General features: G+C 65.4%; 54 protein-coding genes and 2 tRNA genes. 31 read left to right on the plus strand and 25 right to left on the minus strand.

The window, feature by feature from the left end:
- Positions 1-278 precede the first annotated feature (278 nt).
- Positions 279-351: transfer RNA gene (locus K6T56_03275), tRNA-Arg, on the minus strand.
- Between the two features lie 245 nt (positions 352-596).
- Here K6T56_03275 and K6T56_03280 point away from each other — a divergent pair.
- Positions 597-992: a TraR/DksA family transcriptional regulator gene (locus K6T56_03280; protein MCL6555367.1), complete on the plus strand. Its 396-nt coding sequence runs from the start codon at positions 597-599 to the stop codon at positions 990-992.
- Positions 993-1,080: 88 nt separating this feature from the next.
- The gene (locus K6T56_03285) at positions 1,081-2,901 is read left to right on the plus strand and encodes an EAL domain-containing protein (protein MCL6555368.1); all 1,821 of its coding nucleotides are present in this window, start codon (positions 1,081-1,083) and stop codon (positions 2,899-2,901) included.
- Positions 2,902-3,226: 325 nt separating this feature from the next.
- Here K6T56_03285 and K6T56_03290 read toward each other — a convergent pair whose 3' ends face one another.
- Positions 3,227-4,750 carry a B12-binding domain-containing radical SAM protein gene (locus tag K6T56_03290; GenBank protein MCL6555369.1) on the minus strand — a complete coding sequence of 508 codons (1,524 nt, stop codon included), beginning with the start codon at positions 4,748-4,750 and terminating at the stop codon, positions 3,227-3,229.
- Between the two features lie 131 nt (positions 4,751-4,881).
- Between K6T56_03290 and K6T56_03295 the strand changes: the two genes are divergently transcribed.
- Together K6T56_03295 and K6T56_03300 are read left to right on the plus strand one after the other, a co-directional pair.
- Positions 4,882-6,447, plus strand: a complete 1,566-nt coding sequence (locus tag K6T56_03295) for an alkaline phosphatase (GenBank protein ID MCL6555370.1) — start codon at positions 4,882-4,884, stop codon at positions 6,445-6,447.
- A 70-nt stretch (positions 6,448-6,517) separates the two neighbouring features.
- Positions 6,518-7,231 carry a hypothetical protein gene (locus tag K6T56_03300; protein MCL6555371.1) on the plus strand — a complete coding sequence of 238 codons (714 nt, stop codon included), beginning with the start codon at positions 6,518-6,520 and terminating at the stop codon, positions 7,229-7,231.
- Between the two features lie 344 nt (positions 7,232-7,575).
- On the opposite strand, the gene K6T56_03305 is transcribed toward K6T56_03300, so the two are convergent.
- From K6T56_03305 to K6T56_03360, 12 genes are all read right to left on the minus strand, one after another.
- Complete coding sequence (locus tag K6T56_03305; GenBank protein ID MCL6555372.1) at positions 7,576-8,088, minus strand: type II secretion system protein; 513 nt, start codon at positions 8,086-8,088, stop codon at positions 7,576-7,578.
- A 9-nt stretch (positions 8,089-8,097) separates the two neighbouring features.
- Positions 8,098-8,478, minus strand: coding sequence for a prepilin-type N-terminal cleavage/methylation domain-containing protein (locus tag K6T56_03310; GenBank protein ID MCL6555373.1), 381 nt, complete (start codon positions 8,476-8,478; stop codon positions 8,098-8,100).
- Positions 8,479-8,961 (minus strand): type II secretion system GspH family protein, encoded by a 483-nt coding sequence (locus K6T56_03315; protein MCL6555374.1) that lies wholly within the window; start codon positions 8,959-8,961, stop codon positions 8,479-8,481. It abuts the gene before it with no gap.
- A complete protein-coding gene (locus K6T56_03320; GenBank protein MCL6555375.1) occupies positions 8,958-10,871 on the minus strand; it encodes a secretin and TonB N-terminal domain-containing protein in 1,914 nt (637 codons plus the stop codon). The genes K6T56_03315 and K6T56_03320 overlap by 4 nt, the downstream gene beginning before the upstream one ends.
- Positions 10,868-11,359 carry a hypothetical protein gene (locus K6T56_03325; GenBank protein ID MCL6555376.1) on the minus strand — a complete coding sequence of 164 codons (492 nt, stop codon included), beginning with the start codon at positions 11,357-11,359 and terminating at the stop codon, positions 10,868-10,870. Before K6T56_03325 ends, K6T56_03320 begins: the two co-directional genes overlap by 4 nt.
- A gap of 2 nt (positions 11,360-11,361) precedes the next feature.
- Positions 11,362-11,889 carry a hypothetical protein gene (locus K6T56_03330; protein MCL6555377.1) on the minus strand — a complete coding sequence of 176 codons (528 nt, stop codon included), beginning with the start codon at positions 11,887-11,889 and terminating at the stop codon, positions 11,362-11,364.
- A complete protein-coding gene (locus K6T56_03335; protein ID MCL6555378.1) occupies positions 11,886-12,404 on the minus strand; it encodes a hypothetical protein in 519 nt (172 codons plus the stop codon). The genes K6T56_03330 and K6T56_03335 overlap by 4 nt, the downstream gene beginning before the upstream one ends.
- On the minus strand, positions 12,401-13,225 hold the full coding sequence (locus K6T56_03340; GenBank protein MCL6555379.1) for a hypothetical protein: 825 nt from the start codon (positions 13,223-13,225) through the stop codon (positions 12,401-12,403). The genes K6T56_03335 and K6T56_03340 overlap by 4 nt, the downstream gene beginning before the upstream one ends.
- Positions 13,206-14,804 (minus strand): GspE/PulE family protein, encoded by a 1,599-nt coding sequence (locus K6T56_03345; protein MCL6555380.1) that lies wholly within the window; start codon positions 14,802-14,804, stop codon positions 13,206-13,208. Before K6T56_03345 ends, K6T56_03340 begins: the two co-directional genes overlap by 20 nt.
- Before the next feature lie 92 nt (positions 14,805-14,896).
- On the minus strand, positions 14,897-16,093 hold the full coding sequence (locus tag K6T56_03350; GenBank protein ID MCL6555381.1) for a type II secretion system F family protein: 1,197 nt from the start codon (positions 16,091-16,093) through the stop codon (positions 14,897-14,899).
- Positions 16,094-16,099: 6 nt separating this feature from the next.
- Positions 16,100-16,528 (minus strand): type II secretion system major pseudopilin GspG, encoded by a 429-nt coding sequence (gene gspG, locus K6T56_03355; GenBank protein MCL6555382.1) that lies wholly within the window; start codon positions 16,526-16,528, stop codon positions 16,100-16,102.
- 246 nt (positions 16,529-16,774) lie between these two features.
- A complete protein-coding gene (locus tag K6T56_03360) occupies positions 16,775-18,262 on the minus strand; it encodes a DEAD/DEAH box helicase (protein ID MCL6555383.1) in 1,488 nt (495 codons plus the stop codon).
- Positions 18,263-18,620: 358 nt separating this feature from the next.
- On the opposite strand from K6T56_03360, the gene K6T56_03365 reads away from it, so the two are divergent.
- The 14 genes from K6T56_03365 to K6T56_03430 all read left to right on the plus strand — a co-directional run bounded on the left by K6T56_03365 (position 18,621) and on the right by K6T56_03430 (position 30,931).
- The gene (locus K6T56_03365) at positions 18,621-19,010 is read left to right on the plus strand and encodes a hypothetical protein (protein ID MCL6555384.1); all 390 of its coding nucleotides are present in this window, start codon (positions 18,621-18,623) and stop codon (positions 19,008-19,010) included.
- 68 nt (positions 19,011-19,078) lie between these two features.
- Positions 19,079-19,366 (plus strand): hypothetical protein, encoded by a 288-nt coding sequence (locus K6T56_03370; GenBank protein MCL6555385.1) that lies wholly within the window; start codon positions 19,079-19,081, stop codon positions 19,364-19,366.
- A gap of 9 nt (positions 19,367-19,375) precedes the next feature.
- The gene (locus K6T56_03375; protein ID MCL6555386.1) at positions 19,376-20,779 is read left to right on the plus strand and encodes a TolC family protein; all 1,404 of its coding nucleotides are present in this window, start codon (positions 19,376-19,378) and stop codon (positions 20,777-20,779) included.
- Positions 20,780-20,791: 12 nt separating this feature from the next.
- Positions 20,792-22,153, plus strand: coding sequence for a copper oxidase (locus K6T56_03380; GenBank protein ID MCL6555387.1), 1,362 nt, complete (start codon positions 20,792-20,794; stop codon positions 22,151-22,153).
- Between the two features lie 33 nt (positions 22,154-22,186).
- The gene (locus K6T56_03385) at positions 22,187-22,678 is read left to right on the plus strand and encodes a cupredoxin family protein (protein ID MCL6555388.1); all 492 of its coding nucleotides are present in this window, start codon (positions 22,187-22,189) and stop codon (positions 22,676-22,678) included.
- On the plus strand, positions 22,675-22,992 hold the full coding sequence (locus tag K6T56_03390) for a copper-binding protein (GenBank protein MCL6555389.1): 318 nt from the start codon (positions 22,675-22,677) through the stop codon (positions 22,990-22,992). The genes K6T56_03385 and K6T56_03390 overlap by 4 nt, the downstream gene beginning before the upstream one ends.
- Before the next feature lie 31 nt (positions 22,993-23,023).
- Positions 23,024-23,518: a hypothetical protein gene (locus K6T56_03395; protein ID MCL6555390.1), complete on the plus strand. Its 495-nt coding sequence runs from the start codon at positions 23,024-23,026 to the stop codon at positions 23,516-23,518.
- Between the two features lie 21 nt (positions 23,519-23,539).
- Positions 23,540-23,764 (plus strand): SHOCT domain-containing protein, encoded by a 225-nt coding sequence (locus K6T56_03400; GenBank protein MCL6555391.1) that lies wholly within the window; start codon positions 23,540-23,542, stop codon positions 23,762-23,764.
- Between the two features lie 79 nt (positions 23,765-23,843).
- Positions 23,844-24,050: a hypothetical protein gene (locus tag K6T56_03405; GenBank protein ID MCL6555392.1), complete on the plus strand. Its 207-nt coding sequence runs from the start codon at positions 23,844-23,846 to the stop codon at positions 24,048-24,050.
- A gap of 9 nt (positions 24,051-24,059) precedes the next feature.
- Positions 24,060-24,548 carry a YHS domain-containing protein gene (locus K6T56_03410; protein ID MCL6555393.1) on the plus strand — a complete coding sequence of 163 codons (489 nt, stop codon included), beginning with the start codon at positions 24,060-24,062 and terminating at the stop codon, positions 24,546-24,548.
- A gap of 32 nt (positions 24,549-24,580) precedes the next feature.
- Positions 24,581-24,955 (plus strand): hypothetical protein, encoded by a 375-nt coding sequence (locus K6T56_03415; GenBank protein ID MCL6555394.1) that lies wholly within the window; start codon positions 24,581-24,583, stop codon positions 24,953-24,955.
- A gap of 14 nt (positions 24,956-24,969) precedes the next feature.
- Positions 24,970-26,286 (plus strand): TolC family protein, encoded by a 1,317-nt coding sequence (locus K6T56_03420; GenBank protein ID MCL6555395.1) that lies wholly within the window; start codon positions 24,970-24,972, stop codon positions 26,284-26,286.
- On the plus strand, positions 26,283-27,749 hold the full coding sequence (locus tag K6T56_03425; protein ID MCL6555396.1) for an efflux RND transporter periplasmic adaptor subunit: 1,467 nt from the start codon (positions 26,283-26,285) through the stop codon (positions 27,747-27,749). The genes K6T56_03420 and K6T56_03425 overlap by 4 nt, the downstream gene beginning before the upstream one ends.
- A complete protein-coding gene (locus tag K6T56_03430; GenBank protein MCL6555397.1) occupies positions 27,746-30,931 on the plus strand; it encodes an efflux RND transporter permease subunit in 3,186 nt (1,061 codons plus the stop codon). Before K6T56_03425 ends, K6T56_03430 begins: the two co-directional genes overlap by 4 nt.
- On the opposite strand, the gene cphA (K6T56_03435) is transcribed toward K6T56_03430, so the two are convergent.
- Together cphA (K6T56_03435) and cphA (K6T56_03440) are read right to left on the minus strand one after the other, a co-directional pair.
- Positions 30,838-33,450, minus strand: coding sequence for a cyanophycin synthetase (gene cphA, locus K6T56_03435; protein ID MCL6555398.1), 2,613 nt, complete (start codon positions 33,448-33,450; stop codon positions 30,838-30,840). The genes K6T56_03430 and cphA (K6T56_03435) overlap by 94 nt on opposite strands.
- A gap of 35 nt (positions 33,451-33,485) precedes the next feature.
- Complete coding sequence (gene cphA, locus K6T56_03440; GenBank protein ID MCL6555399.1) at positions 33,486-35,666, minus strand: cyanophycin synthetase; 2,181 nt, start codon at positions 35,664-35,666, stop codon at positions 33,486-33,488.
- 242 nt (positions 35,667-35,908) lie between these two features.
- Here cphA (K6T56_03440) and K6T56_03445 point away from each other — a divergent pair, with 242 nt between their 5' ends.
- Both K6T56_03445 and K6T56_03450 read left to right on the plus strand, forming a co-directional pair.
- Complete coding sequence (locus K6T56_03445; GenBank protein ID MCL6555400.1) at positions 35,909-38,164, plus strand: ABC transporter ATP-binding protein/permease; 2,256 nt, start codon at positions 35,909-35,911, stop codon at positions 38,162-38,164.
- Positions 38,161-38,628, plus strand: a complete 468-nt coding sequence (locus K6T56_03450) for a DUF1854 domain-containing protein (protein MCL6555401.1) — start codon at positions 38,161-38,163, stop codon at positions 38,626-38,628. Before K6T56_03445 ends, K6T56_03450 begins: the two co-directional genes overlap by 4 nt.
- A gap of 24 nt (positions 38,629-38,652) precedes the next feature.
- On the opposite strand, the gene K6T56_03455 is transcribed toward K6T56_03450, so the two are convergent.
- Positions 38,653-39,078, minus strand: coding sequence for a copper chaperone PCu(A)C (locus tag K6T56_03455; protein ID MCL6555402.1), 426 nt, complete (start codon positions 39,076-39,078; stop codon positions 38,653-38,655).
- A 279-nt stretch (positions 39,079-39,357) separates the two neighbouring features.
- Between K6T56_03455 and modA the strand changes: the two genes are divergently transcribed.
- Genes modA through modC form a run of 3 tightly spaced genes read left to right on the plus strand, consistent with a single transcriptional unit; the run spans position 39,358 to position 41,877 of the window.
- A complete protein-coding gene (gene modA, locus K6T56_03460; GenBank protein ID MCL6555403.1) occupies positions 39,358-40,134 on the plus strand; it encodes a molybdate ABC transporter substrate-binding protein in 777 nt (258 codons plus the stop codon).
- 1 nt (position 40,135) lies between these two features.
- Positions 40,136-40,816 (plus strand): molybdate ABC transporter permease subunit, encoded by a 681-nt coding sequence (gene modB / locus K6T56_03465; protein ID MCL6555404.1) that lies wholly within the window; start codon positions 40,136-40,138, stop codon positions 40,814-40,816.
- Positions 40,813-41,877, plus strand: coding sequence for a molybdenum ABC transporter ATP-binding protein (gene modC, locus K6T56_03470; protein ID MCL6555405.1), 1,065 nt, complete (start codon positions 40,813-40,815; stop codon positions 41,875-41,877). Before modB ends, modC begins: the two co-directional genes overlap by 4 nt.
- A 53-nt stretch (positions 41,878-41,930) precedes the next feature.
- On the opposite strand, the gene K6T56_03475 is transcribed toward modC, so the two are convergent.
- From K6T56_03475 to K6T56_03485, 3 genes are read right to left on the minus strand one after another with little or no spacing between them, the layout of a single operon-like run.
- Positions 41,931-42,302: an SCP2 sterol-binding domain-containing protein gene (locus K6T56_03475; protein ID MCL6555406.1), complete on the minus strand. Its 372-nt coding sequence runs from the start codon at positions 42,300-42,302 to the stop codon at positions 41,931-41,933.
- Positions 42,303-42,349: 47 nt separating this feature from the next.
- Positions 42,350-42,679, minus strand: a complete 330-nt coding sequence (locus K6T56_03480) for a DUF2173 family protein (protein ID MCL6555407.1) — start codon at positions 42,677-42,679, stop codon at positions 42,350-42,352.
- A gap of 10 nt (positions 42,680-42,689) precedes the next feature.
- A complete protein-coding gene (locus K6T56_03485; protein ID MCL6555408.1) occupies positions 42,690-43,019 on the minus strand; it encodes a DUF2173 family protein in 330 nt (109 codons plus the stop codon).
- Positions 43,020-43,238: 219 nt separating this feature from the next.
- Here K6T56_03485 and K6T56_03490 point away from each other — a divergent pair, with 219 nt between their 5' ends.
- The 3 genes from K6T56_03490 (at position 43,239) to K6T56_03500 (ending at position 47,687) form a co-directional block, all read left to right on the plus strand.
- Entirely contained in the window at positions 43,239-44,594 is a 1,356-nt protein-coding gene (locus K6T56_03490; GenBank protein MCL6555409.1) for a sigma 54-interacting transcriptional regulator, read from the plus strand.
- 16 nt (positions 44,595-44,610) lie between these two features.
- The gene (locus K6T56_03495; protein ID MCL6555410.1) at positions 44,611-45,021 is read left to right on the plus strand and encodes an EamA family transporter; all 411 of its coding nucleotides are present in this window, start codon (positions 44,611-44,613) and stop codon (positions 45,019-45,021) included.
- Positions 45,022-45,191: 170 nt separating this feature from the next.
- Entirely contained in the window at positions 45,192-47,687 is a 2,496-nt protein-coding gene (locus K6T56_03500; GenBank protein ID MCL6555411.1) for a glycogen/starch/alpha-glucan phosphorylase, read from the plus strand.
- A gap of 4 nt (positions 47,688-47,691) precedes the next feature.
- Here K6T56_03500 and K6T56_03505 read toward each other — a convergent pair whose 3' ends face one another.
- The 5 genes from K6T56_03505 to ispB all read right to left on the minus strand — a co-directional run bounded on the left by K6T56_03505 (position 47,692) and on the right by ispB (position 52,228).
- A complete protein-coding gene (locus tag K6T56_03505) occupies positions 47,692-49,002 on the minus strand; it encodes a sigma-54 dependent transcriptional regulator (GenBank protein MCL6555412.1) in 1,311 nt (436 codons plus the stop codon).
- Positions 49,003-49,046: 44 nt separating this feature from the next.
- Positions 49,047-50,636 carry a PAS domain-containing protein gene (locus K6T56_03510; protein MCL6555413.1) on the minus strand — a complete coding sequence of 530 codons (1,590 nt, stop codon included), beginning with the start codon at positions 50,634-50,636 and terminating at the stop codon, positions 49,047-49,049.
- A gap of 11 nt (positions 50,637-50,647) precedes the next feature.
- Positions 50,648-50,878 carry a hypothetical protein gene (locus tag K6T56_03515; protein ID MCL6555414.1) on the minus strand — a complete coding sequence of 77 codons (231 nt, stop codon included), beginning with the start codon at positions 50,876-50,878 and terminating at the stop codon, positions 50,648-50,650.
- A 118-nt stretch (positions 50,879-50,996) separates the two neighbouring features.
- A tRNA-Pro gene (locus K6T56_03520) sits at positions 50,997-51,073 on the minus strand.
- A gap of 225 nt (positions 51,074-51,298) precedes the next feature.
- Entirely contained in the window at positions 51,299-52,228 is a 930-nt protein-coding gene (gene ispB / locus K6T56_03525) for an octaprenyl diphosphate synthase (protein ID MCL6555415.1), read from the minus strand.
- A 340-nt stretch (positions 52,229-52,568) separates the two neighbouring features.
- On the opposite strand from ispB, the gene K6T56_03530 reads away from it, so the two are divergent.
- The 5 genes from K6T56_03530 to kdsB all read left to right on the plus strand — a co-directional run bounded on the left by K6T56_03530 (position 52,569) and on the right by kdsB (position 55,771).
- Positions 52,569-53,174 (plus strand): MotA/TolQ/ExbB proton channel family protein, encoded by a 606-nt coding sequence (locus K6T56_03530; protein ID MCL6555416.1) that lies wholly within the window; start codon positions 52,569-52,571, stop codon positions 53,172-53,174.
- 7 nt (positions 53,175-53,181) lie between these two features.
- The gene (locus K6T56_03535) at positions 53,182-53,601 is read left to right on the plus strand and encodes a biopolymer transporter ExbD (protein ID MCL6555417.1); all 420 of its coding nucleotides are present in this window, start codon (positions 53,182-53,184) and stop codon (positions 53,599-53,601) included.
- Between the two features lie 10 nt (positions 53,602-53,611).
- Positions 53,612-54,682: a tetraacyldisaccharide 4'-kinase gene (lpxK, locus tag K6T56_03540; GenBank protein ID MCL6555418.1), complete on the plus strand. Its 1,071-nt coding sequence runs from the start codon at positions 53,612-53,614 to the stop codon at positions 54,680-54,682.
- Between the two features lie 80 nt (positions 54,683-54,762).
- Positions 54,763-54,948, plus strand: coding sequence for a Trm112 family protein (locus K6T56_03545; GenBank protein MCL6555419.1), 186 nt, complete (start codon positions 54,763-54,765; stop codon positions 54,946-54,948).
- 43 nt (positions 54,949-54,991) lie between these two features.
- Positions 54,992-55,771: a 3-deoxy-manno-octulosonate cytidylyltransferase gene (gene kdsB, locus K6T56_03550; protein MCL6555420.1), complete on the plus strand. Its 780-nt coding sequence runs from the start codon at positions 54,992-54,994 to the stop codon at positions 55,769-55,771.
- Positions 55,772-55,961: the final 190 nt, after the last annotated feature.

Raw genomic sequence — 55,961 nt, forward strand, 5'->3', positions numbered from 1 at the left:
CCCGATGCTTAGGCGTGAGGCTCGGGATGAGGCCCGGCCACCGTTTCCCCCGCGGGACGCTGCAAATGCCCAAAGGTCGCACGCGGTTGACCCAGCGCATCGGCCCCTACGCCTCACCCGTCCATGGTGTAAGCCGAAAGGCGGCTCAGGTCAAAGGCCGGGCACAGGAGGGACACGAGGTGGGCAAATGACGGAGGATTTTCCGGGACGCGCAAGCGAAAAATCCTTGAGGAGCGGGACTTCTGCACCGGCGTGATTGCCGGGAGGCGGAATCCAAGCGCCCCGAACACGAATCGAACGTGTGACCTACCCCTTAGGAGGGGGTTGCTCTATCCACTGAGCTACCGGGGCAAAGAAGTCGTATTTTAACGTGAAACAACGCAAGGCGTTTTCCTGTCTGCCTTACCCCTGCCGCAGAGGGGAGGGAATGGATCACGGCGAATCGCAGTGATCATCATCCGGGGCGGCGAGGCGCCATGATCGTTGGCGTCAAGGCGCCGGCTGGGCTTTGGGGCAGTGGCGCGGAAGACGGTTGAATTTTCCGGCGCGCCGGTCGAGAATGGGGCGGTTTTTGTCGAACAACGGGAAGAGTCGCCATGTCCGTGCTGACCAAGAAAGAACTGCAAACCCTGGAAAAACGTCTGCAGGAGGAATACCAGCGCCTGCTCGAGGAGGTGCGCGATGAACTGGAGCGCTCCGGCGAGCAGCATTACATCGAGCTTGCCGGTCAGGTGACCGACGTCGGGGAGGAATCGGTGGCCGACATGCTGGCCGATCTGGGGGCGGCGATGATCGACCGCCACATCCGCGAGCTGCGCGAGCTGGAGGCGGCGCGGGCGCGGCTGGCCCAGGGTACCTATGGGGTGTGTGTGGACTGTGGCGCGCCCATTGGTTACGATCGTCTCCTGGCCAACCCCGCGGCGGCCCGCTGTCTCGTCTGTCAAAACAAGCGTGATCAGCTCTATGCCCACGAGGGACGGCCCAAGCTGTAATCCGGCAGGGGGCGCAGCTACACGAGAATGACAAGCCGCCGTCCGCATCCGGTGGACAAGCAAGCGGCAACGCCTTGAGGAGGCGTTTGTGTTGCCAAACGAAGTGCTGGCACTGAAGGGGCTCAAGGTGGCGGTGGTGCTGGCCATTGCCCTGGCGCTTCTCTGGATGAGCCGGCGTGAGCCCGATCTGTCCCGTCATCCGGGCTGGGGCATGCTGCTCACCGGACTTTTCATCGTCCTCTTTGGCGACGTTCTCAACCTGGGGTTTGGTGACGGCAGGGACTCGCTGTGGGTGGCGCCCTTTCCCGAATTCACCGAGGTGACGCGTTATGGCGCCTGGGTGTTGGGCAACCTGTTGCTCGCCCTGGGGTTCTGGCGCTGGCTGCCCCTGGTGCGTCAGCTGAAGCAGGCCCAGGCGGCCTTGAGCGACGCCAATGAGGCGCTGGAAAGGGAGGTGGCGCAGCGCACCCAGGAGCTCAAGCGGGCGAACGAGCAACTGCGTCACGATCTCGAAGAACGCAAACGCACCGAGCGGGCGATGCGCCACATGGCGCATCACGACGCCCTCACTGACCTGCCCAACCGCGCCCTCTTCCGCGACCGGCTGAGCCACGCCATGGCGCAGGCGGACCGTTATCACCAGCGGCTCGCGGTGCTCTTTCTCGATCTGGATCGCTTCAAGGCGATCAACGATACCCTGGGCCACAACGCAGGCGATCAATTGCTGCGCATTGCGGCGGAAAGGCTCAAGGGCTGTGTGCGGGAGTGCGATACCGTGGCGCGCCTGGGGGGCGATGAATTCACTGTGATCGTGGAGGATGTGGAGGACCGTCAGGCGGCGGCGGTGGTGGCGCAGAAAATCATCGACAGTTTCAGCCAGCCCTTCACCCTGCACGGGCACGAGGTGTTCGTCACCACCAGCGTCGGCATCACCCTCTATCCGGACGACGGCGAGCATCTGGATACGCTGCTGCGCAATGCGGATGCCGCGATGTACCGGGCCAAGGATTGCGGGCGCAACAATTACCAGTTCTACGTTCCGGAAATGAATACCCGCGCGCGGGAGCGGCTGCTATTGGAAAACGCCCTGCGTCGCGCCCTGGTGAAGGAGGAGTTCATCCTCCACTACCAGCCGCGGGTGGATCTGCGAAGCGGCAACGTGATCGGCGCCGAGGCGCTGTTGCGCTGGCGTCACCCCGAGCGGGGCCTCATCGCGCCGGATGAATTCGTGCCTCTTCTCGAGGAAACGGGGCTCATCCTCCCGGTGGGGGAGTGGGTCCTGCGGGAGGCCTGTCGTCAGAACCGCGCCTGGCAGGACAAGGGATTGCCGCCGGTGCGGGTGGCGGTGAATCTCTCCGTCCGCCAGTTCCTGCAACGGGATCTGGCGGCGCTGGTTGCCAGCGTGCTCGAGGAAACCGGCCTTCCGTCATCCTTTTTGGAGCTGGAAATCACCGAGGAGCTGCTTCTCGAGCACAGCGCAGCCAACGCCGCGGCCCTCAACCGCCTGCGGGAGCTGGGCGTGCACATTTCCATCGACGATTTCGGGACAGGCTATTCCTCGCTTTCCTACCTCAAGCGATTGCCCATCCACACCCTGAAAATCGACCAAAGCTTCGTCCGCGACATCACCCTCGATTCCGATGGCGCGGCCATCGTCAGCGCCATCATCGCCATGGCGTGCAATCTTCGCCTGAACGTGCTGGCGGAGGGGGTGGAGACCGAGGCCCAGCTCGCTTTCCTGCGTGCCCAGGGGTGCAATGAAATCCAGGGCTATTCCTTCAGCCGGCCCCTCGACGCCGAAGCGTTCGAGCGTCTGCTGCGGGAAGGGCGTCGCATGCACCTTCTGCAGGGGTTGGCGGGCTATTACGTGAACCTCATGCCCTTCGCCAATCCCACCTCCCGTCACTGATCGTGTGACTGGGCGTCACAGAGCTATAACTTTCGGCATATACCCTTGGTCGGATTCCGCCGCGGCGGCGTTTTGGGGATGATTTCGCCATCCGGCAACGAACGCCCGTTCGGGGTCGGGACGAACGGGTTTGGGTGACCCGTTCGGGTGGCAGAGCCTCTGCCGCTCCCGTTTCCTGCCCGGCTTCCGTGGCCAGCCGGCTGCGGCAGCCCGGGCGTCAAACGGACTCATCCTCTGCGCCTCCTGGCCCACGTCTCGTCCTGCGGACGACGCGTGGGTTTTTTTTTGCGTCACCCTCTGCGTCGGGCGGCGACTTGCGCAGGGATCAGTTCTTGCCCACCTGCTGCGCCTGCTGATGGCGGAGCTGGCGGGCGCGGCGTGTATCCCAGTCGGCAGCCGGCAGCCGACAGCCGCGCAGGAAGGCTGGCGTGCCATGGGCGCGGCTTGTGCGGTAGTCCAAAGCAAGCGCGGCCTCCACCTCAGCGGCGTTGAGGTGCAGGACCGCGGGAAGTCCCCGGTGCAGGAGGTCGAAGAGACGTTCCAGGGCGAAGCCATGGGTTTGCCGGGTGGCTTGCCAAAGCCAGTCAGTGAAGGCGAGGAAACGGGCAAAAGGGGACTCGCCGAGCAGAAGGGGCAGGGTGTGGGGAAAGCGGCCCGAGTTGCCAATCAAATCCCAATAGCGGGCGAAACGGGCGAGCCGCCGCATGTCGGCGAAGGGGATGCGGTCGGTCGCCAGGATCTCGTAGGGCGGATGCGGAGAAAAGCGCAGGCCGAAGGCTTCCGTATGCCGGCAGATGGGGGCACCCCGCAGGCGTTTGAGCATCCCCACCTGGATTTCGTGGGGACGGAGCGTCACCAGACGGTCGAATCCGGCGGCGAAACTGGCCATGTCCTCCCCCGGCAGACCCACGATCAGGTCCACGTGCAGATGGGCCTGGGTGTGCTGGCGCAGCCAGCGCAGATTGGTCTCTGTCCTGGCATTGTCCTGCCGGCGGGAAATGAGCGCCTGCACCTGCGGATTGAAGCTCTGCACGCCGATCTCCAGTTGCAGGCTGCCAGCGGGGAAACGGGCAAGGGCCGCCCGGAGGGCATCCGGCAGGTGATCCGGGATCACTTCGAAATGGAGGAAAAGCCTCTCATCCAGCCGCTCGAGGAAGAACTCCAGAATGCGGAGGCTCGTGCGTGGGTTGAGATTGAAGGTGCGATCGACGAAGCGGAAATGCCGGGCGCCGCGCCGATGCAGCATGTCGAGCTCACCGAGCAGGGCATCGAGCGGAAAGGGCCAGGCCGTTTTGTCCAGGGCCGACAGACAGAATTCACAGCGGTAGGGACAGCCGCGGGAAGCCTCCACATACACAAAACGATGGGCGATGTCCTCATCGGTGTAGAAGGCATAGGGAAAGCGCAACGCGCCAAGCGGTGGTTCCTCGCCGGCGATGATTTTCCCTGCCGGCGCCCTGCCCTGGATCAGGTCCTCACACAACCGGCGGAAACTCAGCTCGCCCCAGCCGGTGATCACGTAATCGGCGAGCCCCACGATGTCCTGCTCTTCCGTCTCATGGCTTACCTCTGGGCCGCCCAGCACGATGGTGACCTCGGGTGCGACGCGCTTCAACATTGCCACGACACGGGTCGTCTCCTCGACGTTCCAGATGTAGACGCCGAAACCCACGATCTGCGGCGTGTGTTCCAGGATGGCCTCCACCACCTCCGCTGCGGGCCGCTGGATGGTGAATTCCAGCAGCGCGGCCCTATCCTTCAGGGAGCCTAGATTGGCCAGCAGGTAGCGCAAGCCCAGGGACGCATGGGCATGCCGGGCGTTGAGGGTGCAGAGGAGGATCGTTGCCATAAGGAGGTGGCGGGTATTCTACTCCGTCACCAACTCTTCATTGCCCTGTCACGGGCTGCCTTTACCCTGAGCCACGCGGTTGGGGGAACCCGCCGCAGGAGAGTCCATCTGTTCACGAAAGGGGAAAAATCATGCATGCGTTTACAAAGAAAGCTGTCGCAGTCGCCGTTGCGGCCGCCATGCTGGGGGGTTCCATGCTGCCCGCCATGGCTGCCACCCCGGCCGTCCAGGGGCCGGAGTCGGTGCAGCAGTGGTACGAAGCGGGGAATCAGTTCATCCGGGAATCCAAGCGGCTGCATGCCAACGAGCGCAAGGCGAAAAACGTCATCCTGTTCGTGGGTGACGGCATGGGGGTGTCCACTGTCACTGCCGCCCGTATTCTTGAAGGGCAGATGAGGGGGCAGCCGGGCGAAGAGAATCGTCTGTTCTTCGAGACCTTCCCCTATGTTGCTCTGTCCAAGACTTATTCCTGGGACCAGCAGACCTCTGACTCGGCGCCGACCATGACCGCCATGGTGACCGGGTACAAAGCCCGCGAAGGCATGTTGTCCGTCAACCACCTGACGGCGCGCTATGAGTGCAACGCTGACGTGGTGGCGGCGAACAGCCTGCCCACCATCCTGGAGCTTGCGGCGAAAGTGGGCAAGTCCACTGGTGTGGTGACGACGACTCGGATCACCCACGCCACGCCCGCGGCGACGTATGCCCACACACCTGTGCGTGACTGGGAGGCGGATTCCAACCAGCCTGCCGGCTGTGGCGTGAAGGACATTGCCCGCCAGTTAATCGAACTGCCGAACGAGGTGAAGAAGAGCCTCAAGGTGGCCCTGGGGGGTGGCCGCACCTACTTCCTGCCCAAGACCGTGACCGAGCCGGAATACGGCAAGAAAGGTCTGCGCAATGACGGCCGCGACCTCACTGCGGAATGGGTGAGCACCCGCGGCGCCGGGGCGAAATACGTGTGGAACCGTGCCGGCTTTGACATGGCCGATCCGTCCAACACCGAGTACCTGCTCGGCCTGTTCGAACCCAGCCACATGCAGTATGAGGCGGATCGTCCCAACGACAGGGCCGGTGAACCCTCCCTCACGGAGATGACGGAAAAGGCCATCAAAATGCTGCAGAAGAATCCGAAAGGGTTCTTCCTGATGGTGGAAGGGGGGCGTATTGACCATGCCCACCACGCCGGCAATGCCAAGCGCGCCCTTCTCGACACCATCGAAATGGCACGCGCGGTGAAGAAAGCCTATGAGATGACCGATCCGGAGGACACCCTCATCATCGTCACCGCCGACCACAGCCACACCTTCACCATTGCCGGCTACCCGCACCGTGGCAACAACATTCTCGGCCTCGTGGCGGGCGTTCCGGAGATTGATGGCGATCCGGTCACCCTGGATAAAGACAGGCTGGGGCTGCCCTATACCACGCTGGGCTATGCGAACGGTCCGGGCTGGCGTGACGCCATTGCCACCGGTCAGAAACGGCCCGACCTGACGGGTGTGGACACCACGGCACTCAATTTCCTGCAGGAAGCCACAGTGCCGCTGTCCTCGGAAACCCACGCGGGTGAGGACGTGCCTGTTTTTGCCTCGGGGCCGATGGCGCACCTGGTGCGCGGCAGCATGGAGCAGAACTGGATCTTCCACGTCATGCGTGAGGCGTTCAATCTGAAGGAAGAGCGGGGCCGCCGCTGAGGCGACGGGCAGTGGAAACCGGCACGGTCACGACCGTGCCGGTCTTTTTTCATTGGGGTGAGGTATTCGCATGATGAAACGCAGAGCTTTCATGGGGTTGTTGCTGGGTTCTGTGCTAGGGCTTGCTGCCTTGGCCGTGCACGGTGCCGAAGGGGAAGCCGCGCCTGCCTTCGTGCCCCTGGCCGCCAAGTACGAGGAGAGCCGTGGTTCAGGGCACGGAAGCGGGCGGGTGAGCCGCTGGTATTTCGTGCGTGGGGTAAGACAGGTGGAACTGGGCCGGGGGGCCTATGTGGAACTCTGGGAGCGCGATGACGGGGGAGAGGTCAGTTGGCAGCGAATCTTTCATGACGAGCGCAAGCTGATTGCATATACCCCGGGTGAGCTGCGCACTCAAAGACGGGCGCCAGCCTGGGAGGTTTTGAACACCATCATCGATGAGCGTCTCCTCACCTCCCTGCGGCGGGTGGGGTCGGCCTCGTTCAACGGGAGGCAGGCAACGCGTTACCGCGGGCAGGTGGGCGAAGAGCGCATCGAGGTGATCTGGCTGGAAAAGGAGAAACTGCCTGTGGAGGTTTCCCGCCGCGACCGTCACCACGCCTACCGTCTGCGACTTCTCGAGCTGCGTGCCCTGCCCGGCAGGGACTGGCCCCGCGCAGATCTGGCACGGGCGGCAGATTATGAGTACATCGATGGCGCCGATCTCGGCGATCGGGAATACGACCCCTTTGTACGAAAAGTCCTCGCCGTGGATGAGGCGCACGGCGCCGGAGGACATGCGCACTGAACATGAGCGCGCGTCTCGTCTGTCGGTCCCTTGTTTTGGCGGGCACTTTGGTCTGGACGGCGGCCAACGGCCAGATTTACGGGGGCTGGGATGAGCAGGGTGAGCTGGTTCTCTCCGACCGTCCTTTCGCAGGCGCGTCACGCATCCTTTTCCTGCCTGTCGGAGGGGCACCCGTCCCCGACCAGGCCGCCCGTGACGCCGATGGCCCCTCCTGGCACCACGGATCCGCCCCCTGCCACGCGCCCGGCGTCGCGCACCCGCACGCCCCCGCCTGGCAAGTCCTTTCTTGGCGAAGACTGAAAGGGAGGAGGCCGTGCAGGCTCGTCGGATGAGCGTTGCCGGCGTCAGTCCTCTCCTGCGCGCAGATTGGCTCCCACGGAACGGGGGCCGCGTGGCGTTTCGGGGGAGGAGGGTTCGTAGATGAACTGCCAGCCGGCGTAGCTCGTCTGACCTTGGAAGTTGCGGTCGGCGGCATCGAAATGGGCGGTCTTGAGGGGGGGATCGGTGGACAGACTGAAAACCCCCACGATGCCGCCGGATGCGTCCCTGAGCAGTCCCCATTCGGTTTTGCCGGTCATGGGGTCGCGCCAGAGACGGCGGAGGTGGCGCACGGTGCCGGTGTGGCGGGGATCCAGGAGCAGATCCTCGAGTCTTTTGGGGTACTGGCCCACGCCGCCCGGCGTGCTTCGGTAGTATGAGCCGATGGCCTGGCGGAACTGATGGCCGATGAACAAAAGCTCCGCTTCTTTTTCCCGCTTGTTCAGCGTGTGCCAGACAGTGGCGGCGGCGGCGAGGGCCGCGCCCTGGATGGCTACCACGAGGAGTACGCCGAGATAGGTGAACCCCCTTGCCTGCATCGTGTGCGTCTACCAGGAAGCGTAGGGGGTGCCATCGGAACCGTTGCCCGGGGCGCCGCTTCGCACGTCGCGGATCCCGCCCTCGGCCGGGTCGTCGGGCGGGATGGAGATCCACGTCATCGAACTTTCGGTGATGGGGTCCACGGGGATGGCGCGCAGGTATTTGCGCGTCACCAGGTCCTGCAGGTTGTTGGGGTATTGGCCCGTGTCACCGTAATACTTGTCCAGGGCATCGCGCAGTGTTGCCAGATTTTGCCGCAGCACCGCTTCCCTGGCGCGTTCCACACTGTGGAAGTAGCGGGGAAGGGCCAGCGAAAGCAAAGTGGCGATGATGGCCAGCACCAGCAGCAGTTCGATGAGGGTGAATCCCCGCTCTGTTGCGCTCGCCATTCACCACTCCCGGTAAGGAACGCCATTGAGACCCACTTCACTGCTCAGGGAATAGACATCGAACACATCTGCTCCCTCGCTGGGGGCGTCCGGCGGGCTGGCGTAGGAGCGCTTGCCCCAGGTGGCGGACGCTGGCGTAAGGGAGGCAGGCGCGAAGGGATCCCGGGGCAGGCGGCGGAGGAAATAAAGCCGGGAACGGTTCGGACTTTTGGCATCCTCGACCCCCTCCACCAGGATTTCCAGCCGTGGCGGATAGCCGCTGTCCCCCACCTTCCTTTCGATGCGCCCCTCATCCCATGCCTTTTTGTAGGCATCGATGGCGGTGCGGATTTCCCGTAAGGCGCCGCGCAGCTCCACCTCCTTGCCCCTTTTGACCGCGAGCTCCACCATGGGCACGGCGATGGAGGCGAGCAGACCCACGATGGCCACCGTGATGACCATCTCGATCAGGGTGAAGCCGCCTGCCAAAGACGTTCTGCTCATTGGCTTCCCGTAGGCGGTACCACGGTGACAGGGGGAGAAGGTGTCTCCGCCGACTCGTCTGCCGGCGCAATGGAGCCGGCAGGGGAAACCGCTTTGCGCCCCACGGGACGCAGCTCGAGCGACGCGCCGCCCACAGCGGCCTCGGTGCCAGCGGGGAATTCCATGGCCGCCATTTCCGGCCGGACGAGGTTGCGCACGATGCGGGGGGTGATGAGCAGGATGATTTCGGTTTTTGCGGTTTCATCCCGCTGGGAGGAAAACAGTCTGCCCAGCAGCGGCAGGTCCCCCAGCCCGGGCACCTTGCTGGCATTCTGGCGGTCTTCATCACTGATCAAGCCGGCAAGGGCCTGGGTCTCGCCGTCTTTCAAGCGCAGTACCGTGGTGGCAGTGCGCGTGCCCACCTGATAGGTGAGACTGCCGCTTTGGCTGCGGATCTCGCGCACGATGCTGGAGACTTCCAGGCCCACCCGCATGCTGACCTCATTGTCCAAGGAGATGAGGGGCTCCACATCGAGCTTCAGGCCCACATCCAGGTAGTTCACCGATTCGGACACACCCACATTGGCCGTGGTGGTGGTGGTGATCACGGGCACCCGCTCCCCAATGTGAATCCGGGCCTTTTCCTTGTTCCGCACGCGAATCCGGGGATTGGCGAGGATCTGCGCATCCCCGTCCTCCTTTTTCAGATTGAGCTGCAGGTTGGGGGAGACGGCCACCTGTGCCCCGGTGAGGTTGCGCAGCGTGTCCACGGTGACCACGTTCTGCGCCTGGACCGGCGTGGTGACGACGTTGACCCCACCCTGGAAGGTCTGCACGTTCTGCGTGGCGAGATTCAGCGCCGTGAACTGGTTGGGCCATTGAATGCCCAGGTCGAGGAGGCGGTTGCGCTTGACTTCCATCACCTCGACTTCCAGCACTACTTCCGGTTCGGCTTGGTCCTGTGCGGCAATCAGCTTTTCCGCCAGCCGGATGGCGGCGGGGGTGTCCTTCATCACCAGCAGATTAAGCCGCTCATCGATGAAGACGTCCCGTGTCTTGACCACCGCCTTGATCATGTTCAGGGTTTGTTTGACGTCGGCGTTGGTGAGATAAAACATTCTCACCACAAGCTCCTGGTACTCCTTCGCTTTCGCCGGTGTGTTGGGATAGATGAGTACGGTGTTTTCGTTGAGGACGCGTTTTTCCAGTTGGTTGGTGACGAGAAGCAGGTTGATCACGTCCTCGATGGAGGTGTTCTTGACGAACAGGGTGGCGCGCAGATCCGGCCGCACGTCACGATCGAAGATGAAATTGATGCCGGTGGTCTGGGAGAGGACTTCGAAGATGGCACGCAAGTTGGCCTCCCGGAATTCCAGGGTTACCGGCTTGCGGAAGGCGGCGCCCAGCGTCGGGGTGGCGCGTCTGGCAGCGTCTTTTTCCTCGATTCTGGCCTCCAAGGCCCGGGCCTGGGCGTGGGCGGGATTTTCCATCAGGATCTGACGCAGGCCCCAGCGGGCCGCTTCCGTATCGCCCTCCTCGAAACTTTTCACGGCCCGCGTTAGCGCCTCCTCGTGACGGTGGTCCAGCGCGATGGCCTCGACCCCCTGCAGGGCGCGCCGGTTGTTGGGATCCAACTCAAGGATGCGGCGGTAGAGGGCTTCCGCCTCGGGAAATTGTTTGGCGGCACGCGCTTTTTCCGCCGTGGCCAGAAGCTCGGCGAGATAAAGGTCTCGGGCGCGCAGATAGTAGGTGCGGAATTCCAGCCTCTTGGGGTTTTCCCGCATGGCGGTCTCCAGCCGCGCCAGCCCCTCTTCGATCCTTCCTTGGGCGATCAGGGCGCGGCCATCGTCAAAGGCGATCTGGCCGGTGGCGCAGGCATTGAGGAGGAGCAGGGCGGCAAGCCATGCCCAGCGGCTATGCGGGGTTTTCACGGAGTGTTCTCCATGGGCAGGGTCTGCCCCCTGTCTAGCGGCAGATAGGTGAAGCGGATCCCCCCTTCCTCGATGGCGTCGATCCGGTAGAGATCATCGATGATGTCGCCCACCCGCGCGGCGAGGGTGCGATCGCCATGGATGAGAAACAGAATGATCTGTCCCTCTTCGACCATTTTCCCCAGGTAGGCGAAGGGCGGCGGTGGGGGAGTGGGCGCGGGTGGCGGCAACGGTTTTTCCCGTGGCGGCGGCACGTACCAGGAACGGGGTGCGAAGGCATCTTCGGCGGGGCGGATCTCTGCGTCCGCGTCAAGCGCGGCAGGCAGTTCCCCCTCGCGTGCCTGCGGCCGGCGGGCAGCGGAGGAAACCGGCGCCGGGGAAGGGCGCGTGATGTTTGCGTTGTCTTCGCGTTCCAGCCAAAGGCTCGCCACCACCGTCAGCACCAAAGCTCCGGCGAGCAGGAGGCGTTTGGGGATTTTGCCTGCCATCTTCAGCGGCCCTCGAAAAACAGGCTCAACGTCACCCGCGCCTCGACCTGTGGCGTGTCGATACTGTCCCGGCGGAAACCCACCTCATCGAGCGTGGCGCCCGGCACCTCCGTGAGAACCGTGTCGAGGAAGGCGCGAAGCTGGGGATAGGTGCCCTGGAGGGGAAGGCTGATCTGGTAGCGAAGGATTTTGCCGCTTTTGTCCGGCGTGAGACGGTATTCACCCTGCGCAAGGCTCAAACCCTGGCGTTCTGCCGCCAAGACGATCTGGCCCAATGCGGCAGGCCAGGCGTTTTCCCCCGGAAGCTCGGGTAACGCGGGCCGGAAGTTGTCGGGACCCTTCCGCTCCGTTTGCCCCAGACGGGCCTGCAGCGCGGCTTCCCGGGTTTCAAGCGTTCGTAGGCGCAGCGCATCCGGGCGCACCAGACCCAGGTAGGCGAGGGCACTGCCTGCGAGGAGGAACAGCGCCAGCATGCCGCCGCCACCCAGGCGTGCCGCGAGGTGCCTCAACCACCACGCCACTGCTTTCATGGCCGACCCCCGCCACCGGTCCCCCACTGGGCGAGCAGCGTGAAACGAACCGGGTGGGCCCCATCTGCCGACCGCGTCTCATGCTGAACGAGATGGAGGTGGGAGAGCACGCGACTTTCCTCAAGCCGCGCCACGTAGCTCAGCATGGCCTCCCAGTTGCGGGCTTCCGCCTCCAGGCGCAGCCGCCCCTGGGCTTCCGGTTGCAATACCAAAAGCGCAACGTCTTCGCCGCCGGCGGCTTCGATCCCCGAAAAGAGCTTTGTCCAGGGTGTGGCGAACCGCTGACGGATCCCGTCGGCCGCGGATTCCGTCGGTTCCCGCGGTGGGGCGGCCGGTTGCCGCAGCAGCTGGCGTTCGAGGCTGGCGACCCGCAGCTCTGTGGCGCGAAGCCGATCACGGACGGCGGCAGCGGACAGCCCCACAAAAAGGGCCGCCGCAAGCCCGGCGGCAAGCAGGGCCCAGATGCGCCGGTTGGGCCCGCTGCGGTGTACGAAATCTAGGCTGACTCCTTTCATGGTCCGACCGGGGAGAAGGCAAGGGCGCAAAGACGCGCCATGCTGGTGGCTTCGGTGTGCGGGGGATGTTGAGGCAGGTGCTCGAAGCGCCAGGAGCCAGTTTCTTCCAACATGCCCTCCCCCACGCCCCACAGATAAACCCGGCGCGGGGGTTTCACTAGGCCGTGAAGCCTGCTGGTCCGCTCGAGCAGGGTGGGGATCTCCACGCTGAGGTGGGCGGTGGCGCGGCGGGTGGCGATTGCTTCCCAGACGCCTGCCCGGGCGAGCAGCAGAATCAACTTGTCCGCTTCCCGCAGGACAAACCAGGCCGAGGTTTCCCGAAGCAGGCTGCGCATGGTGTTGATGAGGATGGCGAGATGGGGGGTGACCGAGACAAGTCGCAGGCCGTTCCCGTCGCAGCAGGCTTGAAGGCTTTCCAGAAGGCCACCATCGATGGCAGAGGACAAAAGCGGCCGTCCGTAAACAGGCCGGTCCACGCAGACTGCCCAGTCCCGGGCTGCTTCACCGTGGACCTCGATGAACCGCTGCCGGGCATAGGCAATGAGTTCCGCCTCCGAAACGATGGCGTCAGTCCAGGGCAGCATCTGGTAACGGACGAAATGGTTAGACAGGACGACGAAGCCCCGCGCCTTGCGCAGTCCGTGTTCCGCCAGCATCTGTTGCAGGGTGGCGACAGCCCCACTCGCGGCTGGCATCGCCGGCGGGTAGTCGCGGCGCCCCTGCGCCACCTTCCGTTTCCCCCATCCGCCCTGCCAGTGCGCCCACACCAGTTGATGGGGGGTGAGGGCGAGGAGCAGGCGGTCATGCCACGAACGTAACACGGTTGATCTCCGTTAGCGTGGTCTCCCCTGCGGCCACCAGGTCCAAAGCCGCCTCGCGCAGAAAACGCATGCCGTTTCGCCGGGCGGCCTCTTTGAGCCGGCGGATGGGTTCGCGAGCGACGATGAGCTCACGGATTTCGTCGTTAAGAATAAGAAGCTCGGCAATCGCCTTGCGTCCCTTGTAACCGCTGCCCCGGCATTGACCGCAGCCCTGGCCGGCGACGAAGCGGTAGTGGGAGACGGCGGCCTTTGACAAACCTGAGGCGGCCAGCAGGATCTCATCCGGCACCTGCTCGATGGCGCAGTGGGGGCAGTTCAGGCGCACCAGCCGCTGCGCCACGATCCCGTTGAGGGCGGAGACGAAGCTGTAGGGGTCGACGCCCATGTGCATGAAGCGCCCGATCACATCGAAGACGTTGTTGGCATGCACCGTGGTGAAGACCAGATGACCGGTGAGCGCCGCCTGCACGGCAATCTGGGCCGTTTCCACATCGCGGATCTCCCCCACCATGATCTTGTCCGGGTCATGGCGGAGAATGGAGCGCAAACCGCGGGCGAAGGAAAGTCCCTTCTTCTCGTTCACCGGAATCTGCAGGATGCCCGGAAGCTGATACTCGACGGGGTCCTCGATAGTGATGATCTTGTCGTGCCCGTGATTGATCTCGCTGAGAGCGGCATACAGCGTGGTGGTCTTGCCGGACCCCGTCGGTCCGGTGACGAGCAGCATGCCATACGGCTCCTGGGCGAGCCGCCGCATCCGGGCGAGAACGTGGGCATCGAAGCCAAGACAATCGAGGCGAAGACCGCGCAGATGATCGGACAGCGACTGTTTGTCCAGGATGCGCAAAACGGCATCCTCGCCGAAAAGCGAAGGCATGACCGATACCCGGAAATCCACTTCCCGTCCCTGGATGCTCACTTTGAAACGTCCGTCCTGGGGAATGCGCCGCTCGGCGATGTCGAGCTCGGCCATGACCTTGATGCGCGAGATCACCTGCTCCGCCATCTCGCTGCCACTGACCGCCCCCACCGCGGTGAGTACGCCGTCGATGCGATATTTGATGGCCAGGCCGCCGGCCGAGGTTTCCAGGTGGATGTCGCTCGCGCCGCTCCTCAGGGCATCGTAGAGGGTGGAGTGCACCAGCCTGACCACTGGGCTCGTATCCTCGCTGATGGTCTTGAGCGACAGCTCTTCCGTCACTGCAGATGAAGCCTCCCCTGCCGTGCCAGTGGCAAGCAGGGCTTCGACGGCCCGCAGCGATTCCTCCTGGCGGGCAAGGTAGGCGGCCACGTCGGCGGGATGGGCAAGCACCCAGAAAAACGGTTCGGCAATCCTCTCCTCCGCCCACGGCGACAAATGGGGCAGGAAGGGATCACCACAGACCAGCAACAGGCTGTTTTCACTGTCGCGGACGGCGATACAGTGTTTCTGGATGGCCTCGGTGAGGGGCAGGCTGTCGAAGTCGGGCTTCAGGCGGTGCAATTCCGCCATCGACACCACCCGCATGTGAACGGTGGCACCCAGGGCCGCAGCGAAGGCCTGGGGCGCCAAGCCCAGTTTCTTCTCCAGCACCTCCATGAGCGGCCGCTGCGACTGTGCCGCCTCGGCGCGGGCCTGTTCCAGTACCTCGGGCGGAATGGCGCCGGCAAGGGGAAGGGATTCCACCGTGTTCACCGCAGACTCCCTGCAAGTTCAAAGATGGGGAGGTAGAGGAGGACGACGATGAGGCCGATCACCAGCCCGATCACCATCATCAACAGGGGTTCGAAAAGGCGCGTGAACCAATCCACCCAGCGGGCGGTTTCCTCGTCGTGGAATGTGGCGATCCGTTCCATCATCTCCCCCATGCGGCCACTGCGTTCCCCCACCCGCAGCAGGCGCAGGGCGACGGGGGTGGTCAGCCCGTGGGTTTCCATGGCGCCGGAGATGGGTCTTCCCGTGCGGATGTCCTCCCGCGCCTTGCACATCAGGCTGCGCAGGGTGGGGTGCAACAGGCCTTCCACCATGGCCAGGGCGGTGACGATGGGGATGCCACCGTTGAGGAGCATGCCCAAGGTGCGGTAGAAGCGTGCCAGCTGGAACACCCGCAGCCGCTCGCCAACGGCCGGCACCTGCCACAGTTGCAGGCCCAGCCAGCGCCGGGTCGCCGGATGGGAAAGTCCATAGACGGTGAGCCCGCCCAGGACAACCGCGGCGGTGACGGCCTGCCAGGCGTGCCCTTCGAGGAAGCGACCCCAGGCGATCAGCCAGCGGGAGAGCAGGGGAAGATCGGTGGCGAGGTCGTCATAGACCTGACTGAAGCGGGGTACGACATAGCCCAGCAGGAACAATGTCACCAGCCCACCGACCACGATGAGGAGCGTGGGGTAGATGGCGGCGGAGAGAAGCTTTTTGCGCACGAGATCGAGCTGGGCCTGATAGCCGATGTAGCGGGCGAGGGCTTCCTGCAGGTTGCCCGTCCGCTCCGCAGCACGCAGGGTGGCGACGTAGAGGGGCGGGAAAACGCGGGGGAAACCTTCGAGCGCCTGGGAAAAACTGAGGCCCTCATAGAGCCTTTGCACCACCCCCTCGATGATCCGGCGCGCTTCAGCCTGCTGTTCCTTTTCCGCGAGGGCCTGCAGTGCCTCCACCAGCGACAAGCCTGCCTTCAGCAGGGCGAGGAGTTCAGCGCTGAACAAGGGGAGAGGAAAGCGGCTGCCACGCGGTCCCTTCGCGGCAAACAGTGTCGGCAACCGCTGCGCCCGGACCGACAACACCGCATAACCCTGACTGGTGGCAAGCTGCAGGGCCTCCTCCTGACTGGGCGCATCCAGGCTGAGGGTCACGATGCCTTCGGCCGGGCGCATGGCTTTGAGCTTGAAGCGCATGGCCCATCACCAATTGGTGAGGTCTGCCGCTTCGCCCGTTCCACCGGGGCGGCCATCGGCGCCCAGGGAGAGCAGATCGTATTCCCCATGCTCACCGGGGTTCCGGTAGACATAGGGATGACCCCAGGGGTCGACGGGAATGGCCTTGGTGAGATAAGGACCCTTCCATTTGCTTTCGCCCGCGGGCTGCTCCACCAGAGCGTTCAGCCCCTGCTCCGTGCCGGGATAGTGCCCAATATCCAGGCGGTAGTGGTCCAGGGCCTTGGAAAAAGCATCGATCTGGGCCCTGGCGGTTTCCACTTTCGACTGCCCCAGGCGATTGAAAAGCTTCGGCCCCACAATGCCCACCAAAAGGCCGATGATGACCAGCACCACCAAAAGCTCGAGGAGAGAGAAACCCCGGCCACCCACGCGGGGACGTTGATGGGGGCACACAACGGTTTTCCCGGGCAGCCTGACGGGACGCACTTCTCGTGGCGAAAGCAACTTCACTGCTCCAACAACGGCGTGGTGACAAACACGGTCAGGCGGCGCAAGGCCGGGCACGATGGGCTGAAACGGCGGCGAGTATGCAGCAGTAATGTGACGGTTCCACGACAAGGCACATCGGGGGCGAAAAAAATCCCCAGCCCCCGCAAGGGGACTGGGGATTCGTCGCGGGGTGGCCGACGGATCCGAAGCTCAGAAGCTTTGGCTTCTCCCTCCGCGTCGGCTGCGTCCTTCGCCATGGCGTGTGTAAGCCTGGGCGCGGGGGCCTGAGCGGCTGCGGGGGCGGTCGTCGGCAAAGCCATCGGCCGGGGTGCGGCCAAAGCCGGTGAGCTGGCGTGCGGCGGGCTGTTTTGCCGTGTCGCGGTTGAAACCGGTCATGCTGCGGCTCGCACTGGTCCCGCCGGTCCGCGTGGCCTGTTCGTTACTGCGCCTGCCTGGCGAAGTGCCCCGTGGTGCGCCCTGGCCCTTGGCTTCCCACTTCCGTGGTCCGGAACCCTTGCCACGGCCGGCAGGATGCGGCCTTGGCGGACTGTCCGGCTGCGGCCGCGGTTCCAGGCCGGGAATGGTGGCGAGGGTCAGGTGTTTGCCGGTAAAGCGTTCGATTTCCCGGATCATGCGCTGCTCCTCCCGGGTGGCGAAGGTGATGGCGATCCCACTGCGTCCGGCACGGCCGGTGCGGCCGATGCGGTGAACGTAATCCTCGGCCTGCCGGGGTGCATCGAAGTTGATGACGTGGCTGATGCCGGCCACGTCGATGCCCCGGGCCGCCACGTCGGTGGCGACGAGGATGCGGGTTATGCCCCGGCGTAAGTCATCGAGGGTACGGTTGCGCTGGCGCTGTTGCATGTCGCCGTGCAGGGCGGCGCTGGGCACACCCTGATCGGTGAGCGCAGCGGACAAGGCTTCTGCGCCCCGCTTGGTGCCGGTGAAGACCACCGCCTGGCTGAGCGCGTCATCCTGGATGAGATGGGTGAGCAGGCGCATCTTATGCTGGCTGTTGTCGGCATACATCAGGCGCTGCTCGATATCGGCCCGCGTGCCGTCGGCGGTCGCAATCTCGATGCGGTGCGGCTGCCGCGTGAGCCGGCGGGCGAGCTTGCCCACCACGCCGTCGAGGGTGGCGGAAAAGAGCAGGGTCTGCCGTGTGACCGGGGTTTTCGCCACGATGGCGTCGATATCATTGATGAAGCCCATGTCCAGCATGCGGTCCGCTTCGTCGAGGACCAAGGTTTGCAGCCGGGAAAAATCGACGCGGCCGCGTTCCATGTGGTCCATCAGCCGCCCCGGTGTGGCGATGACGATATCGAGGGGCCCGGAGAGCGCTTTCAGTTGCAGGCCATAGGGCACGCCACCCACCAGGGCCGCGGTGCGCAACGCCCGAAGGTGCCGGCCATAGGTGCGCGCTGCTTTCTCCACCTGCAGGGCGAGTTCGCGGGTGGGGGTGAGCACCAGCACCCGCGGGCCACGACCTTGAGCCGTGGCGGGCGAGCCAAGGCGCACCAGCGCGGGCAGCAGGAAAGCCGCGGTCTTGCCGCTGCCGGTGTGGGAGGACACCAGCAGATCATGACCGGCGAGGGCGGCGGGGATGGCTTCCCGTTGCACGGCGGTGGGGTGGACATAGCCGGCATCGGTCAATGCCCGGAGGACGGCCTCGTTGAGGCCAAGTTCAGCAAAGTTCATCGGTTACCTTCGATAAGGGAGCAGGCGCGCCAAACGCGCCGTGCCCGGGTGGGGCCATGCCGCCGGGGCGGATCAGGCCGGATCAATCGCGGGGCCGGGGCCTTCAGGCAAATCCGGAAAGGCAAGGCGAAGCGATTGGCGTCTTTGTCACCGGCGCCAACCGTATGGGAATGCACCGCGGAAAACGGGCAAGGGTCGGGGACGATGCTTTCGCGCGCCAGTTAATTCCGGCAGCACGAGGCTCGGCATGGTACGCCCCTCGCGGAAGAAAGTCCAACATTTTTTCGGCGCAGGTTGCGCAAAGGCGTTTGGCGGCGGTAGACTCAAGGCCAAGACTTGAACGGGTTGCGTGGGTCCCATGTCCGCCTACCGCGGGGTTTCCCTTTTTCTGCTGCTGCTGTGCCTTTTCACCCTCTCTGCGCGAGCGGTGGCGGGGGTGAGCATGCTGGGCTGCGCCTGGCATGGCGGCGGCGCGGCCCACGGGGCGATGGCCGGGGAGGGCCACCTGCACCATGAAACTGCCCCGCATGGGGGCGGCCATGCACCGGATTCCGAGGCAACAGTCCATCATTCCCCCTGCGATGGGAGCTGTGGCGAGTGCTGTGTCGGGATGAGTGGTCTGCCCGCCGCCGCCCTGCCCGTGGCGCCGCCCTACTCCCGGGTCAAACCCCCGGTTCTTGCCGACACGCCCTACGTGGGCCATGACCCCGAAGGGCCGGAACGTCCCCCCCGACACTTCGTTCTCTGATTTCCGGGTGCCCGGCTGCGCCGGGCGTTGTCGCGGGTTCGCCCGCATGCATCGGAACGGAGTGTCCCATGATCCATCGTTTGCCCTTCGCGGCCGGGCTGTGGCTCGCCGCGCTTCCCGCCTTTGCCGGACTGCCCCCGGCGGCCGATCCGGAGCGGCCCGTGCCGGCCTTTTCCCCCGCGCCAGCGTTGGCCGACTACCGCCGCTTTGACGAAACGTCCCTTGACTGGGCAGCGGCCCATGCCCAGGTGGCGCCTCCCGGTGCTTCCGGGCAGGCGGCGTCCCCCGTCGCAGGCGGCGCAGAAAGCAGCGTAGAGCGGCCGGCCGGCGCGCATCCCCATCATTCCCACCACTAGGAGGCGGCCATGCGACGCGGAATTGTCGCGGCGTGTCTTCCCCTTTGGCTCACCGGTTGCGCCACCTTCAGCGAAGATCACGGCTTTGCCGCGGTGCAGGCGCACACCCGGGCGCAACTGGGCAAGGAAGTGCGCTGGGTGCGGGACGAGGCGGCGCAGAAACAGCTTGCCGAGGAAATCCGGCAGCGGCTGGCTGCGCCCCTTGCCATGGATGATGCGGTGCAGATCGCGCTCCTCAACAACCCGGGACTGCAGGCCACCTACGCCGAACTGGGTATCGCCGAGGCGAACCTCGTGGCCGCCGGCCGGCTGCGCAACCCGGGTTTCACCTTCACCCGCCTCACCCATGGTGACGGGGACGACCAGGGGGTCGCCATCGAGCGCAAGTTTCTCTTCGATCTGTTGGGGCTGTTGACGCTGCCGGTGCGCACTGCGCTGGAAGAGCGGCGTTTTGCGCAAACCCAGCAACGGGTGAGCCAGGAGGTGCTCAGGCTCGCCTGGCAGACCCGCCGCGCCTGGATCGAGGCGGTGGCGGCGGAGCAGGCGGTGCGCCAGCTCGAACAGGCGCGTGAGGCGGCGGATGCGGCGGGAATGCTGGCGAGCCGCATGGCTGCAGTGGGCAATATCAGCCGGCTGGATCAGATGCGCTATCACAGCTTCTATGCCGAAACGGCGGCGAGTCTTGCCCGGGCGCGCCAGCTTGCCCAAAGCAAACGGGAGAAACTGGCCCGCCTGATGGGGTTGTGGGGCGATGCCTTGAGCTTCCGCCTGCCGGAACAGCTGCCCGATCTGCCATCCATAACCGACGCCGAACAGGACCTGGAGGCAAAGGCGCTGCGCGAGCGGCTCGATGTCGCGATGGCCCGCCGGGAGGTGGAAGGGCTTGCCCAGTCGCTGGGGCTTACCCGCGCCACCCGCTTCGTCAACGTGCTGGAGGCAAGTTACCTGCGCAACACCGCCACTGGCGCATCGCGGGAGACCGGCTACGAAATCGAACTCACCATCCCCCTCTTCGATTTCGGTGAGGCGAAAGTGGCACGGGCGGAGGCGATTTACCTGCAGGCGGTGAACCGTCTGGCGGAAATCGCCGTCAACGCGCGCTCGGAAGTGCGCGAGGCCTACGCCGCCTATCGCACCGCCTACGATCTGGCGCGGCATTACACGGAGGAGGTCCTGCCCCTGCGCAAACGCATTTTGGAAGAGATGCTCCTGCGCTACAACGGCATGCTGATCAGCGTCTTCGAACTTCTAGCGGATGCGCGCAGCCAAGTGGCCACGGTGCAGGCCGCCATCGAGGCGCAGCGGGATTTCTGGCTCGCCCAGGTGGATTTGGAAGCGGCGCGGCGGGGCGGCGGGGTGCGCGGTGTGGCTTTCAACCCGGCGACATCCGCGCCCGAGGCGGACAAACACTGAATGAGGAGTCCCATGATCACACGCAGAACATTTTTGCAGACGGCCATGTTTCTGGGCGGCGGCGTGGTGGCCAAGGCGGCCCTGGCCCGAATCCCGGAAGAGGTGCGCATCACCGACCCCGCCACCCAGCCACCGCCCCCGCCGACTGCCGGTCCGCCCTACCGTCCCGTCGTCACCCTCAACGGCTGGAGCCTGCCCTTCCGCATGAACAACGGTTGGAAGGAATTCCATCTGGTCGCGGAGCCGGTGGTGCGGGAACTGGCCCCGGGCATGGTGGCTCACCTGTGGGGATACAACGGCACCAGTCCCGGCCCCACCCTCGAGTGTGTGGAAGGGGACCGGGTGCGCATCTTCGTCACCAACCGGCTGCCCGAGCACACTACGGTGCACTGGCATGGCATGCTGCTGCCCAACGGCATGGACGGCGTGGGCGGGCTCACCCAAGCCCACATCGAGCCGGGCAAAACCTTTGTCTATGAGTTCGAGGTGAAGAAGTCCGGCACCTTCATGTATCACCCCCATGCGGACGAGATGGTGCAGATGGCCATGGGCATGTACGGCGGTTTCATCGTGCATCCGCGGAACGTCAACGAGCGCCGTGTGGACCGCGACTTTCTCTTCATCATGAATGCCTATGACATCGAGCCTGGCAGCCGCACGCCGCGCGTTGCCACCATGCTGGAATTCAACCTGTGGACTTGGAACAGCCGCGTCTTTCCCGGCATCGACCCCTTCGTCGTGCGTCTGGGCGACCGCGTGCGCATCCGTTTCGGCAACCTCACCATGACTAACCATCCCATCCACCTGCATGGCTATCACTTCGAAGTGACGGGCACCGACGGCGGCTGGGTGCCGAAGTCGGCCCGCTGGCCGGAGGTGACCGTCGATTGCGCGGTGGGCCAGATGCGCGTCATCGAGTTCGACGCCGTGCATCCGGGGGATTGGGCCATCCATTGCCACAAATCCCACCACACCATGAATGCCATGGGGCATGCGGTACCCAACCTGATCGGCGTGGAACAGTCCGGCATCAGCGAAAAGATTGCCAAGCTCATCCCGGACTACATGGCCATGGGTAGCCGCGGCATGGCGGAAATGGGTAGCATGGAAATGCCCCTGCCCGACAACACCCTGCCCATGATGACGGGGCAGGGACCCTTTGGTCCGCTGGAGATGGGCGGCATGTTCAGCGTGGTGAAGGTGCACCCCGACGTGAAACCGGGCGATTACCGCGATCCCGGTTGGTACAGCCATCCGCCGGGAACGGTGGCGCGGGAGTGGACGGGGCAGGCGCCGGCCATCGAGCGCAGCGCCGCCGGGACGGACGAGCCCGCCTGGCGGGTACGCAAGCCCACCGGGCACGGCCACCACTGAGGAGGTTTAGCCGTGAAAATTCTGACCGCAATCATGATTGCCCTCTGGGCATCCACTCCCGTCCACGCCCACAGCGGGGAAAAGCACGGCGCATCGGCGCAAACGGAGGGGGGGCATGCCGCCGCGCTGGGTCAGCCGGGCGATGCGGCCCAGGTGACGCGCACCGTACGGGTGAGCATGAGTGATGCCATGCGTTTTGCGCCGGCCCGCATCGAGGTTAAACAGGGGGAGACCATCCGCTTCCGGGTGGAGAACCGGGGCAGACTGCGCCACGAAATGGTGTTGGGCACCCTGGCGGAGCTCAAGGCCCACGCCGAGCTCATGGCGCGCTTTCCCCACATGGAACACGACGATCCCAATGCCGTGACGGTAGAGCCCGGGCAGACGGGAGAGTTGATCTGGCAATTCACCCATCCGGGTACTTTCCACTTCGCCTGCCTGGTCCCCGGTCATTTCGAGGCCGGCATGCGGGGTACCATCATCGTGCGGGCAAACGAGCCCGCTTCTTCGAGGAGGAAGCCATGAAGGTGATTGAGACACTCGTTTTGGTGACTCTCTTGGGATCGCCGGCCGCCTATGCGGCCGATCAGCCGGCGGCCGCCGTGGCGGCCTCGCCGCTGGCGGAGGGGGAGGTGCGCAAGGTGGATAAGGCGGCCGGCAAGCTCACCATCCGGCATGGTCCGCTGGAGAACCTGGGTATGCCGCCCATGACCATGGTTTTCCGCGTCCGGGATGCCGCCATGCTGGACCAGGTGAAACCGGGCGACCGTATCAAATTCCTGGCGGAAAAAATCGATGGCGCCTACACTGTTACTCAGCTCAAGGTCGTCGCGCCGTAGTTCTTGCTCATATCACACCGAGGAGATTGCCATGAAACGTCATATTGTGTTTTCCAGCCTGATTCTGTCCATTCTGGCGTTCCAACCCATACTGGCGGACGACGCGCACCACTCCGACCAGAAGGCGGGGCAGGTTGCGCGTGACACCGAGCAGGCCATCCAGAAGATGCAGACCCATGCCAAGCGTATGCAAAGCCTGCTGGAGAAGATGGCCAAGAGCAAGGACCCGAAAGAACGCCAGCAACTCATGCAGGAATACATGAAAACCCTGCAGGAAAACGCCGCCATGGCGCAAGGCATGATGGGCATGGACTGCCCCATGATGGGATCCGGAATGGGGCAAGGCATGGGCATGGGCATGGGTATGATGGGCCAAGGCATGGGCATGATGGGTGGCGGTCAGGGCGGCATGGGCCCCGACGCCATGATGAACCGCATGCAGATGCTGGAGAAGCGTATGGACATGATGCAGATGATGATGGAGCAGATGTCCAAGGGGCAGCCTGCCGCCCCGGCCGCCAAGTAGCGCGTCGTTCAGGGAGCGGACATGCACTACTTCGGATGGGAAGGCGGCATGGGCTGGGGCGGCCTGTGGATGGTGTTGTGGTGGGTCCTGCCCGTGATTGCCGTCGCAGCGCTGGTGATGTGGCTGGGGCGCGCGGATCGGCGCGGGCTGGACAAGACTGCGCTGGACATCCTGAAGGAACGCTATGCGCGCGGCGAGATCGACAAGGCCGAGTTCGAGCAGAAGCGGCGTGACCTGGAAGTCTAGGGCGCAAGATCACAGGCAATGTCGTGCATGCTCACGAACCGCCTACCGCCCGGCGCCGCTATGGGCACGACTGTTTGCAGTGATCGACACCCTGGATGCCATGACAACCGACCGTCCGTATCCCAACGCGCTGTCCTTCGATGACGCCAAGATGGAAATCCGCCGGCTGTCCGGCAGTCAGCTCGATTCCGTCGCGGTGCAGGCATTCCTGGCGGAAGAGCCGACGCTGCGCGAAATGGTGGCGCGCAAATGCGGTGACGCGCCGCCGATTTCCTTGCCGGGCTGAAGGCGCGCCATGGTCACCGATCCCGTATGCGGCATGCGCGTTAACGTACAGGATGCGGCCGGCAAGCTGTCCTATCAGAGCAAGGAATACTTCTTCTGCTCCGATCGTTGCCTGCTTCTGCGCGCTGGGCATCGCCACGCTGGCGGCCTGAGTGGTGGGTGTCGGCAAGGGTGCGGAGGCCGGCATCCTGATTCGCGGCGGCGAGGTGCTGGAGCGCGCCAAGAGCCTGACCACGGTCGTGTTCGACAAGGCCGGTACGCTCACCCGCGGCGAACCCAACGTCACCGACATCGTACCGCTGGGGGCTCGACGAAGGCGAAGTGCTGCGGCTCGCAACGGCGGTGGAGGCGGGCTCGGAGCATCCGCTGGGGGAGGCCATCGGGCGCGAGCTGGGGCGGCGGATGCGGGCCGTACAGTAGGCGGGGGAATCATGACCCGCGCGGTGATCCGGCGCGGGCACGCCCCCGAGCGGAGCGCAGCGGATGTCTGCGCGGTTGACGCATGAAAGGCTTGTTGCCTAAGCTGATCTTATGATGCGCAAGAAAACCCGTCGCTGGGTCGGCCTGCTCTGCGCCACCGTGCTGGTGTCAAGCCAGCTCGCCTTGGCGGCGCATGACTGCCCGCTTGCCGCGCGGGCGCCCGTGGCGATGGAGATGCCCGCTGACTGCACCGGGGAGATGGACGATGCGCGCTCGCCCTTGTGCCTGGCCCATTGTGCCCAGCCTGCGCAGTCGAATCAGGCGTCGTCGGTCGACCTCCCGCCCCTGATCCTGACCGGTCTGTGGATCCTGCCCACAGAGACGGGGACAGAACCTGCTTTGCCGGCGCGCGCTCGCGGGCCTGCGGTGGAACAGGCCGGCGCACCGCCTCCGCTTTATCTCCGGCTCCAGGTTTTTCGCAACTAGGCTCACCCCGGTGAGTGCTGGGCGTGCCGTCCGCGGCACGCCGTCTCGTCAACCGTGGTGGAGCCATCATGTTCACGCATTTCCTGATTTTTCCGGCCAGGTATTGGCTGTTCCTTCTCTCCTTCATCGCGCTGGTACCGGTCAGCCATGCCCTTTCTTTCGAAGAGGCGTTGCGTCTCGCGCAGGCGAGGGCACCCCAGGTGAGGGCCGCGGAGGACAGGCTAGCTGCCGCACGTGCAGTGGAGAAGGCGGCGGCTGCGTTGCCCGATCCGAAACTCGTCCTGGGCTTGGACAACGTTCCGGTGGACGGTCCCGACGCGTACAGCCTCAGCCGCGACTTCATGACCATGCGACGCATCGCGTTGATGCAGGATGTTCCCAACCAGGCCAAACGCGAGGCGCGCGTCGCCGCGGCGCGTGGCCAGGTGGCCGTGGCCGAGCTCGAGGCCGAGGTGGCCCGGCTGACCGTGTTGCGCGAAGCCGCGGTGGCCTGGATCGCCCGCCATACCGTGGAGCGCCAGTTGGCGCGCATCGATGCGCTTTCCGAGGAAAACCGCCTCTTCGAAGCCGCGGTGCGTGCCCGGGTGGCAGCCGGGAGTGCTGCGCCGACTGAAGTGGTGGCGCCGCGCCAGGAAGCGGCGCTGATCGCGGAACGTCGTGATGAATTGCTGGCACGCCGCAGCCAGGCCATCGCCGCCCTCCGGCGCTGGATCGGCCCGGCGGCGGACGAACCGCTGACGGGGCCGGCGCCGGATTGGCCGTTGGCGCCGGAGTTGCTGATGCACCGTCTGCACCGGCATCCGGAACTGCGTGTTTTCGATGCGCGCTCCCGGGTCATGGATGCCGAGGTGGCAGCAGCGCAAGCCGAAAAAAGGCCGGACTGGTCGCTGGAACTCGCCTACCAGCAGCGCGGGCCGCAGTTCAGCAACATGGCCTCCGTGCAGCTCCGCTTCGATCTGCCCCTGTTTCCGGGCGCGCGTCAGGATCCGAGGATCGCTGCCAGGCAGGCTGAACGTGCGGCCCTGGATGCGGAACGTGACGCTGTCTTTCGCGAACACAGGGCAGCGCTGGAAGCCGACCTGGCCGATTATCTGCGGCTCAGTCAGGCGCTCAGGCGGCAGCGCGAGGTGCTGCTTCCCTTGGCGGAGGAGAAAGTCGCCCTGGCGCTGGCAGCGTGGCGCGGCAACCGGGCAAGCCTTGCGGACCTGATCGCAGCGCGACGGGAGCGCATCGAAGCCGAGCTGCGCGCCATTGCGCTGGAAGGCGAGCGACTTCAGCTCGCGGCGCGGCTGCGCTATGCCTATGCCGAGGACACAGGAGAACAAAAATGAGGCCGCTGAACAAAATCCTTGCGCTGCTGCTCATCGCTGCGGGCCTGCTGGCCCTGGGCGCCCTCGCGGGCGGCTGGTGGGTGCGTCACACCGGCGAACGCAAGCCGGCCACACAGGGCGCTGGCCCACAGCCCGGGGGCGAACGCCGGGTGCTGTACTGGTACGACCCGATGTTCCCCCAACATCATTTTGACCGGCCAGGCAAATCGCCTTTCATGGACATGGAGCTGGTACCGAAATATGCCGACGAAGGGGAAGGGTCCGTCGGCGTGAAGATCGACCCGTCCCTCACCCAGAATCTGGGGATACGTCTGGCGACAGTGAAACGTCTTCCGCTGGCGAGCGAAATTCACGCGGCCGGGCTCGTCGGATTCAATGAACGTGCCGTGGCGGTGGTGCAAACCCGGGTCGCCGGTTTCGTCGAACGTGTCTGGCCGCTCGCCCCGGGGGATGTGGTGCGCGCGGGACAGCCGCTGGCGGAGCTCTTGGTGCCGGAATGGGCGGCCGCCCAACATGAGTGGCTTGCCATCCGTTCCAGCGGGGATGCGGGTCTTGCCGCCGCCGCACGCGAGCGCCTGCGCCTGTTGGGCATGCCGGAGCGCATGATTGAGACGCTGGAGCAGAGCGGCGTGGTCCAGTCCCGATACACGGTCACCGCGCCCATCGACGGCGTGCTCCAGGCGCTCGACGTGCGCACCGGCATGACGCTGATGGCAGGGCAGACACTGGCGCGTATCAATGGACTGGCCACGGTGTGGGTGGAGGCGGCCGTGCCGGAGGCCGTGGGGGCTTCTGTCGCGGTGGGCAATCGGGTGCAGGTGACGGTGGCCGGCGTGGCAGTCCCCCTCGAAGGGCACATCACCCACATCGTGCCGGTGCTGAACGAAGCCACACGCACTTTGCGGGTGCGCATCGAACTGCCGAACCGGGACGGGCGTTTGCGGCCTGGCATGTCGGCCCGGGTCACCCTCCGCAACGAGTCGGCGCAGACGGCACCCGCCGTTCCCACCGAGGCCATCATCCGTACGGGCCAACGCACGCTGGTGATGCGGGCGGAAGAGGATGGACGTTACACGCCGGTGGAGGTGTCGGTCGGTGAGGAAATCGGCGACTGGACGGTCATCACCGCCGGCCTTGAGGAAGGTCAGAGAATTGTGGCCAGTGGCCAGTTCCTGATCGACTCGGAAGCCAAGTTGAGCGGTGTGATCGCGCAACCGGCCAGGGGAGAGGCGGCCTTGCATGCGGCAGAAGCCACGATCGATGACATTGCCGGCGGGGAAATCACGCTCACCCATGGGCCCTTCCAGACTCTTGGCATGCCGGGCATGACCATGAGCTTCGCCCTGGCGCGGCCGGATGTCGCGCGCGGGTTTGCGCGAGGCGATCGGGTCAGGGTGTTCGTGCGGCAAACAGCCGATGGCCTGGTGGTCGAGCGGCTGGAGAAAATGGGAGGCAAACCATGATTGCGCGCCTGATCCGCTGGTCGGTCGCCAATCGCTTCCTGGTGCTATTAGGCACGCTGTTTCTTGCCGCGGCTGGCCTCTGGTCGGTCATAACGACGCCGGTGGATGCGCTGCCGGACCTGTCGGATGTGCAGGTCATCATCCGCACCAGCTATCCGGGACAGGCGCCACAGATCGTCGAGAACCAGGTCACTTATCCGCTCAGCGCCACCATGCTCTCGGTGCCGGGCGCCAAGACGGTGCGCGGCTTCTCCTTTTTTGGCGACAGCTTCGTCTATGTGCTGTTCGAGGACGGCACCGATCTCTACTGGGCGCGGTCGCGGGTGCTGGAGTACCTCAATCAAATCCAGGCACGACTGCCGGCCACGGCGCGCACCAGTCTGGGCCCGGATGCCACCGGCGTCGGTTGGATCTACGAGTACGCGGTGGTGGACAGGACCGGTCGGCATGATCTGTCGCAACTGCGGGCGCTGCAGGACTGGTTTCTGAAATTCGAATTGAAGACCCTGCCCAACGTGGCGGAGGTGGCCACGGTGGGCGGTATGGTCAGGCAGTATCAGGTCGTGCTCGATCCGGTGAAACTGGCCGCGCTTGGCATCACCCAGGCCGAGGTGAAGGACGCCATCGGCAAGGCGAATCAGGAGAGTGGCGGATCCGTCTTGACCCTCGGCGAAGCCGAACTGATGGTACGCGCCAGCGGGTACCTGAAATCGGCGGCCGACTTCCGGGCCATTCCGCTCAAGCTGGTGAACGGTGTGCCCGTTGTCCTCGGCGACGTGGCGACCATTCAGCTGGGGCCGGAGATGCGGCGTGGCATCGCCGAGCTCAATGGCGAGGGCGAAACCGTCGGCGGGGTGGTCATTCTGCGCAGCGGCAAGAACGCCCGCGAAACCCTTGCGGCGGTCCATGCGAAGCTGGAACAGCTCAAGGCCAGCCTGCCCCAGGGCGTGGAGATCGTCACCACCTACGACCGCAGCAAGCTGATCGACCGCGCGGTGGAAAACCTCACCCATAAACTCATCGAAGAGTTCATCGTCGTCGCACTGGTATGCGCCTTGTTCCTGTGGCATGTGCGGTCGTCGCTGGTGGCCATCATCTCGTTGCCGCTGGGCGTGTTGACCGCCTTCCTCGTCATGCGCTACCAGGGGGTGAACGCGAACATCATGTCGCTGGGCGGCATTGCGATCGCCATCGGGGCGATGGTGGATGCGGCCATCGTCATGATCGAGAACGCCCACAAGAAAATCGAGGCCTGGCAGCATGCGCATCCCGGCGAGACGCTCAAGGGGGAGGCGCACTGGGAAGTGATGACCGAAGCGGCGGTGGAAGTGGGGCCCGCGCTGTTCTTCTCGCTGCTGGTCATCACCATCTCGTTCGTGCCGGTGTTCATGCTGGAAGCGCAGGAGGGCCGCCTGTTCGGCCCGCTCGCGTTCACCAAGACCTATTCCATGGCCGCGGCGGCCGGTCTGTCGGTGACGCTGATCCCCGTGCTGATGGGCTACTGGATACGTGGCAGGATCCCCGCAGAGGCGAACAACCCCATCAATCGCTGGCTCATCGGCGCCTACCGGCCACTGCTGGAGGCGGTGCTGGCGCGGCCGAAGACGACCCTCACGGCGGCGGGCCTGCTGTTTCTCACGGCAGCCTGGCCGATCAGCCGTCTGGGCGGCGAATTTCTGCCGCCGCTGGACGAAGGCGATCTGCTCTACATGCCGTCGGCGCTGCCCGGGCTGTCGGCACAGAAGGCCGCCGAGTTGCTGCAGCAGACGGACCGCCTGATCAAGACGGTGCCCGAGGTGGCCAGCGTGTTCGGCAAGGCCGGCCGCGCCGAAACCGCCACCGACCCGGCGCCGCTGGAGATGTTCGAGACCACCATCCAGTTCAAGCCCCGTGAACAGTGGCGGCCCGGGATGACGCCGGAGAAACTCGTGGAGGAACTGGATCGGGTCGTCAGGGTGCCGGGGCTCGCCAATATCTGGATTCCGCCCATCCGCAACCGCATCGACATGCTGGCCACCGGGATCAAGAGTCCCATCGGCGTCAAGATTTCCGGCGGCGACCTGGCCGCCATCGACCGCATCGCCCAGCAAGTGGAGACCGTCGCCAGGAAGGTGCCGGGCGTCTCGTCCGCTCTGGCCGAACGGCTCACCGGCGGTCGCTATGTCGATATCGATATCGATCGCGCTGCGGCCGCCCGCTATGGACTCAATATCGCCGATGTGCAAGCGGTCGTGTCCGGCCTCGTCGGCGGCGAAAACATCGGCGAGACGGTGGAAGGCCGGGCACGCTACCCCATCAACCTGCGTTACCCGCGCGAATGGCGCGACACTGTCGGGCGGCTGACACAATTACCCATCGTCACGCCCCTCGGCAGCCAGATCACCTTAGGGATGGTGGCCCGCATCACGGTGGTGGACGGCCCGCCCATGCTGAAAAGCGAAAACGCGCGCCCGTCGGGCTGGGTGTATGTGGATGTGCGTGGTCGCGACCTGGCTTCGGTGGTGGCGGATCTGCGCGCCGCGGTCGCGCGCGAGGTCAAGCTCGAACCCGGCATGAGCCTGGCCTACTCGGGGCAGTTCGAGTTTTTGCAGCGCGCCAATGCCCGTCTGAAGGTCGTCGTGCCGGCCACGCTGCTGATTATCTTCGTGCTCCTGTATCTCACCTTCCGGCGCCTTGACGAAGCCCTGCTCATCATGGCCACGCTGCCCTTTGCGCTCACCGGAGGAGTGTGGTTCCTGTACCTGCTCGGCTACAACCTCTCGGTCGCCACCGGTGTCGGTTTCATCGCGCTCGCAGGGGTTGCTGCCGAGTTCGGCGTGATCATGCTGCTCTACCTCAAACACGCTTGGCAGAAGCGCGTCGAAGCCGGCCTGCAAACCGAAACCGCACTCCTGGAGGCCATCCGCGAAGGCGCCGTGCTGCGGGTGCGTCCGAAGGCCATGACGGTGGCCGTGATCATCGCCGGCCTGCTGCCGATCCTGGTGGACAGCGGCACCGGCAGCGAGATCATGAGTCGCATCGCCGCGCCCATGGTGGGCGGGATGGTGACTGCGCCGCTGATGTCGCTGCTGGTGATTCCTGCGGCGTATCAGCTGATGCGGCGGCGCGCTTCGCGGGGAACGGCGGACGGCTCGCCCGTCTTTACGCGTTGTGCGATGTGCGCCAGGGCCTGTTCCACCTGATCCACCAGGATCAGACAAAGGTCACCCGGCTCAAGACGGTCGAGGGCGGTATCGATGGCGGCGAACTCGCCACGGATTTCGCTGATGTTGTCGGTGCGCCCCGTTCTGGCCAGCCCCTCGCGCAGGAGGGCGAAGGTTTCCCCCGGTTGGCGGCCGCGCAGGCAGGCATCCTCAAAGAGGAGGATGTCGTCGAAGGCGCGGCCGATCACTTCTGCCTGCTGCCGGATGTCCTCGTCACGCCGGTCACCGGCCACGCTGATGACGATGCTGCGCCGGCGTGCGGGCATGGCCATCACCGCCTGCACCAGCGCCTGCAGGGCATCGGCGTTGTGGCCGTAGTCGGCAATGACGGTGGCACCGCGGTGGTCAAAGATATTGAAACGGCCGGGAACGGTCGCCGCATCGGAAGTGAAGCTGGCAAGCCCGCGCCGGATGACCTCCCAGGAAAGACCAAGGGCCCACGCGGCGCCGATGGCGGCCATGGCGTTTTCCACCTGGAAGCCGATGCGGCCGTTGTGCGTTAAGGGGATCCCGGCAAGGGGGAGGCGCAGTTCGAAATCGCCCTCGACGACGACGATATCCTCCCCTTCGCGGAACACCAGGCGTTTGCCCTGCGCCCGTTGCGCAGCGGCGACAGGGTGGTGCATGTCCTGGGCGAAAAAGGTGACGCTGCCGGGGCAGTGGCTGGCCATCGCGGCCACACGGGGATCGCAGGCATTGAGCACCGCCACCCCGTCCGGGGAGACGTTCTGCACCACTACCCGTTTGACCACGGCCAGCTCATCGGCGTTGGTGATGAAGTTCATGCCCAGATGGTCTCCGCTGCCCACGTTGGTGACCACGGCCACCTTGCAGCGATCGAATCCCAGTCCTTCCCGTAAAAGCCCCCCACGCGCGGTCTCCAGCACGGCTGCATCCACGTCGGGATGCATCAGCACATTGCGCGCGCTCTTGGGCCCGCTGCAGTCCCCGCTGTCGATCTGCTGGCCGTTGACGAACACGCCATCGGTGAGGGTCATGCCCACGCGGAAGCCGGCCGTGGCGAGCAGATGGGCGATGAGGCGGGTGGTGGTGGTTTTGCCATTGGTGCCGGTGACCGCCACCAAGGGGATGCGCCCGTCTTCACCCGGCGGGAACATCCAGTTGATGATGGCTTCGCCCACCGGCCGGGGTTTGCCGAAGGAGGGGGCAAGGTGCATGCGCAGCCCCGGCGCGGCATTGACCTCGACGATGCCGCCGCCCTGTTCCTCCAGCGGTTTCATCACCGTCTCGCAGACCACGTCCACCCCGCAGATGTCGAGCCCCACCATCTGTGCCGCCTCCACCGCGCGGGCGGCCACTTCCGGATGCACATCGTCGGTGACATCGGTGGCGGTGCCGCCGGTGGAAAGGTTGGCATTGTTGCGCAGCAGTACCCGACGGCCCTTTTCCGGCACGTCGTCCAATGTCAGGCCCTGCAGGGCGAGCTGGGCGAAGGCGATGTCATCCAGCCGGATTTTGGTGAGCAGGGTGGCGTGTCCTTCGCCGCGTCGCGGGTCGGCATTCACCAAAGCCACGAGCTCACGCACGGTGTGCACGCCATCGCCGATGACATGGGGTGGTTCCCGGCGCGCGGCGGCCACCAGGTGATGGCCCACCACCAGCAGCCGGTGGTCGTGACCGGGAATGAAGCGCTCCACCATCACTTCATCGCCATATTGGGCCGCCGCGGCAAAGGCGCGCAGAAATTGTTCGCGGTCGGTGACATTGACCGTGACGCCTTTGCCCTGATTGCCATCCCGTGGCTTGACCACCACCGGCAGCCCGATGGACAGCGCCACCTGCCAGCCGGTCTCGGCATCCCGCACCGGCCGGCCGGCGGGCACAGGCACCCCCGCCGCTTCCAGGAGCATCTTGGTGAGGTCCTTGTCCTTGGCGATGTCTTCGGCGATGGCGCTCGACCAGTCCGTCTCTGCGGCCTGGATGCGCCGTTGTTTCGATCCCCAGCCAAATTGCACAAGACTGCCTTCGGTCAGGCGCCGGTAGGGGATGCCGCGGGCCACCGCGGCCTGGACGATGGCGCCGGTGGACGGGCCCAGGCGCACGTCTTCGTCCAGCTCCCGCAGTCTGTGGAGCGCCGCAGCCAGGTCGAAGGGTGTATCGGCGTGGGCGGCGCGCAGAAGTGTTTCGGCGAGTTCCAGGGCCAGGCGCCCCACCCCCTCCTCGGTATATTCGAACACCACCTGGTAGCGGCCGGCCTCCGGCGTGACCGCGGTGTGGCAGAAGCTCACCGGACAGCCGGCCTGGGCCTGCAGGGCCAGGGCGGCGAAGCCCAGGGCGTGGGCGAGGGAGACTTCGCCTTCGAAGCCGATGGGATGCATGGGGCCGATGTCGGGGAAGCGTGCCCGCAGGCGGCTTTCGAAACCGGGCAGGTGGTTGATGTTCCGTTCCTGCGGCGGGCAGAACACCAGGGCTTCGATGGAGGTGTGCCGGCTCCACACATTGGGCCCACGCAGGGCGCGAACGCGCTCGATTTCCATGTCTGTCTCCTTGATCAGAACCGCCGGCGGTGGCTTCAGCCGGCAAGGCCCAGTTCCGCAGGCGGGCAGGTTTCCACGGCGGTGCGGATGAGGTCTTCGGGCAATCCCAGGGCAAGTCCGGCGGCGATGGCGGCGAGCACGCTTTCCACGCCCTCTCTGCCTGCCGCCGCGAGCCAGCCGATGGCTTCCAGGCGGGTGAAGGGACGCGCCTCGAGACCCTGGGCGCGCAGGATTTCGCCGTCCTGCGTGAAGACCGCGCTGCCCCCCTTCGCGCGATGGCGGGAAAGCGCCGCCACGCTGCCATCCCGGGCGTAGAGCATCACCGCTCCGTCACACAGTTCCGCCATTTCCACGGCGAGGGGGTCGCAGGCATTGAGCACCGCCACGCCCTCAGGCAGCACCACGTCCACCTGGGTGCGCAGCACGGTGTAGAGCTGTTCCGCATTGTCGATGTAGTACCGCCCGAGGCGCTCCCAGCCGCTCACGTCGGTGACGATACCCACCTGGCAGCGGTCGTAGGGCAGACCCTCGTCGAGGATCATTTCCGCCGGGGTTTCGAAGACGGCGGCATCGGCCATGCGGTTCATGAGGAGCTGATGACCGGCAATCCAGCGGCAGCCATCGCGCACGGTGACGTGGCGGCGATCGAAGAAAACGCCATCCCGGCAGGCCAGGCCGGTGCGCTTGCCGGCAAGTTGGAGGAAGAGGGTGACCAGGCGGGCGATCAAGGTGGTGCCGCGCCGGCCGGTGATGCCGACGATGGGGATGCGGCCGGCGGCGCCGCTTTCCGGAAAGAGATGATCGACGATGGCGCGGCCCACGGGGCGCGGCTGGCCCTCCGCCGGTTTGAGGTGCATGAGCAGACCGGGTCCGGCGTTGACCTCGACGATGGCACCGCCCTGTTCCGCAAGCGGGCGGGAGATGTCTTCCGCCACCAGGTCGATGCCGGCTACATCCAGGCCCACGATGCGGGCGGCAAGGGAAGCCGCTGCCGCCACCTCGGGATGAACCCGGTCGGTGACGTCGAAGGCCACGTTGCCATTGCGCTGGATGAGGATGCGGGTGCCGGCCGGCGGCACGTCGTCACCGCGATAACCCTGGCGCGCAAGCTCCAGCTCCACGGCCGGGTCCTCCTCGATGCGGATCACGTTCAAGGGGTAATCCTCCGTGGTGCCGCGCCGGGGATCGGTGTTGATCTGGCTGTCGATGAGCTGGACGATGGTGGAGCGGCCATCGCCCGTGACCCAGGCGCTGCTGCCTTTGGCGGCGGCCACCACCTTGCCGCCCACCACCAGCAGACGGTGCTCATCACCGGGGACGAAGCGTTCCACGATGACCTCGCTGCCTTCCCGCTCCGCCAGGCGATAGGCCGCTTCTATTTCCTCGCGGGTCTTGAGGTCGAGGGAGACGCCGCGGCCATGATTGGCGTCCGTGGGTTTCACCGCCACCGGCAGCCCGATATCCTGCGCCGCTTCCCAGGCTTCTTCTGGGCTTTTCACCACCCGACCCTGGGGCACCGGTACGCCGCAGGCGGCAAGCAGCCGCTTGGTGAGGTCCTTGTCGCAGGCGATGGATTCGGCGATGGCCGGGGTGCGGTCGGTCTCCGCCGTCCAGATGCGGCGGCTTTGTGCACCGTATCCCAGTTGCACCAAGTTGCCGTCGGTGAGCCGGATGTGGGGAATGCCCCGCTCGGTGGCCGCTTCCACGATGGAGGCGGTGGAGGGTCCGAGGCAAAGCCGGTCGGCCAGGTCCCGCAGCCTTTCCACCGTGCCCGCCACATCGAAGGGGGTGTCCTCGATGGCGGCCATGACCAGATCACGGCCGGCCATGAGGCAGGCCCGACCCACCTCCTCGTGGCGGGTGCGCACCACCACCTTGTACACCCCCCGCACCGGCGTGCTGCGCGCCTTGCCGAAGCCCACCTTCATGCCGGCCAGGTTCATGAGTTCGATGGTGACGTGTTCCAGGATATGGGCGGGCCAGGTGCCTTCCTTCAGCCGTTTGAGGAAGCCTCCCCGTTCGCCGACGCCACAGCGGTGTTCCACGAGCCCCGGCAGCCAGGCGGTGAGCCGCTCATAGAAGCCGGGCAGGGTGTTGGAGGGGCAATCCTCCAGATCGCCGATATCCACCCAGGCCTCGAGCACGGGGCGGTAGGTCCAGAGATTGGGGCCGCGCAGGTAGACCACCCGCAGGAATTCGATGGAACGTTTGCTCATGACTGGCGGGGGCGGGAGAACGCGCGGTTCCCGGCTATCACACAGACGAAGAAGGAGAGAGGCACTGGGATATAATGCGGCGCTGGGCCGTTCCTGCGAAAATTTGTGAAGCATAACCGAAAACCGCCTTTCAAGGGTCATATCGCGGGTCTTGCCGGAACACGCCGTGGCTGGGAGCAGATCGTCAACCGTCGGCGCTTCCGCCCGTTTTTCCTCCCCATAACGCATCACCTGCGGTTCCGATGACAAAGCCTGCTACCCCTTCCATTCCCCTCGAGCCCGGGGAAACGCTGCTTGCCACCCTCGAGCTGGATCTGGATACGGGGCTTCGTTTCGCCCACGGGCTCCTTGCCGTGACCGACCACAGGCTCCTTGCCTTGACGCCGGACAAGGAGGGCTGGCAGGCCTGGCCCCTCGGCCCCGGTTTGCGGCTGGAGCAGAGCGATCACGCGGGGGTGGGCACGCTGGAGCTCATGGACGGGCAGGGGCGGCTTGCGGTCTGGCATTACACCCTGGGCCATCATCTGGCGGGCAGCCGCTTGGTGCGCGAGTTCCAGCGGGCTGTGGCAGCGCAGGCCGAGGGCAGGCCCATCGCGCCGGAGACCGAGGTCCTCTGTCCCACCTGTCGGGCTCCGCTGCCGCCGGAGGCGGAGGAGTGTCCCCTCTGTGCGCGGGAGACGGAGACGCCACCTTCTACCTGGGTGCTGTTGCGCCTCTGGCGGTTTGCCCGTCCCTACCGGGGCCGGCTCATCGCCGCCTTCCTCCTCACCCTCGCCTCCACGGCGGCGGGGCTGGTGCCGCCTTATCTCACCATGCCGCTGATGGACGACGTGCTCATTCCCTACCAGAACGGGCAGCCCATCGACACCCGGCTGGTCCTCCTGCTACTCGGGGGGCTCGCCCTGGCGGCGGTGGTGGCCTGGGGGTTGGGCTGGGCGCGCACTTATCTGCTGGCTTTGGTGTCGGAGCGCATCGGCATGGACCTGCGCACCGCGACCTATGAACATCTTCTGCGCCTCTCCCTGGAATATTTCGGCAGCAAACGCACCGGCGATCTCATGGCCCGCATCGGTTCCGAGACGGACCGCATCAATGTTTTCCTCTCGCTCCATCTCCTCGATTTCGCCACCGACGTCCTCATGATCCTGATGACGGCGGTGATCCTCTTTTCCATCAATCCCTGGCTGGCGTTGGTGACGCTTCTGCCCCTGCCCTTCATCGCCTGGATGATCCACCAGGTGCGCGACCGGCTGCGCACCGGTTTCGAGAAGATCGACCGCGTCTGGTCCCAGGTGACCAGCGTGCTGGCCGACACCATTCCCGGCATCCGGGTGGTGAAGGCATTTGCCCAGGAGGAGCGGGAAGCCGAGCGCTTCCGCGAGGCGAACCGCCACAACCTGGCGGTGAACGACAAGCTCAACCGCACCTGGTCCCTCTTTTCCCCGACAGTGACGCTGCTCACCGAGGTGGGCTTGCTCGTGGTGTGGGCCTTCGGCATCTGGCAGGTGTCGCAGAACCAGATCACGGTGGGGGTGCTCACCGCCTTCCTCGCCTATATCGGTCGTTTTTACACGCGGCTCGATTCCATGAGCCGCATCGTCTCCGTGACGCAGAAGGCGGCGGCGGGGGCCAAACGCATCTTTGACATCCTGGACCACGTCTCCACCGTGCCGGAGCCGGCGCGGCCGGTGCACCTTCCGCAGGTGAAGGGGCGCATTGAACTGAGCCACGTGGGCTTCCGTTACGGCAACCGTGCCGTGCTCCACGACATCAATCTCGTCATCGAGCCGGGGGAGATGATCGGTCTGGTGGGACACTCCGGATCCGGCAAGAGCACCCTGGTGAATCTCATCTGCCGTTTCTACGATGTCACCGAAGGCAGCATCAGGGTCGATGGGGTGGACATCCGCCAGTTGCCCATTGCCGAATACCGGCGTCACATCGGTCTGGTGTTGCAGGAGCCCTTCCTCTTTTTTGGCACCATCGCCGAAAACATCGCCTACGGCAAACCCGGCGCATCGCGGCAGGAGATCGTCGCCGCCGCGCGTGCAGCCCACGCCCATGAGTTCATCCTGCGGCTGCCCCAGGCCTATGACTCGCTGGTGGGCGAGCGGGGCCACGGTCTGTCGGGGGGCGAGCGTCAGCGTATCTCCATTGCCCGCGCCCTGCTCATCGATCCCCGCATCCTCATTCTCGACGAGGCGACGAGCTCCGTGGACACGGAAACCGAAAAGGAAATCCAGAAGGCGCTCGACAATCTGGTGGCGGGGCGCACCACCATCGCCATCGCCCATCGTCTTTCCACCCTGCGCCGCGCCGACCGCCTGGTGGTGATGGATCGTGGCCGGATCGTGGAGATCGGCAGCCACGACGAGTTGATGGCCAGGCAGGGGCACTATTGGCGCCTCTACCAGGCGCAGGCGCGCAACGTGGATAAGGAGCAGGAAGAGATGGAAGCGGAGCTGCCCCCGGTGGTGAAGGCGGCAGGGGTGCCATGAGTCTGGCGTTCACCTTGAGCCGCAACGCCTTCGGCCGCCTGGTGCTGGAGCTGCCCGATGGCAGCCGCCACGAAGGGGTCGTGCCGGTGCGTGCCTTCCCCATCACCGCACCCCGGGAAGGCGTGGCCCTGGTGGGGCCGGATGGTCATGAATGTCTTTGGATTCCCGATCTTGACGCGCTGGATGAGGCGCGGCGCTCGCTGATCGAGGCGGCCCTCGCCGGCCGGGAATTCATGCCGGAAATCCGGCGCATTCTGCGGGTGTCCAGCTACGCCACCCCCAGCACCTGGGAGGTGGAAACAGACCGGGGGCGCACCCGCTTCGTGCTCAAGGGCGAGGAGGATATCCGGCCCCTGGGCGCCCACAGTCTCCTCATCGCCGACAGTCACGGCATCCAGTTTTTCATCCGCGACGTCATGGGGCTGGACCGCACCAGCCGGCGCATCCTCGACCGTTTCCTCTGAGCGGGTGCCTGCAGGGGACCTCAGTCAGTGGCCGTGGTGGGCGCTAGCGCCCAGCGCGCGCGCCTTGGCCTTGACTTCGATTTCCTCGCGGCCGCCGTCCTTCCGCTCCACCACCAGGGTGAGGGGCACCGTTTCGTCCGCCTTGATCTGACGCGTAAGTCCCATGAGCATGATGTGGTAGCCGCTGGGGGCAAGCGACACGGGCTTGCCGGCCGGCAGATCGAGGCCGGGGATGGCGCGCATCTTCATCACGCCGCCTTCCATCTTCATTTCGTGGATTTCCACCGTCTGCGCCACGGGCGAGCGCGCGGCAATCAGCCGCGCATCCGTTTTCGCGGTGAGTTCCATGAAGGCCCCGGTGGCGGTCTGCGCCGGCACCGTGGCCCTGATCCAGGGGTTTTTCACTTCGACCTCGGCCAATGCCGCACCGGCGACAAGGAGCGTCAGCATACCTGCGATGAGACTGGAACGTTTCACGTTTTCCTCCGTGGAGTGGGGTGAATACGGCGTAAATCGGGATGTTCAGGTTGGCCGCGCCGTTACGCTGGGCTGAAAGCGGTCAACTTGGGTTTTCGGGATTATGATGCCACAGCCGTTTTCTGGGGGCTGCGACAAATCGTCGCAGGCGGCGTTGGCTTCACCTTGCGGAGAGCACCGCCCCCGTGGTAGCGTTATATCCAGATTGGTATAACGAGGTGGGCCGTGGCGCTGGCAGGAAAGGGAGGCGGGATGCGGGGTGCCTTCGGGCGGTTCGTGGTTTTCATCCTGATTGCGCTTTTTGCCTTGCCCAGCCCGGCGGCGCCGCTCACCGTCGCCGCGGCGGCGGATCTCAAGTTCGCCCTGGAAGACATCACGGCCGCCTTTCGCCGTCTCCATCCGGAGGCGCAGGTGGACGTGGTTTACGGCTCCTCGGGCAAACTGCAGACCCAGATCCGTAACGGGGCTCCCTTCGATCTTTTTTTCTCCGCCGACATCGACTATGCCCGCGCGCTGGTGGAGGCCGGGCTTGCATCAGGCCCGGTGCGGCCCTATGGGCGGGGACGCATCGTTCTCTGGAGCACGCGCCTTGATGTGAGGCGCCTTTCGGTTGCCGACCTCAGCCAGCCCGGCATCCACCGCATTGCGCTGGCCAATCCCCGACATGCGCCCTATGGCAGGCGGGCGGAGGAGGCCCTGCGCGCGGCCGGCGTGTGGTCGCGCCTTGCGCCGAAGCTGCTTTTCGCGGAAAACATCGCGCAGGCGGCCCAGTTCGTGCAGACCGGAGGCGCCGAGGTGGGCATCGTCGCCCTCTCCCTGGTGAAAAGCCCGCAGCTTGCGCAGGAAGGTGCCTTCGCGTTGATCCCGGAAGAATGGCATGCGCCCCTGGAGCAGGGCTTCGTCATCACCCGCCGCGGCATGGCGAACCCCCTCGCCCGCGCCTTTGCCGACTTCATGGAGACGGCCACGGCGCGGAACATACTGGAACGTTACGGTTTCCTGCCCCCCGGCGGGGTGAAGGCTGACTAGCATGCTTTCTGCGGCGGATCTGGAAGCCTTGCTGCTGACCCTGCGACTGGCGGCGGTGACGACCGCGATCCTGCTCGTGCTGGCCACGCCCATCGCCTGGTGGCTCCATCACAGCCGCAGCCGGCTGGCGTCGGTGGTGGGGGCGCTGGTGGGATTGCCCCTGGTCCTGCCGCCGTCGGTGCTGGGCTTCTACCTCCTGGTGGCGATGGGGCCGGAAGGCCCGGTGGGGTGGCTCACCCAGCGGCTGGGGCTGGGCCTTCTGCCCTTCACCTTCGCGGGCCTGGTGGTGGGCTCGGTGCTCTACTCCCTGCCCTTCATGGTGCAACCCCTGCAGCGTGCCTTCGAAGCGGTGGGGACACGGCCGCTGGAAGCCGCCGCCACCCTGCATGCCTCGCCCCTGGACGCCTTTTTCACCGTGGCCGTTCCCCTGGCTTTGCCGGGCTTTGTCAGTGGCGTGATTCTCAGCTTCGCCCATACCGTGGGTGAGTTCGGGGTGGTGCTCATGATCGGGGGCAATCTGCCGGGGACAACACGGGTGGCGTCCATACAGCTCTACGATCACGTGGAGGCCCTGGCCTATGGCGAGGCCCACCGGCTGGCGGCGGTTCTGTTGCTGTTTTCCTTCCTCATGCTGCTGATGGTGCATCTGTGGCAGCGGGGACGCGGGGGAGCTGGCGTGTGACGGACATCGAGGCGCGCTTTCGCCTGGTCCGCCCGGGCTTCGTCCTGGACGTGGATCTGTGCCTGCCGGGCCGGGGTGTTACCGTTCTCTTCGGACCTTCCGGCTGCGGCAAGACCACGTTGCTGCGCTCAATCGCCGGCCTCGAGCGGGAGGCGCAGGGGCGCTGTGTGGTGAATGGCGAAGTCTGGCAGGACGAAGGCTGGCGCCTGCCCACCCACCGGCGCGCCGTGGGCTTCGTCTTCCAGGAGGCAAGCCTGTTTCCCCACCTCAGCGTGAAGGCCAACCTGGAGTACGGCCGCCGGCGGCTTAAGCGCCCCCCGCGCCTGGAGCTTAAGCCCCTCATCGATCTTCTCGCATTGCGGGAGCTGCTGCCGCGACGTCCCGCAGGACTTTCCGGGGGCGAGCGGCAGCGGGTGGCCATCGCCAGGGCGCTGGCCGCCGAGCCGCGCCTCCTCCTCATGGACGAACCCCTGGCGGGGCTGGACTTAAGCCGGCGTCGTGAAGTGCTGCCTTTCCTCAGGCGGTTGCGCGAGGAGCTGGACATCCCCATGCTCTACGTCACCCATTCGTCGGAGGAGCTCGCCTGGCTTGCCGACCATGTGGTGGTGCTGACTGAGGGCCGTGTTCAGGCAACGGGCTCCTTGCGCACCCTGTGCACCCATCCGGTTTTGGCCCGACAACTCGGTGAGGAGGCGGGGGTGGTGTTGCAGGGGGTGGTGGGGGAGGTGGACGGGGCATGGGGGCTTGCGCGGGTGGATTTTGCCGGAGGCAGCCTGTGGGTGCGCCATGAGGGCGCGCCCGCAAGGCATCCGGTGCGGGTCCGGGTGCTGGCGCGGGATGTGAGCCTGGCCACGCACCCAGGCGTGACCAGCATTCAGAACCTGCTTGCGGGACGCCTCCATGCCATTCTCGACGACACCCACCCGGCCCTGTGTCTTGCCGAGGTGAAGGTAGGAGAAGAGGTGATCCTGGCGCGGTTGACGCGCCGCGCCTTGGCCCAACTGGGAGTGGCACTGGGGCAGCCCCTTTTTGCCCAGGTGAAGACCGCGGCGCTTTGCTGAGCACCCTGGCGCTCGCCGCCCCGAATGATGGCGCGGCGGCCCGCCATGATGCTCTAGGCCTTGCCGAGGAGGGCAATGCTCTGCTCGAAGGGCCCCATGTATTTCATGGCCGTGATCATGGAGCCCTGGAACTTGAGCTTCTTGGTGAGCAGGGCGGCGCGGCCGGAGAGGGTGCCTTCCCGCAGCCGTTGCCAGTTTTCCGGACTGGCTTTCATGACAAAGTCGGGCTTGCGCGGCGCCTCACCGAAGGCGGTGGCGATGGCTTTCCCATCCACCACCTCCAGATAGGCGCTGGGCTGGGAGCCATCCTCCCAGCCGTATTCGATGAGGGCGGAGAAGCCCTTGAGGCCACTCACCAGGGCCTCGTTGCGGTTCCAAAGTTCCTTGTAGCGCTCGGCCCAGGCGGCCGAAAGAAAATCGTCCATCGTTCCTCCCAAAAAAAGCCGGCCGGCTGTTGCCGGCCGGGGCGGCCTCAAGCCGCGGACAGCGCCTTGAAGATTTCGTTGAAGGAGGCTTCGCCAACCCGGGCGAAGACGCCGGTGTTGCCCATCACACAGACCGCATATTTGGGGCCGGCGACGGCGAAACCGGTGGCGGGCGTCCAGCCGGATTCTCCGCTCATGGCCGTGTAGCCGTCGGTCTGCATGCGCGCCATGTGCATGTTGGCGGCACACATGGCGGCGGCCATGGCCGCCTCGTCCTCGGTGATGTCGCCGACGAAGCCGGTCAGCTTGCCGTCATCGGAAAAGGTGCCAGCGGCGAAAACGCCTTTGATTTTGAGCAGTGCATTCAGATCGGCCATGATGGTCTCCTCAAACGGACGCCAGGGTGGCGAAGGCTTTGTCGAAATCCGTGTCCTTGTTGCGCACGAACACGCCCACGTTGCCCATGATCAGGGCGGAGTTTTCCGGGCCGGAGACGGCGAACCCCACCGCCGGCTCGAAGCCGTCCTTGCCGGTGTAGGCCGTCCAGCCGGAAGCCTCCATCTTCGCCATCAGCATGTTGGCGGCGCACATCTGTGCGGCCATCTTGGCCGCCTGAAGGCTGATGTTGCCCACATAGTTGATGAGCTCGCCGGTGGGCGAGAACTCGCCGGCGGCAAAGGCGCCGGGAATGCTCATGAGTTTTTTGAGATCTGCCATGTGACTCTCCTTGGGTTGACGGGAAACAGGGATGACCCCTGCACCGGAACCCTCAGCAACGCCCGTGCCAGCTTTGAAAGTTCTGTAAAATCAGTGGCTTGTGTGACAATCGGGTGGTCCGTGTTGCAGCCGAAGCGTTGCGCACCACCCGAAACGGGATAGAATTCCCATTCTGAACAACAATTTGTGCTCTGCGTTGCCGTTGCGCATCAGTGCCCCATGGCCACCGCCCTCAGTGAACTCCTGCAGAACGAGGCCATCTTGGAAGGCCTGCTGGCCGGCCTCGACCAGGGCGTGTTGCTGGCCACGGTGGAGGGGGTCATTCTGTTCGCCAACGATGCCGTGCGCCATCTTTTGGAAATCCCCGCCGACCGGCCCCTGCGCAGCCTGAACGATGTGGGCGGCGTGAACCTGAGGCTCGCCATCACCCGGGGGTTGATCGAACAGGGCTTCGATGATGCGGTAAGCCGCCGCCAGAAAGGGGTGGTGGAGCTGGAACGCTGGCTCGACCTGCCCTCGGGCCGACGCTGTTTCCGCCTGCGTACCGGCATCATCGAGCGCAAAACCGGCGGGGCGGTGCGGCTGGTGCTATTGCGGGACGTGACGGAGATGGCCCGCCTTAAGGAGGGCGTGCAGGGCGATGGCGGCCGCGAATTCATCACCCGGGATGCGCGTATGCTGGAGGTGTTGCGCCAGTTGCGCCAGGCCGCGCCCACCGAGGCCTATGTGCTCATGCAAGGGGAATCGGGCACGGGGAAGAACGTGCTGGCGCGCAGCCTCCACCGCTTGAGCCCCCGCGCCGCCCATCCCCTGGTGGAGGTGAACTGCGCCGCCATTCCCTCTGAGCTGCTGGAGTCGGAATTCTTCGGCCATGTCAAAGGGGCCTTCACCGGCGCTTCGAGCGACCGCATCGGACGCTTCGCCGCCGCCGACGGTGGCACCCTTTTCCTCGACGAAGTGGGGGAGGTGCCGCTGCATCTGCAGGCCAAATTTCTCAAGGCGGTGCAGGAGCGCAGTTTCGAGCCGGTGGGTTCCAATCGCAGTCAGACGGTGGATGTGCGCATCGTGTCCGCCTCCAACCGCAATCTCAAGGATGCGGTGGAGGCACGCCAGTTCCGCGCCGATCTCTACTACCGGCTGTCCGTCATCACCCTGCACATTCCCCCATTGCGTGCCCGCAAGGCGGACATTCCGCTCCTCATCGACCATTTCCTCGACCGCCTCTACACGCGGGGCTACGCGCGCGCCACCCTGGCTCCGGAAGCCCTGCGGCTGCTCCTCGACTACCCCTGGCCCGGCAACGTGCGGGAACTGGAAAACGCCCTGGAACACGCCCTCATCTGCGCCGTGGATGGGGTGATCCAGCCGGAGAGCCTGCCCCAGGACATCCGCGACTACCACAGCAGGGGGCCGCTGCCGGTGACGGGCAAGAGCGAAGATGCTGACAGTCACCAGCGGGGCCAGATCCTCTTCGCCCTCAAGCGTTGCGACGGCAACAAGGCCGCCGCCGCCAAGATGCTGGGCATCGACCGAACCACTCTCTGGCGCCGCATGCGGCGTCTGGGCCTCAACTGACCCCTTAAGCCTGCCCATGCGAAACTGGTATTTTCCCGCCCTTCTTGCCTTCGTTTTCTGGGGCCTGTGGGCCCTTTTCCCCAAGATCACCACGCGCCTTATTGATCCCCGCAGCGCCCTGTTCTTCCAGGCGGTGGGGGCCTTCAGTGTGGCGCTGATAGTGTTGGCGACCCTGGATTTCCGGCCCCAGTGGGAGCCGCGGGCGGTGGGGTTGGCCCTTCTCACCGGCATGCTGGGCATGACCGGCGGCATTGCCTACATGTACGCCATTGCCCGCGGGCCCGCCATGCTGGTGTCGGTGCTCACCGCCCTCTATCCCCTGCTCACCGTGGTGCTTGCCTGGGCCTTCATGGGCGAGCAGGTGGGGCTGCGCCAGTGGGCAGGCATCTGCCTCGCCCTGCTGGCCATGGTCCTTCTGGCCGGCTGAATCCCCTCAAGCGACGGCGCCGGCCTGCCGTTATGCCACATTTGTAGGGCGCGCAGGCGGGATGGATGGCGAGGCAGAGGCGACGTGACTTGCCGGAACGCCGCGAAGGCCACGCCGGCCTAATCATCAATCTCGGGTTATGGGACATGGCTTGCCTGGTGGAGGCAAAAATGACACGCAATCCCCTCGCGGATCTGGAACTTGACCGGCCCGGTCTCGATGCCGCTGGCTGGCGACGTTCCTTGAGCAACCATCTGGTGTACAGCATCGGCAAGGACCCCATCACGGCCACCGACCGGGACTGGTTTTACACCGCGGCCACTGCCGTGCGGGAAAGGCTCATCGAACGCTGGATGGAAACCATGCGCAGCTATTACCGCGCCGACACCAAGCGCGTGTACTACCTCTCCATGGAATTCCTCATGGGCCGCACTCTGATGAACAGCGTCCTCAACATGGGGTGCGAGCCGGCGTTCCGCGAGGCGGTGGAAAGCCTCGGGCTCGATCTTGCCGCGATCCGCGAGGTGGAACACGAGGCGGCCCTGGGCAATGGCGGTCTGGGGCGGCTTGCCGCCTGTTTCCTCGATTCCATGGCGACGCTGGGCATCCCCGGCTACGGCTACGGCATCCGCTACGAGTACGGCATGTTCAGGCAGAAAATCGAGAACGGTAGCCAGGTGGAGCACCCGGACAACTGGTTGCGTTACGGCAACCCCTGGGAGTTCCCCCGTCCGGAGGTGCTCTACCAGGTCAAGTTCCACGGCCGCGTGGTGAGCCACACCGACGAACACGGCCGCACGCGTCATCACTGGATCGACACCGACGACGTGATGGCCATGGCCTACGACACGCCCATTCCCGGCTTTGGCACCGATACCGTCAACAACATGCGCCTGTGGGCGGCGAAGGCGACACGGGACTTCGATCTCGCCTATTTCAACGAGGGCAACTACATCAAGGCGGTGGAGCAGAAGAACGAATCGGAGAACCTGTCCAAGGTGCTCTACCCCGACGACACCACAGAAATGGGCCGGGAGCTGCGCTTGAAGCAGCAGTATTTCTTCGTTTCCGCCTCACTGCAGGACATCCTCTTCCGCTACCAGAAGCATCACCGTGGCTTCGACCAGTTGCCGGAGAAAGTGGCCATCCAGCTCAACGACACCCACCCGGCGATCGCCATTGCCGAACTCATGCGCATCCTCGTCGACCAGCATGGCCTCGACTGGACGCACGCCTGGGACATCACCCGCCGCGTGTTTTCCTACACCAACCACACCCTGATGCCGGAGGCCCTGGAAACCTGGCCGGTGCCCCTCTTCGAGCGGGTGCTGCCGCGTCACCTGCAGATCATCTATGAGATCAACCATCGCTTCCTCCAGGAGGTCGCTCACCGTCACCCGGGTGACCACGAGCTTCTGCGCCGGGTGTCCCTGATCGAGGAATCCACACCGAAACGGGTGCGCATGGCACATCTGGCGGTGGTGGGATCCCACAAGGTCAACGGCGTGGCGGCGATTCACACCGAGCTCATGCGGCAAACCATCTTCGCCGACTTCCACCGCCTGTGGCCGGAAAAAATCGTCAACATCACCAATGGCATCACGCCCCGGCGCTGGCTCAACCAGGCCAACCCGGAGCTTGCCCGGCTCATCACTTCCCGCATCGGGGCTGGCTGGCTGCGGGACCTGGACCAACTGGAGCGGCTTGCGCCCCTCGCCGACGATGCCGACTTCCGCCATGCCTTCGGCGAAGCCAAACGGGCGAACAAGCTCCGGCTGGCGGGGCTGATCCGCAACCACCTCGGCATCGAGGTGGATCCGGATTCCCTCTTCGATGTGCAGGTGAAACGCATCCACGAATACAAGCGGCAGCTCCTGAATGTGCTGCACGTGATCACCCTCTACAACCGGATTCGCGCCAATCCGGCGGGCGATCATCTGCCGCGCACGGTCATTTTCGGCGGCAAGGCGGCGCCCGGTTACAGGATGGCCAAGCACATCATCCGCCTGATCCACGACGTGGCCGAGGTGGTCAACCATGATCCGCTGGTGGCCGGCCGGCTGCGGGTGGTCTTCATTCCCAACTATGACGTTTCCACCGCCCAGGACATCATCCCCGCCGCTGATCTTTCCGAGCAGATTTCCACGGCGGGGACGGAGGCTTCCGGGACGGGCAACATGAAGTTCGCCCTCAACGGGGCGCTCACCATCGGCACATTGGATGGGGCCAATATCGAAATCCGCGCCGCGGTGGGGCCGGAAAACATTTTCATTTTCGGCCTCAATACGGAGCAGGTGGCGGCGCTCCGTGCCCAGGGCTACGACCCCTGGCGCTACTATCAGGAGAACGGCGAGCTGCGCCAGGTGCTGGACATGATCCGCGACGGATTCTTCTCCCCGGGCGAGGCGAACCGGCACCATCCCATTTTCGATGCCCTCACCCACGGCGGCGATCATTTCCTGCTGCTTGCCGACTATGGCGCCTACGTGAGTGCGCAGCAGGAGGTGGAGCGCGTCTACCGGGACCGCGAGGACTGGCTGCGCCGCGTCGTGCTCAACGTGGCCCGCATGGGGCGCTTCTCCTCCGACCGCAGCATCCGTGAATACGCGGAGAAAATCTGGAACGTGAAGCCCGTCCGGCGGCGCCGCGCAACGCGGGGGATGTGATACCTCACTCGATGCCGAGGCGTTCCAGGCGGTAGCGCAGGGCGCGGAAGGTGATGCCCAGCAGGCGGGCGGCGGCAGTCTTGTTGTAACGGGTCTTTTCCAGCGCCTCCAGGATCGCCTCCTTCTCCACGCGATCCAGATACTCCTGCAGCGGCCATTTGGCGCCGGGTTCCCGCTCTGCCTCCTGCGCCGCCTCGGGCACGGAGAGATAAAGGTCCTGACTGCCGATTTCCGCGCCGTTGGCCAATGCCAGGGCGCGTTCGAGGATGTTTTCCAGTTCCCGCACGTTGCCGGGGAAACTGTAGTCCTGCAATGCCGCCACCGCGTCCGCGGTGAGACGCGGCATCGGCTGGTTGGCGGCGGCGGCCAGACGGGCGAGGATGGCTTCGGCGATGACGGGAATGTCCTCGCGCATCTCCCGCAGCGCGGGCATGCGCACCTCAATGACATTCAGGCGGTAGTAGAGGTCCTGGCGGAAGCGCCCGCTTTCCACGAGCTGGGCGAGATTCTGATGGGTGGCGCTGATGATGCGCACGTCCACCGGTTCCTCCTGGGTGGCGCCTACCCTGCGCACGCTTTTTTCCTGGATGGCGCGCAGAAGTTTCACCTGCATGGGGAGCGGCAGATCGGCCACCTCGTCGAGGAAGAGGGTGCCGCCATGGGCAGCCTGGAAAAAGCCTTCGCGATCCGTCTCGGCGCCGGTGAAAGCCCCCTTGCGGTAGCCGAAAAACTCGCTTTCCATGAGATTTTCGGGAATCGCCCCACAGTTCACGGCGATGAAGGGTTTGTCGCGCCGGTTGCTGCGCTCGTGGATGAGGCGCGCGGCCAGTTCCTTGCCGCTGCCCGATTCGCCCGTGATGTGTACCGGGGCCTGACTGCGGGCCAGCTTGTCCAGCATCGCCCGCACCTGCTGGATGGCGGGGGAGTTGCCGAGCAGCACGCGGCTTACTGTGCGTTCACTGGTCTTCTCCGGCACCTTGAGCGCCGATTTCACCAGCGCCCGCAACTGTTCCAGGGAAACGGGCTTGCACAGGTAGTCGAAGGCGCCGGCCTTGAGTGCGGCCACCGCATTCTCCGCGCTACCGAAGGCGGTGATCACCGCCACCGGCAGTTGGGGATGATGCTGGGCAATGTATTCCACCAGTTCCAGGCCGGTGCCGTCCGGCAGGCGCATGTCGGTCAGACACAGATCGAACCATTCCTCCTCGAGGCGCTGTCGGGCCTCATTGACCTTCATCGCCCGCTGGGGTTCCAGTCCCATACGCAGCAGCGTGAGCTCGAGAAGCTCAAGGAGGTCCGCCTCATCGTCCACGATGAGGACACGCGGTGTGGTGGCGTCGGTGGGTCGCTGGGGCCGTTTCACGGTTCTCCCTTGCCGCAGATGCGGAACTGGCCACCCGGGGCGAGCTCGATGTAATCCAGACTGGCTTGGTTGGCCTCACTGAGCTGGCGCGCGATATAGAGGCCCAGACCCGTGCCCGTGCTCTCCGTGGTGAAAAAGGGTTCGAACAGGTGGGCCTGGTCCTCCGGTGGCACCCCGGGTCCATCGTCTATGACATCCAATTGTACAACACCGGGCGCAAGCCCCCGGCTCGCCACCAGGCGGATGCTGCCCGGGCGTTTCGAGCCATGCCGCCAGGCATTGCGGCACAAATTCCACAGCACCTGATGCAGATGGTAACGGTCGAAATAGAGCGTGAGATCGTCATCGCATTCCACGGAGAAGGTGGCGCGGGGGATTTTCTCCACCTGGCAGAATTCGTCGGCGAAGCTTAGGAGATAGGGCGCAAGGCGCAGCGCCTCCGGGTTGCCGCGGTCCTTGCGGTTCAACTGCAGGATGTCCTGCACCATGCGGTCGAGGCGGAAAGTGTTGTCGCGGATGATTTCCAGCAGGCGCCGCTGTGTCGCATCGGCGGTGTCCTCCTGCAAAAGTTGCGTGGCATGGCCGATGGCGGAAAGCGGGTTGCGGATTTCGTGGGCGATGTTGGCGGTGAGCCGGCCCAGCGCCGCCAGTTTCAACTGCTGCGCCTGCGCCTGGGCCCGACTCATGTCCTCAAGGAAAATCACCGCCCCCAGCCGCTTGTCACCCCGGACCGGCACGAAACGCACGCGGAAGGGCTGCGCCTGCGCCGCCCGCAGGGGCAGAAGATCGATGTCGCTGGCCTCCCGCCAGGTGCCGAAATGCCGCGCCACCTCCGGCGCGTAGCGGTCCAGGGTCACCACACCGCGGGGGCCGGGCAGCGGCCCCAGGATGCGTTCCGCCTGGGGATTCACCTGCCGCACATGGCCTTCGCCGTCCACCACCACCACGCCGTCCTGCATGTCCTGGATGATGAGCTGATTCACCAGATCCAGATTGGCAAGATCCAGGCCACGCTGGCGGGCGAGCTCCTCGGTCGCGTAAAGGCGTTTGCCCAGGTATTGGGCCAGGCCGGCCACGGCGAAGAAACTGAGGGACAAAAGCCCGGTCTGGAAATATTCCGGATTGCCATCGGCCCCCCACGCCCACAGGGTCTGTTCCAGAAGCACGGCGAGGGTGGCCACCGCCGCGTGGAACATGGCCAGCCGCCCCTCGGCCACCAGACTGGACGCAGCGAGGGTGATGAGCAAAAGCAGACCGAGGCCGCTTGCCATGCCGCCGCTGGCATACATGAGGACGGAGACGAGGGCCACATCCGCCAGCACCTGCGCGCTCAATTGCAGCTCGAAGCGCGGCCAGCGGTTGTGTGTGGTCACCATCAGCACACCGCCAAACAGGATATAGAGCAGGCTCGTCACCACGAAGAGCGTGGGCGCGGCCCGGCCGATGACGATCTGCTCCTTGAGCAGCAGATGGGCAAGCAGGATGACCCCGGCGACGATCAGCCGGTAGAGATTGAAATAGTGCAGCGACTGCCAGAAGCCATCGCGCACACGCTCGGTCTGGCGGAGGGCGGCCTCGGACCACATGATCGGCGAAACTAGTGACGGCGCAGACGGCGGTGTTCCTCGCTGCAGAAGAACTCACCGCCGCTCAGGATCGCCTCGCTGCGCGGCGTGTTCACCCCGCACACCACACAGCGCACCATGTCCTCACCCTGCTCCGGCAGGCGCGCGCTGTCCGGCTGGCGCGGCGTGGCCAGGTTGCGGAAATAGGTCTTGAGAACGAGATAGAGGAGAAAGAGGCCGAGGAGAAAAACGAGCAAGCGCATGGGCCGGCTGATCCGAAACAGGGGCTGATGTCTGAGGGCGCATCATATCACCCCCCTGGCCCGGCGGTTGTCCGCCCCACCTGGAGCCCCAGCGGGGCCTCCTCGGAGCGGAAAGATTTGGTCGGGGTGAGAGGATTCGAACCTCCGACTCCTGCGTCCCGAACGCAGTACTCTACCAGGCTGAGCTACACCCCGTGGTGGGAGACCATGGCCGTGCGGGTTTTGCGCCTGCACGGGGCATGGGCGGGTCATCGCGGGAAGGTCCGGCAGCCGTTGCCGCCCGGGCTGAACAGCCGTGGCACTTCGGGCGTGCCGCGTGTGGCCGGGTTGGCTGCTCCGCAGCGTGAATGTCGCCGTGTGGCTTGCTTGAGCCGGCCTTCTCTCGCCCCGGGCGCTTCGCTGGGGCTGGCTGCATTCACGCTAGTGGTTCCGCGAGACCGCGAAAGCTGCCAATTCTAGCAGGGTCTGTTTGTAATTTGAATCCGGGAGCGGCTGGATGGCCTGGCAGGCGGTCTCCGCCTCGCGTCGTGCCGTCGCCGCGGCGTAATCCAGGGCGCCGCTGTCCCGGATGGCGGCGCAGACGGCGTCGAAGTCGGCCAGGCCCCCCGTTTCGATGGCTCGGCGGACGACGGCGGCCTGGGCAGGGGTACCGTGGCGCATGGCATAGATGAGGGGCAGGGTGGGCTTGCCCTCCGCCAGGTCATCGCCCAGGTTCTTGCCGATTTCCGCCTGCTGGCCGGAATAATCCAGCACGTCGTCGATGAGCTGAAAGGCCGTGCCCAGGTGCATGCCGTAGGTGGCCATGGCTTCTTCTTCCGCTGTCCCCGCCTGGCCCAGCACCGCGCCGAGGCGGCAGGCGGCTTCGAAGAGCTTGGCCGTCTTGTAGCGGATCACCCGCAGGTAGCGTTCCTCGTCGATGTCAGGATCGTGGCAGTTCATGAGCTGCAGCACCTCGCCCTCGGCGATGACGTTGGTGGCATCGGCGAGGATTTCCATCACGCGGTGGCTGCCCACCCCCACCATCATCTGGAAAGCACGGGAGTAGAGAAAATCCCCCACGAGGACGCTCGCGGCGTTGCCAAAAAGGGCGTTGGCGGTCTGTCTGCCCCGCCTGAGGCTGGATTCGTCCACCACGTCGTCATGGAGCAGCGTGGCGGTATGGATGAATTCCACCACCGCCGCCAGGTCGTAGTGTTTCTCACCCCGGTAACCGAACGCGCCGGCCGACAAAAGCACCAGCGCCGGCCGCAGCCGCTTGCCGCCGCTGGCGATGATGTATTCGGAGACCTGACGGATGAGCAGCACATCGGAGTGGAGGCGATGGCGGATCACCGCGTCCACACGCTGCATGTCCCCTTCGATGAAGCGGCGGATTTGCTCAAGTTGCACGGAGTCGGCCGGAATGGAGAGGGAAAAGCGTATGGTAGGGAGGCGGCGGGGGATGGGTCAAGGAAAGCGGATGGGCTTCGGGTTTGCTGATGGGTCTCATCACTCGAAGGGGCAAGCGGTTTTGCAGTACCGGGGATGTTGTTCGTCGGCAGGCCGGAAGTTGCGGCTCTCGCGCGCGGCAGGCGATAGGCGTCTTCGCCCAAGTCTCTTGCAGCATCTGGCCATGCCAATGGCGAATCTGGCCTTGCCCATCCTGCCGCCGCAGGATAAAGTTACGGCCATTTGTTTGGGGAGGCAGCGGGTGCTCAGCATCATCGAACAGGCAGGTTGGCCGATCTGGCCGCTCATTTTCGCTTCCATCGTTTCCCTTGGCATCATCGGCGAACGGCTGTGGACATTGCGCGCAAGCGTCATCGCCCCCCGGAACCTGCTGCCCCAGGTGCTGCAGGAGCTCAAGGACAAGGGGATTACCCCCGAGCTCCTCGACCGGTTGGCGCGGAAAGCGCCCCTGGGCCGCATCTTCGCCGCGGCGCTGCGCAATGCCAACAGCACGCGGGAAGTGATGAAGGAGGCGGTGGAGGAGGAAGGGCGCGCCGTGGCGCACGAACTGGAGCGCTTCCTCACCACCCTGGGCACTATCGCCACCGCGGCGCCCCTGTGGGGCCTGTTCGGCACGGTGATCGGCATGGTGGAAATCTTCGCCTCCCTCAAGGTTTCCGGCGGTGATCCGGCGCAGTTGGGGCATGGCATTTCCATTGCTCTCTACAACACCGCCACCGGTCTTCTGGTGGCCATCCCCAGTCTGATTTTCTACCGCCATTTCCGCGCCAGGATCGACGCCCTGATCGTGGAGATGGAGCAGCAGGCCATCAAGCTCGTGGAAGTGCTCCACGGCGAACGGCGGTGAAAAGGCCATGGATTTCCGGCGCGGGCGGGAACGGGAGAGCGTGGAGATCAACCTGATCTCCATGATCGACGTGCTCCTGGTGATCGTCATTTTCCTCGCGGTGACCACGTCGTTTTCCCAGATCGCCCAGTTGCAGATCACCCTGCCCACGGCCCAGGCGGAGAAGCCCGCGGAGCAGCCGGCGGCCGTCAACGTCGCCGTGGATGCGGCGGGCCGCTATGTGGTCAACGGCAAACCCTTCGTCGGCAAGGGGGCGGAAGCCCTGAGCCAGGCCCTGCGCCAGGCGGCGGGTGGCCAGCAGGATCCGATGATCGTGATCAGCGCCGACGCCAATGCCACCCACCAGTCGGTGATCAACGTCATGGAAGCGGCCCGACTCGCGGGCTATGCCCGCATCACCTTCGCCACCCAGAGCGAGCGCCGCTGAGCCCGATGCAATGAGCCCTGCGGTCCGTTCGCCCGGGGGCTTCTCCCGCTGGCTAGAAGGGCAGTGGGAGCGGCTTACCCCCTGGCATCTCCTGCTGCTGCCGCTGGCGGTCCTTTTTGGTCTTCTGGCCGCGTTGCGGCGAAGCTTCTACCGCTGGGGTCTGCTGCCCATCACCCGTCTTTCCGTGCCGGTCATCGTGGTGGGCAACATCGCCGTCGGGGGCACCGGCAAGACGCCGCTGGTCATTGCCCTGGCCAGGCTTCTGCGCGAGGCCGGCTATCAGCCGGGCATCCTCAGCCGCGGCCACGGCGGCCGTCAGCGGCAGCCTGCGCCGGCGGGCCCCGAGGCCGATCCAGCGGAGGTGGGCGATGAACCCGTCCTGCTTGCGCGCCGCGCCGGCTGCCCGGTGTGGGTGGGGCGGGCGCGGGGGAAGGTGGCGCAGGCGATGCTTGCCGCGCATCCGGAAGTGGATGTGCTCTTGAGTGACGATGGCCTGCAGCATTACGCGCTGGCCCGGGATGTGGAGATCGCCGTCGTCGATGCCCAGCGGTGGCTCGGCAACGGGCAGCTTCTGCCGGCGGGGCCGCTGCGGGAACCCGGCTGGCGGCTGCAGACGGTGGACTGTGTGGTGATCAACGGCTGGCTCGCCAGCGCCCCCCTCAAGCGCAACGAATTCACCATGCGCCTCGTCGGCGATCTGCTCTACAATCTGCGTAACCCCTTGCTCAAGGCGCGGCCCGAGGTGTTCGCCGGCCAGACCGTCTGGGCGATGGCGGGAATCGGCAACCCCCAGCGCTTCTTCGATCATCTGCGCCGGCTGGGGCTTCGCATCGTACCGCGGGCGTTTGCCGACCATCATCCTTTCACCCCGGCGGACCTGGCGCAGGCAGGGGAGGCGCCCATCGTGATGACGGAAAAGGACGCGGTCAAATGCGCCGCCTTTGCTGGCGACAACGTCTGGGTGTTGCCGGTTGTGGCAGAACTGGATCCCCGCCTGGCCGCCGCCGTGCTTGACCGGCTCGCCCAACGAAAGGCCAATGCAGCAGGCCACCCGGAGTCGGGGAACGCCGATGCGCCATGATCGTGCCCCTCGCGCGAAGGCGGGGGGGAGGGGAAAGGGTGGGAAGCCTGCCCGTGTTTGACGCTTGAAGAGAGTGCCCCATGGACCCCAAACTGCTGGAAATCCTCGTCTGTCCCCTGTGCAAGGGGCCCCTCGTCTATCGGCGTGAGGCGCAGGAACTCATCTGCCGCGCCGATCGGCTGGCCTTTCCCATCCGGGACGACATTCCGGTGATGCTGGAGGAAGAGGCGCGGCCGCTGCCGCCGGAGGAGGAGGTGGAAGGATGAAGGCCCCTCCGGCTGGCCGGCCCAAAGGGGGGATGCTCGTGCCATGATCCCCTTCAAGGTGGTGATTCCTGCCCGCTATGCCTCCACCCGTCTGCCGGGCAAGCCGCTGGCGGACCTCGGCGGCAAGCCCATGGTGGTGCGGGTAGTGGAGCAGGCGGCGCGTTCCGGGGCGCAGGAAATCTGGGTTGCCACCGACCATCCGGAGGTCCAGCGGGCAGTGGAGGCGGCAGGCCACGCGGCGCTTCTCACCTCGCCCGACCATGCCTCGGGCACCGACCGCATCGCCGAGGTAGCGGCCCGTCTGGGCTGGCCGGAGGAAACCGTCGTCGTCAACGTGCAGGGGGACGAGCCCCTCATCGATCCGGAACTCATCCGCGAGGTGGCGGCGGCCCTCGCTGCCCACGACAGCGCCGCCATGGCCACCGTCTGCCATCCCTTCCACGATCTTGCCACCATGTTCAATCCCAATGTGGTCAAGGTCGTGCTCGACCGGGCGGGGTTTGCCCTCTATTTTTCCCGCGCTCCCATTCCCTACGGACGCGAGGCCTTTCTCAACATGCCTTCGCGCCTGCCGCCAGAGATGCCGGCCTATCGACACATCGGCCTTTATGCCTACCGCGCCGGCTTTCTGCGCCACTATGCGACCCTTGAGCCGGCGCCCATCGAGCAGTTCGAGGCCCTGGAACAGTTGCGGGCGCTGTGGCATGGCCATCGCATCATCGTTGCCATCACCGACCGGACCCTGGCCCCAGGCGTGGATACCCCGGAGGATCTTCAGCGGGTGCGCGCTCAAGTATCCAGACCTGAGACGGGAGGCTTATAAAGGGATAAAAACATTTTGCGGCGCGGCGGCGCACCGTGGGAAATACCCTGCCGCGGCGATGGTATGATTGAACCCCTCCGGCAGGACCGCCGCCGGTAACTTGTCTGTGTGAGAAGGGCAGTCGAGTCCACCTTCTGCGCCTTTGCCGGATCAGCAAAGGCGCCGGGGTGGCCGTATTGCGCAGGATGAG

The organism is Burkholderiales bacterium, from assembly GCA_023511995.1.
Lineage (GTDB): Bacteria > Pseudomonadota > Gammaproteobacteria > Burkholderiales > Thiobacteraceae > Thiobacter.

Bases quoted from the DNA above. Each gene is read 5' to 3' on its own strand.
- K6T56_03280 (MCL6555367.1), top strand. From the start codon at position 597: ATGTCCGTGCTGACCAAGAAAGAACTGCAAACCCTGGAAAAACGTCTG.
- K6T56_03290 (MCL6555369.1), bottom strand. From the start codon at position 4,750: ATGGCAACGATCCTCCTCTGCACCCTCAACGCCCGGCATGCCCATGCG.
- K6T56_03295 (MCL6555370.1), top strand. From the start codon at position 4,882: ATGCATGCGTTTACAAAGAAAGCTGTCGCAGTCGCCGTTGCGGCCGCC.
- K6T56_03300 (MCL6555371.1), top strand. From the start codon at position 6,518: ATGATGAAACGCAGAGCTTTCATGGGGTTGTTGCTGGGTTCTGTGCTA.
- K6T56_03305 (MCL6555372.1), bottom strand. From the start codon at position 8,088: ATGCAGGCAAGGGGGTTCACCTATCTCGGCGTACTCCTCGTGGTAGCC.
- K6T56_03310 (MCL6555373.1), bottom strand. From the start codon at position 8,478: ATGGCGAGCGCAACAGAGCGGGGATTCACCCTCATCGAACTGCTGCTG.
- K6T56_03315 (MCL6555374.1), bottom strand. From the start codon at position 8,961: ATGAGCAGAACGTCTTTGGCAGGCGGCTTCACCCTGATCGAGATGGTC.
- K6T56_03325 (MCL6555376.1), bottom strand. From the start codon at position 11,359: ATGGCAGGCAAAATCCCCAAACGCCTCCTGCTCGCCGGAGCTTTGGTG.
- K6T56_03330 (MCL6555377.1), bottom strand. From the start codon at position 11,889: ATGAAAGCAGTGGCGTGGTGGTTGAGGCACCTCGCGGCACGCCTGGGT.
- K6T56_03335 (MCL6555378.1), bottom strand. From the start codon at position 12,404: ATGAAAGGAGTCAGCCTAGATTTCGTACACCGCAGCGGGCCCAACCGG.
- K6T56_03345 (MCL6555380.1), bottom strand. From the start codon at position 14,804: ATGGAGGTGCTGGAGAAGAAACTGGGCTTGGCGCCCCAGGCCTTCGCT.
- K6T56_03350 (MCL6555381.1), bottom strand. From the start codon at position 16,093: ATGCGCTTCAAGCTCAAAGCCATGCGCCCGGCCGAAGGCATCGTGACC.
- K6T56_03360 (MCL6555383.1), bottom strand. From the start codon at position 18,262: ATGAACTTTGCTGAACTTGGCCTCAACGAGGCCGTCCTCCGGGCATTG.
- K6T56_03365 (MCL6555384.1), top strand. From the start codon at position 18,621: ATGTCCGCCTACCGCGGGGTTTCCCTTTTTCTGCTGCTGCTGTGCCTT.
- K6T56_03370 (MCL6555385.1), top strand. From the start codon at position 19,079: ATGATCCATCGTTTGCCCTTCGCGGCCGGGCTGTGGCTCGCCGCGCTT.
- K6T56_03375 (MCL6555386.1), top strand. From the start codon at position 19,376: ATGCGACGCGGAATTGTCGCGGCGTGTCTTCCCCTTTGGCTCACCGGT.
- K6T56_03380 (MCL6555387.1), top strand. From the start codon at position 20,792: ATGATCACACGCAGAACATTTTTGCAGACGGCCATGTTTCTGGGCGGC.
- K6T56_03385 (MCL6555388.1), top strand. From the start codon at position 22,187: ATGATTGCCCTCTGGGCATCCACTCCCGTCCACGCCCACAGCGGGGAA.
- K6T56_03390 (MCL6555389.1), top strand. From the start codon at position 22,675: ATGAAGGTGATTGAGACACTCGTTTTGGTGACTCTCTTGGGATCGCCG.
- K6T56_03395 (MCL6555390.1), top strand. From the start codon at position 23,024: ATGAAACGTCATATTGTGTTTTCCAGCCTGATTCTGTCCATTCTGGCG.
- K6T56_03400 (MCL6555391.1), top strand. From the start codon at position 23,540: ATGCACTACTTCGGATGGGAAGGCGGCATGGGCTGGGGCGGCCTGTGG.
- K6T56_03410 (MCL6555393.1), top strand. From the start codon at position 24,060: ATGGTCACCGATCCCGTATGCGGCATGCGCGTTAACGTACAGGATGCG.
- K6T56_03415 (MCL6555394.1), top strand. From the start codon at position 24,581: ATGATGCGCAAGAAAACCCGTCGCTGGGTCGGCCTGCTCTGCGCCACC.
- K6T56_03425 (MCL6555396.1), top strand. From the start codon at position 26,283: ATGAGGCCGCTGAACAAAATCCTTGCGCTGCTGCTCATCGCTGCGGGC.
- K6T56_03430 (MCL6555397.1), top strand. From the start codon at position 27,746: ATGATTGCGCGCCTGATCCGCTGGTCGGTCGCCAATCGCTTCCTGGTG.
- cphA (MCL6555398.1), bottom strand. From the start codon at position 33,450: ATGGAAATCGAGCGCGTTCGCGCCCTGCGTGGGCCCAATGTGTGGAGC.
- cphA (MCL6555399.1), bottom strand. From the start codon at position 35,666: ATGAGCAAACGTTCCATCGAATTCCTGCGGGTGGTCTACCTGCGCGGC.
- K6T56_03445 (MCL6555400.1), top strand. From the start codon at position 35,909: ATGACAAAGCCTGCTACCCCTTCCATTCCCCTCGAGCCCGGGGAAACG.
- K6T56_03450 (MCL6555401.1), top strand. From the start codon at position 38,161: ATGAGTCTGGCGTTCACCTTGAGCCGCAACGCCTTCGGCCGCCTGGTG.
- K6T56_03455 (MCL6555402.1), bottom strand. From the start codon at position 39,078: ATGCTGACGCTCCTTGTCGCCGGTGCGGCATTGGCCGAGGTCGAAGTG.
- modA (MCL6555403.1), top strand. From the start codon at position 39,358: ATGCGGGGTGCCTTCGGGCGGTTCGTGGTTTTCATCCTGATTGCGCTT.
- modB (MCL6555404.1), top strand. From the start codon at position 40,136: ATGCTTTCTGCGGCGGATCTGGAAGCCTTGCTGCTGACCCTGCGACTG.
- K6T56_03475 (MCL6555406.1), bottom strand. From the start codon at position 42,302: ATGGACGATTTTCTTTCGGCCGCCTGGGCCGAGCGCTACAAGGAACTT.
- K6T56_03480 (MCL6555407.1), bottom strand. From the start codon at position 42,679: ATGGCCGATCTGAATGCACTGCTCAAAATCAAAGGCGTTTTCGCCGCT.
- K6T56_03485 (MCL6555408.1), bottom strand. From the start codon at position 43,019: ATGGCAGATCTCAAAAAACTCATGAGCATTCCCGGCGCCTTTGCCGCC.
- K6T56_03490 (MCL6555409.1), top strand. From the start codon at position 43,239: ATGGCCACCGCCCTCAGTGAACTCCTGCAGAACGAGGCCATCTTGGAA.
- K6T56_03495 (MCL6555410.1), top strand. From the start codon at position 44,611: ATGCGAAACTGGTATTTTCCCGCCCTTCTTGCCTTCGTTTTCTGGGGC.
- K6T56_03500 (MCL6555411.1), top strand. From the start codon at position 45,192: ATGACACGCAATCCCCTCGCGGATCTGGAACTTGACCGGCCCGGTCTC.
- K6T56_03510 (MCL6555413.1), bottom strand. From the start codon at position 50,636: ATGTGGTCCGAGGCCGCCCTCCGCCAGACCGAGCGTGTGCGCGATGGC.
- K6T56_03515 (MCL6555414.1), bottom strand. From the start codon at position 50,878: ATGCGCTTGCTCGTTTTTCTCCTCGGCCTCTTTCTCCTCTATCTCGTT.
- ispB (MCL6555415.1), bottom strand. From the start codon at position 52,228: ATGCAGCGTGTGGACGCGGTGATCCGCCATCGCCTCCACTCCGATGTG.
- K6T56_03535 (MCL6555417.1), top strand. From the start codon at position 53,182: ATGGATTTCCGGCGCGGGCGGGAACGGGAGAGCGTGGAGATCAACCTG.
- lpxK (MCL6555418.1), top strand. From the start codon at position 53,612: ATGAGCCCTGCGGTCCGTTCGCCCGGGGGCTTCTCCCGCTGGCTAGAA.
- K6T56_03545 (MCL6555419.1), top strand. From the start codon at position 54,763: ATGGACCCCAAACTGCTGGAAATCCTCGTCTGTCCCCTGTGCAAGGGG.
- kdsB (MCL6555420.1), top strand. From the start codon at position 54,992: ATGATCCCCTTCAAGGTGGTGATTCCTGCCCGCTATGCCTCCACCCGT.